The organism is Albidovulum litorale, from assembly GCF_025751495.1.
Lineage (GTDB): Bacteria > Pseudomonadota > Alphaproteobacteria > Rhodobacterales > Rhodobacteraceae > Albidovulum > Albidovulum litorale.
The window spans coordinates 114,120-169,720 of the sequence record NZ_JAOWKZ010000005.1; the positions used below are offsets into that span (position 1 = coordinate 114,120).

A 55,601-nucleotide genomic window follows, 5' to 3' on the forward strand; every position below is an offset into this window, starting at 1 on the left:
GTGACGTTCAGGGTATCCTCCAGCGCTACAAGTCGCTGCAGGACATCATCGCCATTCTCGGCATGGACGAACTGAGCGAAGAGGACAAGCTGACCGTGGCCCGCGCCCGGAAGATCCAGCGTTTCCTCAGCCAGCCCTTCGACGTGGCCAAGGTCTTCACCGGTTCGGACGGCGTTCAGGTGCCGCTCGACAAGACCATCGCCTCCTTCAAGGCCGTCGTTGCGGGCGAGTACGACCACCTGCCCGAAGCCGCCTTCTACATGGTCGGCGACATCGAGGAAGTGAAAGCCAAGGCGCAGCGTCTGGCCGCGGAAGCGGCGTAAGGGGGCGAGATGGCCGATACGATGCAGTTTGACCTTGTGTCCCCTGAGCGGCGGCTTGCCTCCGTTCAGGCCCGCGAGGTCCGCATTCCGGGCGCCGATGGCGACCTGACGGCGATGCCGGACCATTCGCCGCTGATCACCACGCTGCGTCCAGGCATCCTCACCGTCGTCTCTGCCGAGGGCACGAACGACTACGCCGTGACCGGCGGCTTTGCCGAGATTTCGGCGGCGGGTGCCTCGGTTCTGGCCGAACGCGCGATGCCGAAGGGCGAAGTGACGGCGGCCGATATGGACGGGCTGATCGCCGATGCAACTTCGGAAGCGGGGGAAGCTCCGGCCGAGGGCAAGGACGCCGCCAACAAGCTGGTGGCCGACCTTCAGGCGTTGAAAGCGGCACTCGGGCTCTGAGCCGAAAATATTTGGAAATGGATCGGGCGGCCCTTGGGCCGCCCGATCTGTTTTGGAGTGTAAGGTGGGTTTAAACTCACCTTACACCACGGCTCTTACGCTTCGCCGTCTTCTTCCTTGTCCTCGCATTCACCCACCGGGCAGCAGCGGTATTCCTGGCTTTTCTCGAGAAGCTGGATCCGCTTGGCCAGAAGCTGGTTTTCCAGATCCTGACGCACGAGGTCGAGTTCGATCGACTTCCGGCGGCTGTCTTCGCAGGTGTTGCACTTGTCGAGGCAGCCCTTGACCACGATGGCCTGGGTCGGCAGGCAGGTTTCGCGGGTGAAGCTGAGCTCGGCCGCGAATTTAGCCGAGACATTGCCGCCGACACGGTCGATGACACCCGCCTTGACCAGTTCGGCATCGACGGTCGCCAGCGCCTTGTCACGCTCTGCCTGCGACATCGGCGGAACTCGGACGGACAGGGCTGCACTGCGGGTAGCAAGCGCGAGGTTGAGGTTGCCCGCGCTGGAAAAGCCGCCCCCGCTGATTAGATTGGCCTTGTGCGCCGCGGCACTTGTCCTCCCTGCGGTTTCAATCTCGAGACGGTTCGCCTGAGTCGCCCGGATCCCGTCGGGGATGACGGCGACGCTGGATGCGGGCCGGATCGGACGCGCATCGACGCGGGCATCGCCTGCCCGGTCGATGACGCGGCGCAGGACGGCCTTGATGGTGAATTTCAGGGTCTGCTTCTTCACCAGCTGATAGGCGAGATAGGTCACCGCGTGGCACTGGTTGCGGTTCTCGAAAACACGCGTCGAGGCTTCATAGGCGCTTTCGCTTTCGCCCTCGGCGTGGCTCCTGCTTTGCACCTCGCCCACCGCAATGGAGTTTGCCGCGCGTGTCGCCTGCACCGACCGGTCATGTGAGGATGACGCATGCTGCGACAGTTCCCGCGCGAAATCGGCGCTGGAATTGGCATTAAAGTCGCCATCGACACTGGCGCTGCCGCCGCCTGCGAATCCGACCGTCCAGTAATCCGCGCTGCCATTCACCTCGAAGTCCGAATGCGACTGGCTGTTCGCCTCGGCCTGATCGCGGATCGTGAGATCGGACATGTAGCGGTCCATCGAGGACATGTAGAAGGTCTCTTCCGAGGCCTGCTCGTGCCGGTAGTTCACCTCTGACTCGCTGTCATAGCTGAATCGCGAATTCCGGGATGCGGTGTAGAGCCGGACTTTTTCACCTGGCAGGAGAGTGGTCGAATAGACCACATCTCCAAGGGCCAGCGGGCCGGGGCAGCGCTCCAACTCCGCGACATAGGTCAATTCAACCTGTGCGTTTGCGAGCGGAACCCTGAGGCGATAGGCGAATTGAAGCCGTTCGCAGCACGGGTCCTTGGAAAGTTCCGGACAACAGGGGATGTCATTCATCGAGATAAGATTGCCGTCGGCCATCTTGTTTCCTCCTGAAATTATGTCGTTTTCAAATTCCCCCATGGTCGAAATAATAAATGCGACCACGCTAGGGTTCGGGGAAATACAACCATAAGCCGACTCGCCCGGCGCGCGAAATGCTGGAATACCGGTACAGCGGAAATCGGCCGACAGAGATTTATGGCGGAGGCGAATCAATTGCGTACATCTGAATTTATCTTTGCCTGCCACGAGTTGCAGGATTAGATGGGGAAAAGCGGTTTAGGAAACGGTATGCGTCGTTTGCGGAGTCAAAGGGTTGGCGTTGAGCAGGGCTCAGTCGTTTTGTTTTCTGATTTCGAGGACGGCGGGATCATGTGGACCGGAAGCGGACCACGGGAGCTTCGCCACGCGGTTGCGTTTTCCGAAGCCTTTAGGCGCGCGCCCGTCGTTCAAGTCGGAATCTCCATGTGGGACATGGATCAAAAGACCAATATCAGGGCCGACATCTCGTCCGACAAGGTGCGGCCCGAGGGGTTCGAAATCGTCTTTCGCACTTGGAGCGATACACGTATCGCCCGCATCCGCGCCGACTGGCTGGCAATCGGCGAGGTCAGCGATGACGACGACTGGGAGGTCGTCTGACCCGACGCTTCAGTTCTTGCCGCGTTTCGGCGGCGCCATCCCGCCTTTGCGATGCGGGGCCTTTCCCGGCTTGGCGGGCTTGTTCGGCGCGCGGTCCTTTCGGGGGCTACCCGTGGAAGCGCCGGTTGCCGATTTACCGCCCTTGCGGTGGGGTTTCTTTCCAGCAGGTTTCGGCGCTTTGGGCGCAGGCGCCTCGGTCAGCAGGCCATGTTCGGCCGCGACTGGCGCGGGTATGGGACGGTCACGGTCGCGCTTCCTGTCCGGTGTTTTCCAGGCACTGTCGCCGGCGTCCCGGTTGGCCGCGTGTTTCGGTCCTTTCTTCCGGGGCGGTTCGGATTTCGGCCGCTCAGCGGAGCCGCCGAAGGGCGGCGCGTCGAGCGCGCGCAGCACCGCGCCGCCTTCAAGTCGTCCCTCAGGTCCAATTGCCGCCAGCATGGCCGGAGCACGCGCGGCGAGGACCTCTACGAAGGTTTCGGTTTCCTGCACCCGGATCGCACCGACGTCTTCGCGACTGATATTGCCCGCCCGGCACAGCATCGGCAGAAGCCAGCGCGGTTCGGCCTTGTCGGCCCGTCCGAGCGAGATCGAGAACCAGCGGCTAGGTCCGAAAGCCGGGCGCGGCCCTTCTGCTGCGCCCGGGGCTGCGAGTTCCTCGGGGGCAGAATGACGCCCCTGCCACGCGCGGACAAAGGCCGCCGCGATCCGCTCGGCCCCGTGCAGGTCGAGAAGACGCCGGGCAAACGCGCCGTCGCGTTCCCCAATGTCTTCGCTCCACACCGGATCGGCCAGCAGCCGTTCCTCGTCGCGGGCGCGCACGGCATCGGCCGAGGGCGCATCGACCCAAGCCGCAGTGACCTTGGCGAAACGCAGGATGTTCTCGGCCTTCTTGCGTGCGTTTTTCGGTACGATCAGCGCGCTGACGCCCTTGCGGCCCGCACGACCGGTCCGGCCCGAGCGGTGCAGAAGCGTTTCGCCGTTCGAGGGCAGTTCGGCATGGATCACCAGTTCGAGGTTCGGCAGGTCGATCCCGCGCGCGGCAACATCGGTTGCCACGCAGACCCGCGCCCGACCGTCGCGCATCGCCTGCAGCGCGTGGCTGCGCTCGGACTGGCTGAGCTCGCCTGACAGCGCCACGACCGCGAAGGCGCGGTTCGACAGCCGTGTGGTCAGCCGGTTCACGGTCGCGCGGGTATTGGCGAAGATGATCGCGTTCTGTGCCTCGTAATAACGCAGCACGTTGACGATCGCGTGTTCGACATCCTGAGTTGCAACCGGCATGGCGCGATAGTCGATATCGGCATGCTGGCTGCGTTCACCCGCCGTCGTCACCCGGACCGCGTCTTTCTGATAGGTCGCGGCCAAAGCGGCGATGGATTTCGGCACGGTGGCCGAAAACATCAACGTCCGCCGGTCTTCCGGCGCGGATCCAAGGATGAACTCCAGATCCTCGCGGAAGCCGAGGTCGAGCATCTCGTCCGCCTCGTCCAGAACAACGGCCCGGATCAGGCTGAGGTCGAGTGAGCCGCGCTGGATATGATCGCGAAGCCGCCCGGGCGTGCCGACGACGATATGGGCACCCCTGTCCAGCGCCCGGCGTTCGTCGCGCATGTCCATCCCGCCGACGCAGGAGGCAAGCGTGGCCCCGGTCATCCCGTAGAGCCAGCCAAGCTCGTGCCGGACCTGCAGGGCCAGTTCCCGTGTCGGTGCCACGATCAGTCCCAGCGGTGCACCGGCGGGGCCGAACCTGTCGGCGTCGGCCAGAATCGTCGGAGCGATCGCCAGACCGAAGCCCACGGTCTTGCCCGACCCGGTCTGGGATGACACCAGCAGGTCGGCCGCGGTGTATTCGGGCTGTGTCACGGTTTCCTGCACCGGGGTCAGCTGGTCGTAACCGCGATTGGCAAGTGCCTCGGCAAGAGGCCGGATCAGGGGGGAGGTTTCGGACATGGGTCGTCTTTCAGGGGCGCGATCGCCCGTCGGGAAGGGCCCCGGCGTATCGGGGCAAGCCCGCAGGGATGTGCCCCGCGCGCGGTGAATGACGGCACCTAAGCCGAAACGGTGCGGATGTATAGGGCTAATGCGAACGGGCCGCGTCGGACCCGAGCGCGAAGAGCCGAAATATCTAAGCCAAGAATTGGCGTCAGGGCTTCCAATACCATGGATTGCAACAACTGGGCTGACTGGCAACCTATGGAGGTGTTTTTGTGAGATTGCTGACAGAAAGCACCGTATCTGGTAGCATCGTGCCTTAATACGCGGGGCAGAAGCGCCAATTGAATTGGCCGATGTAACCAGTTCCGACCTCCGGGCAGAGTAATCGCGACCGATCTCGGGCGCGAATAAATCAGGAGGGGGACACATCCATGACCACTTGGGAAATCAAGGGCGAAGAACTCGCTAATTGTAACTGCAACTTTGGTTGTCCGTGCCAATTCGGCGTGTTGCCAACCCATGGCACCTGCGAAGCCGCAGTCGTCTACAAGATCGACAAGGGTCATTATGGAAACACCTCGCTGGATGGCCTGACTGCCGCAGCCGTCTACAAATGGCCGGGTGCGATTCATGAAGGAAACGGGCATGTGCAGCTGATCATTGATCCCAAGGCGGATGCTGATCAGCGCGCTGCACTCGAAGCCATCATGACGGGCGAAGATACCGTCGAAATGGCGACGATGTGGTTCGTCTTCGGGGCGATGAGCCCGCACAAGCATGAGACGATCTATGCACCGGTTTCACTCGATCTGAACATCGAGGACAGAACCGGGAAAGGCATCGCAAAGGGGGTCTTTGATATCGCCGCCGAACCGATCCCGAATATTGTGACGGGCGAGCCGCATCGTATCGGCATCGCTCTGCCCCACGGGTTCGAATTCGGGTTTGCCGAAATGGCGAAAGGGCAAACAAAGACGACCGGCGGTGATCTGCAACTCACGAATAACTCAGGCACCCACGCACATATGGCCAGCCTGCACCTGACCGGCGAAGGCCGTGTCGCGGCGTGAACTTGGCAGAGAGAGCTGTGGCTGGCGCGCCCGGGCCGGTTGAACGCGCTCTGGCGCGCGACAAGTGGATTGTGTTCGGCGCGGTAACGCTGGTCGTTCTTCTGGCAGGTCTCTACACAGTTGCGGGCGTCGGCATGTCAATGTCGGCGCTTGACATGACACGCATGGCCCGCCCTGTCGGTGAACCGATGGCGATGGGCGAGGCCATGGAATGGACCTTGGGATACGCGCTTCTGATCTTCCTGATGTGGTGGGTCATGATGATCGCGATGATGACCTCGAGCGCCGCCCCGGTCGTGCTTCTGTTCGCGGCACTGAAGCGGCAGGGCTCGCAAAAGGCCAAAGCCACAAGTCTCAGCATGGTCTTTCTGGCGGGCTATCTGCTTGCGTGGATGGGCTTCAGCGCGGTCGCAATGCTGCTGCAATGGCTGACGGAAAGCCTCGCAATCACCAATGGCCCGATGATGACGATTGGGTCAAAGCCGGTCGCGGGCGTCGTGCTGCTCATGGCGGGCCTTTACCAGTTCTCTAACCTGAAAGTCGCCTGTTTGCGGCATTGTCGGTCGCCCGCCCAGTTCCTGACCATGTACAATCGTAAAGGCTACTCTGGGGCACTCATGATGGGCCTGCATCACGGCAGCTATTGCCTGGGATGCTGTTGGGCGCTGATGGCGCTTTTGTTCGTTGGGGGGATCATGAACCTCTACTGGATCGTTGGGCTGGCGATCTACGTATTGCTTGAAAAAATCGTCCCGTACCCCCGCGTGTTCTCGCGGGTGGCCGGCGGTCTCTTGATCGCTGCGGGCTCAGGGGTCGTTCTTTCAGCACTTTGATATCGAAAGGGAGCGGACGCTCCGCCAAGACCGAGGAAAGGAAGCGATATGGCAAGGATAGACTGGTACATCGAAGGGCCCGCTTATGGGAACTGCAACTGCGGATACGCCTGCCCCTGTCAGTTCGAGGAAGACCCGACCCAGGGCAATTGCCGCGGGTTCGAGGTGATGGAAATCACCGATGGCCATTTCGGTAAGGTGGATCTGACCGGGGTGAAAGTAGCCATTCTCTATGCCTGGCCCGGACCAATCTACAAGGGCGAGGGGGAGATGCAGCTAATCATCGATGAAAGCGCCTCTGTCGATCAGCGCAAAGCACTGGAAACCGTGCTGACAGGCGGCGAAACGGATGAAGAGGCGACGCACTGGTGGGTGTTCCGCGCCATGAGCCCTACGCTGCATGACACGATCTACGCGCCCATTGGCATGGACATAGATATTGAGGCGCGCACGGCAAAGGTCAGCATCGGTAACGTCCTGTCTTCCGAAGGCCGACCGATCAAACCGCCGCACGGCGACGGCGCGCACCGGGTTCGGATCGACATGCCGAACGGTATCGAGTTTTCGATCGCCGAGATCGGAAGTGCGTCAACGACCGCAAGCGCAGCCATCAAGCTCGATCTGAAAGACAGTTACGGCCAATGGCATTTCATGAAGCATGGACCGAGCGGCGTCGTGCATTGAACCCGTGCATCGGCAAAGCCTTGACGCGTTAAGGCTTCAGCCGCGCGAATACATGCCTTCGTAGATCGGCCCCAGAGTCTCGGCGTCGAAGAGCGACGAAACCGAGGTACCCGACCAGATGTTCATGATCGCCTGCGCGAACATCGGTGCCGTGGGAACGATGCGGATGTTTTTCGCGGCCTTCACGGCGGCGGTCGGTTCGATGGAATCGGTGATGACGAGGCTTTTCATCACCGACTTCGTGACACGCTCCACGGCCGGACCGGAAAGGACGCCGTGGGTGATGTAGGAATGAACCTCCTTGGCGCCGCCCTGCATCAGCACTTCTGCTGCCTTGCAGAGGGTTCCGGCGGTATCGCAGATGTCGTCGACGATGATGCAGGTCTGGCCCGACACGTCGCCGATCACCGTCATCTCGGCCACTTCGCCCGCCTTCACCCGGCGCTTGTCGACGATGGCGAGGCCGCAGCCGATGCGCTGCGCCAATTCGCGGGCACGGGCCACGCCGCCCACGTCGGGCGAGACCACGGTCACTTCGTTCAGCCGGCCCCTGAAGTGATGCTCGATGTCGAGAGCAAAGATCGGCGAGGCATAGAGGTTGTCCACAGGAATGTCGAAGAAACCCTGAATTTGGGCGGCATGCAGGTCCATGGTCAGGACCCGGCCGACGCCCGCCTCGGTCAAGAGGTTCGCCACCAGTTTGGCCGAGATCGGCGTGCGCGCCTTGGCGCGACGGTCCTGGCGGGCATAGCCGAAATAGGGGATCACGGCAGTGATCCGGTCCGCTGACGACCGGCGGAGCGCGTCGGTCATGATCAAGAGTTCCATCAGATTGTCGTTCGCCGGGTTCGAGGTCGACTGGATGATGTACATGTCCTCGCCGCGGACATTTTCGAAGACCTCGACGAAGATCTCCTGATCGTTGAAGCGTTCGACCCGCGCGTCCACCAGCCCGACCGACATGCCCCGGTGCATCGACATCCGCCGGGCGATGGAATTGGCAAGCGGGCGGTTCGAATTGCCGGAAATGAGCTTCGGCTCGGTCATGGAGGGCATGGCGGGTCCTTGTCGTTCGGGGCCGCAAAACCGGGCCAGATGACGGATTCGTGACGTTGCCACCCGCTTATCATCGGGCTAGCGTCCGGGCAAACCCGAAGGAGTGCCGGAAATGCCACAGATCGACTACTTCCTGTCCACAATCTCTCCGTTTACCTACCTCGCCGGTACGCGGCTGGAAGAAATCGCGGCGAAGCATGGTGCGACGGTGACCTACAAGCCGGTCGATATCGGCGGGCTCTTCGGGCGCACGGGCGGCACGGCGCTGAAGGACCGGCCCGAGGGTCGCCGCGAATACCGGTTGCAGGAAATGACCCGGCAGGCAGCCAAGGCAGGGATGAAGATTAACCTTCAGCCGATGTTCTGGCCCACCAATGCCGCGCCCTCGGCTTACGCGATCATCGCGGCGCAGGCGGCCAAGGCAAAGGGCGCGGCAGGCGATCTGGGCGCATTCGTCCATTCGATCCTGCGCGCCTGCTGGGCCGACGAACGCGACATCGCCTCGGACGAGGTGATCCGTGACCTTCTTTCCAAGGCCGGGTTCGAGGCGGATCTGGCGGACAAGGGCCTTCTCTTGGGAGCCGAGACCTATGCCAACAATCTTGAGGAAGCCGTGAACCGGGGCGTCTTCGGTTCGCCCTTCTATCTCGTCGACAGTGGCCAGCGGTTCTGGGGGCAGGACCGTCTCGACGATCTTGACCTCCATCTTGCGGGCAAACTCTGATGCCACAGGAAGACCGGGCCGGCTTTCCGACCCATTGGCAGACATTCGGCACCGGGCCGCGCCCTGCGCTGGCGGTGCATTGCTCGCTGGCCAGTTCCAACGCATGGGCAGGGGTGGCCGAACGCCTCGCCGACCGGATCACCCTGACCGCCTTCGACCTGCCGGGCCATGGACGGTCGGCGGACTGGACGGGGGCGGGCGATTTTCTGACCCGTGCCACCCAGATCGCGGCAAGTTTCGTCGAGGAACCGCTGGACCTGATCGGCCATTCCTTCGGCGCGGTCGTAGCGTTGCGCCTTGCCATTGCCGCGCCTGATGCGTTCCGGACGCTGACGCTGATCGAGCCGGTCCTTTTCGCCGCGACAAAGGGCGAACCGGTATGGGAGGAGCATCTGCAAAACGACGCCTTGTTCGAACAGATGATGGAAGTCGGCGACCGCGAGGCGGCAGCACGGGCCTTTACCGCGATGTGGGGCACGGGCGTGGACTGGCAGGCAATGGACGACCGGAACCGCCGCGAACTGACCGACCGTATCCATCTGATCGGGGCGGGGCGGCCCGCGCTGTTCGAGGACAGCGGCGGTATCCTCGCGCCCGATGCGCTCGAAAGCCTCGACATGCCGGTACTTCTGATCCGGGGTGAGGCCTCGCCACCGATCATCGAGCGGATCGCCGAGAACATCGCGGCCCGCCTGCCCGATGTCGGCATCGCCACAGTACCCGGAGCCGCGCATATGGTGCCAATCACCCATCCCGCTCAGACAGCAGGCCTGATCGGGGTCAATCTGGATCGGTCACAGTGGCCGTGAATTCTGGATCGGTCACAGTTGCCGTGAATTCTGAACGCGCAGTCGCGCTAGAAAACTAAGCTTCCGACTTCGGAGAACGGGCGGACCACAGATCGGGCCGCCTTTCCATCGTCAGTCTCTCCGCCTCAGCCCGTCGCCATTTCTCGATCTCGCCGTGGTGGCCGGACATGAGGACAGGCGGGATCTCTCGCCCCTCCCACTTAGCGGGACGTGTGTATTGCGGATGCTCCAACAGGCCGTGGGAATGGCTTTCCTCTTCGGTGGAGGCGGCATTGCCGAGCACTCCGGGCAGGAGCCGTACCACGGCATCCAGCATCGCCTGCGCGGCGATCTCTCCGCCCGTCAGGACGAAGTCGCCAAGGCTGACCTCTTCGACCGCGTAGTGGTCCAGCACCCGCTGGTCGACGCCTTCGAACCGGCCCGCGAGCATCGTGATGCCTTCTGATGTCGCCCAGCCGCGGGCCATGGCCTGATTGAAGGGTTTGCCGCGCGGCGACAAGTAGACGACCGGCCATTTCGCCCGGTCGGCGGGCGTACCGATGGCGGCCTGATCGAAGGCCGCGCCCACCACATCGGCGCGCAGCACCATCCCGGCCCCGCCGCCTGCGGGCGTGTCGTCGACATTGCGGTGTTTGCCGATGCCAAAGGGGCGGAGCGGGATCGTCTCAAGATGCCAGAGCCCCTCCGCCAGGGCCTTTCCGGTCAGGCTGAGGCCGAGCGTGCCGGGAAAAGCCTCGGGGAAGAGCGTAATGATGCGGGCGGTCCATGCGCCTTTCAGACGCGGGGCCTCAGCCATCAGGTCGCGGGGTTTCAGCGAGGCCGAGACGGACAGACGCCCGTGCGACTTCGGTTTCTCGTCGTCCGTCACTCCGTTTCCTCCGGCGGGTCGGCGATGATCCGGCCGGCGGTGAGGTCGACCGTCGGTACGACCGTGCGGGTGAAGGGCAGAAGGAGCGCGGTCTTACGACCGGGCGCAAAGATTTCAAGGATATCGCCCGCGCCATGATTGTGGACCGCGCGGACGGTGCCGATTTTGGTTCCACAGGTATCGAAGACCTCAAGCCCGATAAGGTCGGTATGATAGAACTCGTCATCCGGCAGGCTGGGCAGCATCGACCGGTCGGCGAAAAGCTCGACACCGCGAAGGGCATCGGCCTCTTCCTTGGTGGCAATGCCGGAAAGCCGCGCGGCAAAGCCGTTATTGATGCTGCGGGTGATGCGGAGGGTAAAGCTGCGTTTGCCGTCCTCGGTCCAGAGGGGGGCATAGGCGGCAATCGCCTCTGGCTGGGCGCAGTAGCTTTTCAGCCGCACCTCGCCCCGAACACCGAAGGCGCCGCCAATGGCGCCGACGCAGACGCGGTCAGTTGCCATCCGTCACCTCCGGGCAGTCGGCCGCCACCGGGGCGGCGGCCGTTTTCGGGACCAGAATGCGATCGGTCTTCATGCCCAGCCAGAACGACCCCGCGCAAAGCGTGAGAGTGATGATCCGGCGCAGGAAGAAGCCGATCAGCATGTCTTTTCAGCGTCTTATTCGGACGCGGCTTCGTCGGCCGCAGCCTCTTCGGCGGGGGCGGCAGCGGCCTCAGAAGCCTTCGCCGATTTTGCGGCCTTTTCCTCAGCGCGCTTCTTGGCCTTGTCGCCAGGCTCGGCTTTTTTCATGTTGGCGCGGGTGGCCTTTTCTTTCACGCCGGCGGCTTCCAGCATGCGGGCGATGCGGTCGGTCGGCTGGGCGCCTTTGGACAGCCAGTGCTGCACGCGCTCCATGTCCATCTTTACGCGGTCTTCGGAGTCCTTCGGCAGCAGCGGGTTGTAGGTGCCGAGTTTTTCGATGAAGCGGCCGTCGCGCGGCATGCGGCTGTCGGCGGCGACGATCGAATAGAACGGACGCTTCTTGGAACCCCCACGGGCGAGGCGGATTTTCATAGCCATGTCATTTCTCCTATCTTGGCTTTGAAACAGGCAGATGCCTGCTATTCCTTGGTTATTTTTGCAGTTTCTCGTGATGCCTGATGACTTCGGAGATGATGAAGTTCAGGAATTTCTTGGCAAATTCGGGGTCGAGATCGGCCTCCAGCGCCATGCGCTGCAACCGCTCGATCTGCTGGCTTTCACGCAGGGGATCGGAGGGCGGCAGGTCGTGTTCGGCCTTCAGACGCCCCACCGCCTGGGTGTGCTTGAACCGCTCGGCCAGCGTGTAGACGAGGATCGCGTCGAGCCGGTCGATGCTCTCCCGGTGGCCCTTCAGCAGGGACGCGGCAAGGGTCGTGGGATCGCTCATCGGGGCCTCCGGTTCGGGGTCGGCAAAGTGTCGGCAAAACGTATGGCAAGCGTCGGGCAGATGTCGGGACGGACTTTCATGTGCGTCCCTCCCGGTAGTGGCGGTAGACGAGGACGGGGTCGTCGAAAGCGACCTCGGACGCGCGGTCGCGGGTCGCGCCAAGACGGTCGGCCAGACGCACCGAGCGGTCGTTGCCGTCGACGATATAGCTGACCAGCGTGTCCCAGCCGAGAGCGCCAAAGGCATGGGAGCGGGCGGCGTTGGCGGCCTCATGGGCGAGGCCCTTGCCCTCGGCCGCCTCGGAGAAGAGAAAGCCGAGTTCCGGCTCCCGGTCGCCGGGTTCGAAGCCGAGGAGGACGAAGCCGAGCAGCACGCGGTCGGCCTTGTCCTCGACCGTCCAGAGACCGTGACCGCGCAGGAGCCAGGTGGCGGTGGCCTGGGTGAAGTCGCGCCAGGCATCTTCACGCGACATCGGGCCGCCGATATAACGCCCGCGCTCGCTGCATTCGATCGCGGCCCAGTCGTCGAAATCGCCGATGTGCGGGGCGCGGAGGCGGAGCCGCGCGGTCTCGATCACCGGAATCATGGCTGCGAGCGAAGCCGCGAAAGCGGCGGCCGGGCCGGTCGAAGGCTGTTCCCAAGCGTGGATCATGTGCGCGCCTCCGGTTTCGGGTGGCGGTAGACATAGCAGGGTTTGTCGCCGCCGGGATGGGCGGCGTTGTCGTCGCGGCTGGCCCCCATGCGTTCGGCCAGCGCGATGGAGCGGGTGTTTTCGGGGGCGATGTAGCTGACGGCTGTGTCCCAGCCGAGGTCGCGGAAGGCATAGGCGCGGGCGGCGGTCGCGGCCTCGCAGGCAAAGCCCTTGCCCTCGGTCTCTGCCGCCCAGACCAACCAGCCGATTTCGCGTTCCGGCCAACCCGCGGGGAACCATGGCCCGGCCATGCCCAGCACCTTGTCCGCGCCCTTGGCCGTGAAGATGAACATGCCAAAGCCGCGCATCACCCAATGGCCGATGAGATGGCCGAAGGCACGCCATTTCCTGCCCTCGTCCAACTCGCCGTCGCGCACGAACTGCGAGCGGGGGGTGGAGAGGAAGGCGGAGAAGGCGGGCCAGTCCTGCGGCGCGGGGGCGCGGAGGGTCAGGCGGTCTGTGGTCAGGACGGGCGTATCGGCCAGATGCGGGGTCATGCGAGCCCCCTGATATCATGGACGATCACGACGTCGCCGGGATCGGTGCCGGGGATGGTGGGGTCGATCACGCCGCCGAGTTTCAGCCCGAGCGCGATGGAGCGGGCGTTGGCCGGGTCGATGATATTGATGAGCCGGTCCCAGCCGAAGCTCTTGCGCGCCCAGACCATGACGGCACGGGCCGCCTCGGCGGCGTAACCCTTGCCCTCTGCCTCCGGCACGGTGAACCAGCCAAGCTCGGGTTCGGGATAACCCATGAATTCATAGATGCCGACCTCGCCCACATAAGCGCCGGTTTTGCGGTCGTCGAGGCCGAAGGCGCCGTAGCCCTTGAACTGCCAGAGCGCCACATCGGCGGCCCAGTTCTTCCATGCCTCGTTCCGGTCCATCATGCCGCGTTCATGGATCGAACGGGGGGAGGCGAAGAACTCGGCCCAATGCTCGAAATCCGCGAGTTTCGGGGCGCGGAGGGTGAGGCGGTCGGTGTGGAGGGTGGGAGGGGTCATGCGGCCCCCTTTTGCGCGCGCAGCGCCCGACCCACCCCCAAAGGGGTAGGCGCTTCACGCCCTTCCCGTCGGGTCGGGCACTGGAGGGGCGCGTACAGGGTCACTTCTTCTTCCCGAACCCGCCGAGGCCCGAAAGCCCCGAGGGCAGCTTCATGCCGCCAAGACCGCCCGGCAGGCCCATGCCGCTCGGCAGCTTGCCGCCGCCGATGCCTTCCTGCATGCCCTTGGCCATGGCTTCCATCTCGGCCGGGCTCATCTTCGAGGGGTCGGGCATGCCGCCCTTGCCCATCATCTGCTTGATGGCCTGTTTCATCATGCCGCCCTTGCCCATCTTCTTCATCATGTCCGCCATCTGGCGGTGCATCTTCAGAAGCTGGTTGAGTTCCGAAACCTCCAGCCCGGCACCGGCGGCAATACGCTTCTTGCGGCTGGCCTGCAGAAGGGCGGGGTTGGCGCGTTCCTTCTTGGTCATCGAGTTGATCAGCGCGATCTGGCGGCGGAGGATCGAGTCATCAAAACCCGCCGCCTCCATCTGTTTCGCGGCCTTGCCCATGCCCGGCAGCATGCCCATCATGCCCTGCATGCCGCCCATCTTGATCATCTGCTCAAGCTGGGACTTGAGGTCGTTCATGTTGAAGAGACCCTTGGCAAAACGCTTGGCCATGCGTTCGGCCTGTTCGGCCTCCAAGGTCGCCTGCGCCTTTTCGACAAGGGCCACGATGTCGCCCATGCCGAGGATGCGGCCGGCGATGCGCTCGGCCTCGAAGGTCTCAAGCGCGTCCATCTTTTCGCCGAGACCCACGAAGCGGATCGGCTTGCCGGTGACAGCGCGCATGGAAAGGGCGGCACCGCCGCGGCCGTCGCCGTCCATCCGGGTGAGGACCACGCCGGTGATGCCGACCTTGGCGTCGAACTCCTGCGCGACCTCGACGGCGACCTGACCGGTGAGGCCATCGACGACGAGGAGGGTTTCGCGGGGCTTGGTGGCGGCGGCGACCTCGGCCACCTCATCCATCAGCACCTGATCGATCTGGAGGCGCCCGGCAGTGTCGAGCATGTAGACGTCGTAGCCGCCGAGCGTCGCCTGTTGTTTGGCGCGCTTGGCGATCTGTACCGCACTTTCGCCCTTGACGATCGGCAGCGTATCGACGCCGATCTGGGTGCCGAGGATCGCAAGCTGCTCCATCGCGGCGGGGCGGTTGGTATCCAAGGAGGCCATCAGGACGCGCTTCTTCTCGCGTTCCTTCAGGCGTTTGGCGAGTTTCGCGGTGGTGGTGGTCTTGCCGCCGCCCTGAAGGCCGACCATCAGGATCGGCGCGGGCGGGTTGTCGATTTTCAGCGTGCCGGGGTCTTCGGCACCGCGCAGCACGTCGATCAGCGCGTCATGGACGATCTTGACGACCTGCTGGCCCGGCGTGATCGACTTGGTGACGGCGGCACCGGTGGCCTTGCCCTCGACCGCCTTGATGAAATCGCGTGCGACCGGCAGCGAGACGTCGGCCTCCAGAAGTGCCACGCGGACCTCGCGCAAAGCGGTCTTGACGTCGTCCTCAGAGAGGGCGCCCTGTTTCGTCAGCCGGTCGAAGACGCCGCCAAGGCGTTCTGACAGGTTCTCGAACATATGGCCCTCCTTGGCCTTTCCACTTCACTGCCCCCGACATAGCGACAGGAGCGTCCAAACGCAAAACGCACCAGTGGGCGCAACGCGCTGACTGGTGGCGATCCCCTGACATTCCGGGGACCGGAAGCTTTGCCACTTCCGGAATCCGGGCGGGTTTAGGCGAGGGGAGGCGGCGAGTCAAGCCGGGTCGGGGTCTGACGGCGTTCCAGTTCGGGTGTCCCATTTAGCCCGATATGGTCCATGAATCGGCACTCTCGCCACCGGCTGCCAGCCTGTTTCGCGTTTGCCGACGTGACATGCTACACTTCGCCCTTCGAAGAGAACGGGGGAAGACATGTCGAAAACGTACAAAGGCCAATGCTTCTGCGGAGCCGTCGAAATCGAAGCGACGGGAGAACCCGCCGGGATGGGCTATTGCCACTGTGAAAGCTGTCGGGCGTGGTCCGCCGGCCCTGTCAATGCATTCACGCTGTGGGCTCCGGACAAGGTCAAGGTTGTCAAAGGCGCAGAGCATATCAGGCAATACAACAAGACCGAAAACAGCGACCGGAAGTGGTGCGACAAGTGTGGCGGTCACCTCATGGCCGGGCATCCGGGTCTGGGCCTCACCGATGTCTATGCTGCGGTAATTCCAGACCTTGAGTTCGCGCCGGGCATACATGTCAATTACGCGGAAACCGTGCTGCGAATGAAAGACGGCCTGCCAAAAATGAAGGACTTTCCCTCTGAGTTCGGCGGTTCAGGAGAAACGGTTCCGGAATAGGCCGACCAAGTTACCGTGTACCGGCCGCCACCCCTGACTTGTCGTCAGCGGGTGGCGGGTTTGCCCGAATGTTCGAGATTTTGAACTGAGGCACAGCCAAGTGCCTCAGCCCTTCTGGACCTCTTTCAGTTTGTCGATGCCAAGCATCTTCATCATGGCCTTTTCGTAATAGGGTTCGGACGTTCCCTTCCTGACCTTGTGCAGGAAATATTTCTCGAACCCGATCTTTGCCAGATGGACCCATTTTCCCGAAGACGCCCAGTTGACGTTCCGGGGCGGGATCTGCGGCTGGGCGACGAAGGCGACGCCGCTGTCGCCGAAATCGGCGAGGCAGACGGCGTTCCACGTGCCGACATTGTCGGGTTCCTTGCCGCGCAGCACCTGCCCGAGGTTGTGGGCCGTCGCGGTCACCATCGATTCAATCATGAAGCCGGTCTTCGGCACGCCGCAGGGCACCGGCGTCGGCCCCATCGGCGGGATCGCGACGCAGACGCCTACCGCGAAGATATTGGGGTATTTCGGATTGCGCTGGTGCTGGTCGACGATGGTGAAGCCGCGCGGGTTCGCGAGACCCTCTATGCCCGCGACCGCCTTGATGCCGCGGAACGCGGGCAGCATCATCGCAAAGCCGAAGGGCAGGGCCTTTTCCGCCTTGACCGATCCGTCTTCGGCGATCTCCTCGACCACCATCTGGCCGTCCTCGACCTTCTTGACGCGGGACGAGGTCATCCACTTGATGTGGTGGTTGCGCATCTCGCTTTCGAGCAGGCCCTTGGTGTCGCCGACCCCGTCGAGGCCGAGATGGCCGATATAGGGTTCGGAGGTGACGAAGGTCATCGGCACCTTGTCGCGGATCTTGCGGCGGCGGAGTTCGGTTTCCAGGATGAAGGTGAATTCGTAGGCCGGACCGTAGCAGGACGCGCCCTGCACCGCGCCGACGATGATCGGGCCGGGGTTCTTGCAGAAGGCTTCGAACTTTTCGGCGGCCATCTCAGCATGGTCGACATGGCAGATCGACTGGGTGTGCCCACCATGGGGGCCGAGCCCCTCGATCTCGTCGAAGGCGAGTTCGGGGCCAGTGGCGATGATCAGGTAATCGTAGTCGATCGATGTGCCGTCGACGAGGTCGAGCCGGTTTTCTTCCGGGTGCAGCTTTTCCGCCGCGACCGGCTTGAATTCGATCCCTTTTCTGTTCAGCGGCTGGGTCAGGTCGACCGTGATGTCGTCCCGTTCGCGCCAGCCGACGGCAATCCATGGATTGGACGGGACGAAGTGATAAAGGGGGTCCTTGGTCACAACGGTGATCCGGTCCTCTGGCCGGATCTGGTCGGCCAGTTCATAGGCCATGATGGAGCCGCCAAGCCCGGCCCCCAGAACGACGATATGTGCCATTTCCTGCTCCTCCCAGAGCATCGGCTGGCCATTTTGGGCAGCCTGATAGCACATACATATAATGAAAATGGAATATGATAATGATCTGTGTCAATTTCACGCAGCGAAAAGAAAAACCCCGCGCCGGGTGGCGCGGGGTCTGTCGTTCAGGGCGAAGTCCCTAGAATTACTTCGGAATATCGCCGGTGATGCCCTCGACATAGAAGCCCATGCCAAGAAGATCGCCATCCGGTGCGGTCTGGCCTTCGGCCAGCCAGGCCGAGCCGTCCTGCTTGTTGATCGGGCCGGTGAACGGGTGGTAGGTGCCTGCCGCGATGGCGTCGCGCATACCTTCCGCTTCGGCTTTCACCTCGTCTGGCAGACCGGTGAATTCGCCGATTCCGACCGTGCCGTCTTTGATCCCGTCCCATGTGTCTTCGGAGACCCATGTTCCATCCATAACGGCCTGGATCTGCCTGATGTAGTAGGGCGACCAATCGTCGATAATCGACGTTACGCGCGGAGTGGGTTTGTAGTCTTCCATATCGGAAGCCTGACCGAAGCCGATCGCGTTTCCGCCCGATTTGGCGATTTCCGCCAACGGTGCAGTGGAGTCGGTATGCGCGGCAATGACATCCACACCCTGATCGAGCAGAGCCTTGGCGGCGTCGGCTTCTTTGGCCGGATCCAACCAAGTGAACGCCCAGACGACGCTCAGTTCGACGTCAGGATTTACCTTTTTGGCGTTGTGGAAGTAGGAGTTGATCCCCATGATCACTTCAGGGATGGGGAACGAGGCGATGTAGCCGATCTTGTTCGACTTGGTCATGCGGCCGGCGATAAGACCCTCGATCGCGCGCCCCTCATAGAACCGGGCGTTGTAGATACCGACGTTGGGATGTTCGCGCTTGAAACCGGTTGCGTGTTCAAACTTTACGTTCGGGAATTTCGCGGCAACGGCGTTCGTCGGGTCCATGTAGCCGAAAGACGTGGTGAAGATGATGTTGCAGCCGCCAAGTGCCATCTGGGTCAGCACTCGTTCGGAGTCTGCGCCTTCGGGAACCGATTCCTGCCATTGAAACTGAACTTTGTCGCCAAAATGCTCCTGCGCCTTTGTCACGGAGGCGTGGTGCGCCTGCGTCCAGCCGCCGTCGCCAATAGTGCCGACATAGACGAAGCAGGCCTTGACGCTGTCCATCTGGGCGTTGGCCGCGCCGCCAAAGGCAAGCCCGAGGCCGAGCGCGGCAGAGGCAAGTAGATGTCTTCTTTTCATGTTACACTCCCGGTTGGTGGGGCTTTGGCCCCGATGTTTGGCCTCAGTGCGAGGCGTGGAAATTCTGCCCGAGGCTTGCAGGCGCGTTCAGAGACGCCTTGCCCCGGCCAGAGGACATGATGACCAGCACAAGGATGGTTATCAGATAGGGCGCCATCGACAAGTACTCGACAGGGATGGCAGAGCCCGCGGCCTGCAGATTGAGTTGCAGAACCGTGATGCCACCGAAGAGATAGGCGCCGATCATCACGCGCCAGGGCCGCCAGCTGGCAAAGACCACGATCGCGAGCGCGATCCAGCCCGCGCCAGAGGTGATGCCGTCGATCCATTGGGGCACGCGGACGAGGCTGACATAGGCCCCGCCCATCCCGGCCATGGCGCCCCCGAACATGATGCAGCCGATGCGGACGCGGGTGACCTTGTAGCCGAGCGAATGTGCCGCTTCGTGGTTTTCGCCGACCGCGCGGATGATCAGGCCGAGACGCGTCGATTTCAGGACCCACCAGGTCACCGCGACCATGAGGATGGAGAAATAGACCATCCAGTCATGCCCGAAGAGGACGCGGCCGAAGAATGGGATATCGGCCAGGGGACCGAAGGGCACCGCGCCCGTGGGTGGCGGCTTGATGCCGTTATAGCCCTGGCCTGCGAGCGAGGAGAGGCCGAGGCCGAACAAGGTCAGCGCCAGACCGGTGGCCACCTGATTGGTGAGCAGGAACTGGGTCAGGCAGGCGAAGATCAGGCTGAGTGCCGCGCCCGCCATTGCGCCACCGATGAAGCCCACGACCGGGCTTCCGGTATTGACCGCCACGATGAACCCGGCGATGGCGCCGATGATCATCATCCCCTCGACGCCGAGGTTCAGGACGCCCGATTTTTCCACGATAAGCTCGCCGAGCGCGGCCAGCATGATCGGAACCGCCGCCACCATGAGCGAGGCAATCAGAACGGCCGGGTTAATTGATCCGAAATCCATCACTTGCCTCCCGTGAACATGCGGATGCGGTAGTTGGACAGGACGTCCACGCCGAGTAGGAAGAAGAGCAACATCCCCTGGAAGACCTGGATTGCCGCCGATGGCAGGCCCATATTGGTCGCGGCCATCTCGCCGCCGACATAGGTCAGCGCCATCAGAAGCCCGGCAAAGACGATGCCGATCGGGTTCAGACGCCCGAGGAAAGCCACGATGATCGCGGTGAAGCCGTAGCCCGAGTTGAAGTCGATTGAGATCTGGCCCGCAGGCCCCGTCACCTCGAACAGCCCCGCGAGGCCTGCAAGCGCGCCTGAGAGGCCCATGCAGAAGACGACGAGCCGGGTCGGGTTGACGCCGTGGAACCGTGCCGCGCGCGGCGCCTGACCCGCGAGCTTGATCTGGAAGCCGAGGATGTGTCGTTGCAGGAGGATATAGACGAGAACCGCCGTCACCAATGCCGCGACGCCGCCCCAATGCAGGCCCGATCCCGCGATCAGTTCGGGGTTCGAGGCTGCCTTGTAGGACGAGAAGTTGCGGCTGCCGGGAAAGCCCGCGCCATCGGGATTGCGCAGGAAGCCGGTCGCGGCCTTGGCGAGGATTGTCTCGGCGACATAGACCAGCATCAGGGAGACGAGGATTTCATTGGTGTTGAACCGCGTCTTGAGGATCGCCGGGATCATCGCCCAGAGCCAGCCGCCTAGCGCGCCCGCGATCACCATGACCGGATAGATCAGGCGGGTTTCGGTCGGATAGACGGCAAGGCCCACCGAGGCACCGATCACAGCGCCCATGATGTACTGGCCTTCCGCGCCGATATTCCAGATGCCTGCCCGGAAACCGAGCGCGAGGCCGATGGCGATCAGGATCAGCGGCCCCGCCTTCACCAGCAACTGACCGCGCAGGTAGAAGGCGAACTCGCCGAAGATCGGGTCCCAGAAGATGGTGCGGATCACCGCGAACGGGTCCTTGCCGAGCATCGCAAACAGGATGCCGCCGACGATCATCGTCAGGAGGACGGCCACCACCGGCGTGCCGTATTGCCAGAACTGCGAGGGGTTTGGACGTTTCTCAAGCCTCAGCATGATGCGCCACCTCCATTCCGTGGGCGCCGCCCATCATCAGCCCGATCTCGTCAATGGTCAGGCCCTTCACCGGGCGCGGCTTCGAAAGCCGGCCCTCGTTCAAGACCGCGAACATGTCCGCGACCTCCAGAAGTTCATCGAGGTCCTGGCTGATCACAACGACGCCCGCACCTTCCGCCGCGCGGTTGAGGATCGCCTGCCGGATCGCCGCCGCCGCGGCGGCATCGACGCCCCAGGTGGGCTGGTTGATGACGATGACTTCCGGCGTCTGGTCAAGTTCGCGCCCGATCAGGAATTTCTGCAGATTGCCGCCCGACAGCGCGCGGGCCGCGACATGGTTGCCGGGTGTGCGCACGTCATAGGTGGCAATGACCTCATCGGCGAAGCGCCGCGTCGCGGGCCAGTCGATGAAACCCCTGTTCGACAGCTTGCGCCGCAGGTATCCGCTAAGAAACGCGTTTTCCACGAGCGACATATCGGGGGCCGCGGCATGGCCGTAGCGGTCCTCGGGCGCGGCCACCAGCCCGGCATTGCGTCGTTCGGACGGGCCGTAGTCGCCCGCCGCATGACCGTTCAGGCGAACCTTGTCCGGCGCGGTCCTGAGTTCACCTGAAAGCGCCAGCAACAGCTCGTCCTGCCCGTTGCCTGCGACGCCCGCGATGCCCAGAACCTCACCCCGCGCGACGGTGAAACTGACCTTCTTCAGCGATGTGCCGAAGGGGATCGGCGAGTCGACCGACAGATCGGTCACGCCCAGCACCACCTCGCCCTTGTCGGCGGCCTTGCGCTCCGGCGGTGTCAGCGTTGCGCCGACCATCAGTTCGGCCAGTTCGCGCGCCGTGGACTGTTTCGGATCGGCGGTGCCGACGACCTTGCCGCGTCTGAGGATCGTGGCGGCATCGCAGAGCGTGCGGATTTCTTCCAGCTTGTGGGAGATATAGAGGATCGCCGTGCCCTCGGCCGACAATTGCCGGAGCGTCCGGAACAGGATCTCCACCTCCTGCGGCGTCAGCACGGATGTCGGCTCGTCCATGATCAGGAGCTTGGGGTCCTGAAGCAGGCAGCGGACGATCTCCACCCGCTGGCGTTCGCCCGCCGAGAGGTCGCCCACCATGCGCGACGGGTCCAAAGGCAGCCCGTATTCCTCGCTGACCGCCCGGATGCGTGCGGCAAGCTCGCGCATCGGGGGCGGGTTTTCCATGCCAAGGGCGACATTCTCGGCGACGTTCAGCGCCTCGAAAAGCGAGAAGTGCTGAAAGACCATCGCGACGCCCAGTTCGCGTGCCATGCTGGGCGCGGTCGGCGCGAAGGCTTTGCCGCGCAGCGTCATCCGTCCCTCGTCGGGCTTCACGAGGCCGTAGATCATTTTCACCAGCGTCGATTTGCCCGCGCCGTTTTCACCCAGAAGCGCGTGAACCTCGCCGACGCCGATCTTGAACGAGACATCCTCGTTCGCTTTCACCCCGGGATAAGACTTGCTTATCCCATTGATATCGAGAAGAATTTCCCCCGTCATCCCGCGCGTTCCTTTTGTGAGTTTTGTGCGGTCTTCGCTTTCAGTACTTCGGTGGCCACGCCCACGGCGATTGCCTGCGGGTGCTTGCCAAGACTTGGATCGCCGATCGGGCAGCGGATGCGGTCGATCTGACCGTCCGCATGGCCAAGGGCCTTCAGCCGCGACCGGAACCGCGCCCATTTCGTGGCCGATCCGATCAGGCCGGCCATGCCGAAGCCGTGGCCAAGCAGCCGGTGGCAGATTTCAAGATCGAGCGCATGGCTGAAGGTCAGGACCAGATGCTCGGCATGGCCCGGAGCATCCGGCACCAGATCGGCCGGGTTGGCGGCGATTTTCCGCACGACGCCTTCCGGCACATCCGGGAAGCGCGCGGCATCGGTGTCGATCCAGGTCAGCCTGAGGCCGGGCAGGGGGGCAAGCACCGAAACCAGCGCCCTGCCGACATGGCCTGCGCCCCAGATCCAGATGTCGCGCATGGGCGCGGTCACCGGTTCCACCATCCAGCCATGCAGGATGCGCGGGACCGGCCGGAAGCCTTCGCCCCGCGCCCGGTTGAGGATGCGGCGCACCGACAACGGCATCTCGCCGGTGGTGCCGGGCAGGGGGCGGGCGATGACGGTTCCATCCCCAAGCGTGGCCAGCCTTTCCGCGCCCCACACCTCCGACAGCAGCACGACCGCGCCGCCGCAGCACTGGTTCAGCGCCGGGCCGAGCGGCATCCGGTCGAGCCGGTCGTCCCCCCCGTCCGCCAGCATGTCCCGCGCTTTCGCCGCCGCCTCGTATTCCAGAGCGCCGCCGCCGATCGTGCCGGACTGGCCCCCGGCCCAGACCAGCATCGCCGCGCCCTCCTCGCGCGGGGCAGAGCCTTTGACCTCGGCCACGACGACCCGCGCCACGGCTCCGTGTTCGGCCACCGCGCGGGTCAGGGTTTCGCGGTCGAAACTCATTTCCCCGTCCCCCTTGCGCGCTTGACCGCCGCCAGCACAGCCTCGGAAGTCGCGGGGGCCTGAAGGTCGGGATAGTTCGGCCCGCAGGCGGCACAGGCGTCCGAGAGTGCCGAGAAGACCGAAATCCCGTGCATGAAGGGCGGTTCGCCCACGGCCTTCGACCGGTAGATCGTGTCCTCGCGGTTCGCCCCGTGCCAGAGCGCGACATTGAAGATGCGCGGCCGGTCGGAGCAGGCGGGGATCTTGTAGGTGGAGGGCGCATGGGTGCGCAGCCGCCCCTTGTCGTCCCACACGAGTTCCTCGGTCGTCAGCCAGCCCGCCCCCTGCACATAGGCCCCTTCAACCTGCCCGATATCGAGCGCTGGGTTCAGGCTTGCGCCTGCATCATGCAGGATATCGGCGCGCAGGATGCGGTTTTCGCCGGTCAGCGTGTCGATCACCACTTCGCTTACTGCCGCGCCATAGGAGAAGTAGTAGAACGGTCGCCCGCGTCCGGCGACACGGTCCCATGTGATCTTTGGTGTCGCGTAGAAGCCGGTGGATGAAAGACTGACGCGGCCCATGTAGCAGCGCGACGCGGCTTCGGCGAATGTCATCTCGTCGCCGCCGACAAAGACCTTGCCCTCCTTGAAATGCACCTTGGCGGGCACCGTCTGATGCTCGCGCGCCAGATAGTCGGCCATCCGGTCGCGGATCGTGTCGCAGGCGGCCTTGACCGCCATGCCGTTCAGATCCGACCCGGACGAGGCCGCCGTGGCCGAGGTATTGGGCACCTTGGCGGTATCGGTCGCGGTGATGGCGATGGCCCCGACATCGACGCCGAAGGACGCGGCGGCGACCTGGCTGACCTTGCGGAAGAGGCCCTGACCCATCTCGGTCCCGCCATGGTTCAGATGGATCGAACCATCCGAATAGACATGCACCAGCGCGCCCGCCTGATTGAGGTGGGTGAGCGTGAAGGAAATGCCGAACTTCACCGGGGTCAGCGAGATACCTTTCTTAAGGATCGCATTTTCGGCGTTCCACTTTGCAATCGCCGCCTTGCGGGTGGCGAAAGCGCTCGATGCTTCCAGTTTCGTCACCAGCCCGTTCAGGATGAAGTCCTCGACCTCCATATGATAGGGGGTCGTCTGCTTCTTCTTGGCCGAAGTACTCCCGCCGGAGGCGTCCTTCATATCGGCATAGAAATTTGCCTTGCGGACGGCGAGCGGCTCAAGCCCGAGCTGATGGGCAATGTGATCCATCGCGCGTTCGATCCCCAGCATTCCCTGCGGGCCGCCAAAGCCGCGATAGGCGGTGGCGGACTGGGTATTGGTCTTCAGTCGGTGGCTTTCGATGCGCACATGCTCAAGGTTGTAGGCATTGTCCGAATGCAGCATCGCCCGGTCGGCGACCGGCAGGGAAAGGTCCATGGCCCAGCCGCAGCGGGCGAGTTGCAGGAACTCGATCCCGAGGATGCGACCCGTGTCGTCCACGCCCGCCCGGTACTCGATGCGGAAATCGTGGCGCTTGCCGGTGATGACCATGTCGTCGTCGCGGTCATAGCGCATCTTGGCCGGGCGACCCAGTAGGCGCGCTACCAGTGCGCAGGACACGGCCAGCGCATTGCCCTGGCTTTCCTTGCCGCCAAACCCGCCGCCCATGCGGCGGATCTCGACCCGCACGGCGTTCATCGGCACGCCTATGGCTTCGGCCACCTTGTGCTGGATCTCGGTCGGGTGCTGGGTCGAGGACTGGACGATCACGCCGCCCTCGGCGGGCAGCGCAAGGGCCGCCTGACCTTCGAGGTAGAAATGCTCCTGCCCACCCATCTCGAACCGGCCTTCGACAACGCGAGGGGCGCTTGCGATGGCCTTCGCAGCATCGCCCTTGGTCCAGATGACCGGGCCGCCCTCGAACCGGCTGCCGGCTGCCATCGCGTCATCGACGGTCAGCAGCGCGGGACGTTCCTTGTAGATGATCCTGCCCTTGCGCGCCGCCTTGCGCGCGGCAAGGTGGCTGTCGGCGATGACAAGGAAGATCGGCTGGCCGACATAGTGAACTGTGCCGGTGGCCAGCAAGGGCTCGTCATGGATCGAGGGCGATACATCGTTGGCGAAGGGCAGGTCGTCGGCCGTCCAGACCGCGATCACGCCCGGCGCGGCGCGCACTGCCGAGAGGTCCATCGACGTGATCTCGCCATGCGCCACGGTCGAGAGGCCGAAGGCCAGATGCGCGGTGTTCGCGGGCAGGGGCACGTCGTCGATGTAACGCGCGGTGCCGGTGACATGGAGATGGCCGGAATCGTGGGTGACGGGTTTCGCGACGCTCATGCCTCTACCTCCAGCACCGAAACGGGGTTGCCTGACCGTTCATGGAAATACCGCAGAAGCATGTTCTGCGCCGTCTCCAGCCGGTAATCAGCCGAGGCGCGCATGTCGGTCATGGGTGTGAAGTCCTTGGCAAAGGCGGGCAGGGCGGCTTCGATGGTCGCAAGCGTCCAGTCGCGACCCTGAAGCGCCGCTTCGACGGCGGAGGCTCGTTTCGGGATGCCGGCCATGCCACCGAAGGCGATCCGCGCGCTTTCAATTTTCGAACCTTTAAGGTCGATATTGAAGCATCCGCAGACCGCAGATATGTCCTGATCGAACCTTTTCGAGAGTTTGTAGCAGGCAAGGGCGGGTGCTGTGTCGGGGATCGTCACCGCCTCGACAAACTCACCTTTCGCGCGGTCCTGCTTGCCATAATCGATGAAGAAATCCTCCAGCGCGATCTCGCGCCGGGTGTCGCCCTTGCGCAGATGTAGCCGCGCGCCCATGGCAATCAGCGCCGGGGGCGCGTCGCCGATGGGCGAGCCATTGGCAATGTTGCCGCCGATGGTGGCCGCGCCCCGTACCTGTTCCGAGGCGAAGCGGCGCAGAAGTTCGGCGAAGGCCGGATGCGGGTCCTCCATCGCGCGGCGCAAGGCCGCGATGGTCACGCCCGCGCCCACACGCCAGCCACCTTCGACATTCTCGATCTCTTGCAGATCGGTGCAGGCATGCAGGAAGGCGACCTCGGGCAGGTCGCGCAATTGCTTGGTGACCCAAAGCCCGACATCGGTCGCGCCCGCGACAAGGACGGCGTCGGGATGGCTTTCATACCATTCCGCAAGCTCATCCGACGTCGCGGGCGCGAAGGGGGCGGCATCCCCGGACAAAGCCCCCAGATTCTCAGTCATCCAGTCCGGCACGGGCGCGTTCGCCACCGCCTCGGCCGCACGGATGATCGGCGCGTAGCCGGTGCAGCGACAGAGATTGCCCGCGAGGTAATCGTCGTGATCTGTCGCGCCGTTCTTCTGGGCCGCTGCCATCGACATGACGAAACCCGGCGTACAGAAACCGCACTGGCTGCCATGCTTTTCGACCATCGCGGTCTGAACCGGATGCACCTCGCCCTTTGGGCCCGTCAGGCCCTCGACCGTGCGGACGGCTTTCCCATGCAGTTGCGGCAGAAAGAGGATGCAGGCATTCAGCGCGCGTGTGCCGCCCGTGTCGGTCACCATGACCGTACAGGCGCCGCAATCGCCTTCGTTGCAGCCTTCCTTGGTTCCCGTAAGGCCCCGTGTGTCACGCAGCCAATCCAGTAGCGTCCGCGTGGGGCTTTCGCCTGACACGGTCACGGGCGTTCCGTTCAGCAGAAACGCTATGTCGTTCATCGAATGAACCCGCCGCCTTCTCCTCTTTCCGGCCAGTTGCGCATCCGCCCGATGCGGCGTAAAGCGGATGTCGCGCGCCTCCCTGCCTCCATGAAGCGCCGAACCTTGCCACAAGGCAAGCTAAACCTTTTTCAAAAACCGCTGAGCAGTTTCTTGGATTTCAAGATAATCGCCGGAATTTCACCGGTCGGGTAACCCTTACTGGCAATGCGAACCGCGCCCGGTCATACTTGCCCCAAGGGTGGTTTCGAATACCGGGTAGGGCATGGAAACGGCGCTTTATGTGCTTGTGCTGGTGTCTCTGGCTCTGATCGTGGCGCAGGTCACGGCGAGCCGGCGCCACCGCGCGTTTGTTCTCGATCTCGCTCGGAGGTTGCGGGACAGCGCGCCCACCCTCGATGTCGAGGCGACATTGCCGCCGATTGTCGCGGATTTTGCCCGGCGCAACGGGGCGAATCTCGACGGGATGCCCCGGGTGGCGTCCTTCCATCAGACCGGCGAGCTTCGAATCCGCAAGGGCGGTGCATTCCGATCGTTTCTGGCCTGGCAGGTCGTGGCGCTCGGCCGGGCCGGGTTTCTTTGGGAGGCGCGCCAGACCGGTGCGTCGCCGGTCTGGGTCAGGGTTCTTGATGCCTATATCGGCGCGGAAGGATGGCTGGAGGTCTGGCTGTTCGGGACGATCCCGCTGAAGAAGGCCGAGGGCGATGCTGTTTCGCTGGGCGAGGCCTATCGCTATCTGGCCGAGCTGCCCTGGGCGCCGGACGCGATTCTCGGCAATCCCGATCTGGCCTGGCGGGTGACCGGGCCCGATGCAGCCGAGGTGCGGATGACCGTGCAGGAGGGCGTCGCCCGGGTGCGGTTCGGTTTCGACGCGGCGGGTGACATCGTGACCATGGAGGCAGAGGGGCGGCCGGCTTTGGATGAGGATGGCAGGACGGTCAACCGCGACTGGCGCGGCCGTTATGACGACTACGCCTGGATCGGCGGGCGGCGCGTGCCACAATCCGGCGAGGTGGGTTATGTCTACACATCGGGCTACGAGGCTTACTTTCGCGGCCGGATCAGCGATTACGAGATATCCTCGTGACGGCCGTCCCCGAGCGGCGCGCAAAAATCTTTGAAGACTTTTGCCAAGAAAATTTTGATTTTCTAGAACCTTGCGGGGAATCGGGCCGGACGCAAACAGGCACGTGGCAGGACACTCGGATTGGGTCTTTTCGCGCCCGTCGCTGATAAGCTAGGGTCCGGCCATGGCGACCGCTCCCCGATTCATCCATCTCCGCACCCATACCGAGTACTCGCTTCTAGAAGGGGCGGTGCCGGTCAAGAAACTCGTCGGCTTCTGTGACAAGATGAAGATGCCCGCGATCGCGGTCACGGATACGAACAACATGTTCGCGGCGCTTGAATTTTCGGTTCTGGCGAAGGGGGCGGGCGTGCAGCCCATCGTCGGTTGCCAATTGTCGGTCGATGCCGATCCCGTCCAGCAGGGCGAACGTCCCCGCCGGCCCGCGCCTGTTGTCCTTCTGGCGCAGAACGAAGCCGGGTACATGAACCTGATGAAGCTCAATTCCTGCCTTTACCTGCGCGGCGACGGATCGCTGCCGCATGTGACGGTGGAAGAGTTGGAGGCGCATTCGGATGGCATCATCTGCCTGACCGGCGGGCCCGACGGGCCGGTTGGCCGCTTCTTGCAAGCCGGGCAGGGGCCCAAGGCTGAGGCGCTGATGCGCCGCCTTGCCGCCGCCTATCCCGACCGGCTCTATGTCGAGTTGCAGCGCCATCCCGGCGAGGGTGGTCAGTATACCGAGGCCGAATGTCTGACCGAACGCGGCCATGTCGAGATGGCCTATGCGATGGGCCTGCCGCTGGTGGCCACGAACGATGTCTATTTCCCGAAACCGGACATGTACGAGGCGCATGACGCGCTGATCTGCATCGCCGAGGGTGCCTATGTCGACCAGCAGGAACCGCGCCGCCGCCTGACACCGCAGCATTACCTTAAATCGCCGGAAGAGATGGCGGCGCTTTTCGCCGACCTGCCCGAGGCGCTGGACAACACCGTCGAGATCGCCCGCCGCTGCGCCTTTGCGGCCTACAAGCGCAAGCCGATCCTGCCGCGTTTCGCCGATGACGAGGTCCACGAACTGCGCCGTCAGGCGAATGAGGGGCTTCAGGCGCGGCTTGCCGTCATCCCCCATGCGGTGAGCGTGGAGGAGTACCAGGAACGGCTCGATTTCGAACTCGGCATCATCGAACAGATGGGGTTTCCGGGCTACTTCCTGATCGTTGCGGACTTCATCAAATGGGCCAAGGATCACGACATCCCGGTAGGACCTGGGCGGGGTTCGGGCGCGGGGTCGCTCGTTGCTTACGCGCTGACGATTACCGATCTTGATCCGCTGCGCTATTCGCTGCTGTTCGAACGGTTCCTGAACCCTGAGCGGGTGTCGATGCCGGACTTCGACATCGACTTCTGCATGGACCGGCGCGAAGAGGTGATCCGCTATGTGCAGGACCATTACGGACGCGACAAGGTGGGCCAGATCATCACCTTCGGTGCTTTGCTGTCAAAAGCCGCTGTGCGCGATGTGGGCCGGGTCTTGCAGATGCCCTATGGGCAGGTGGATCGCCTGTCGAAGCTGATCCCGGTCGAGGGGGTCAAACCCGTATCTATCGAAAAGGCGCTGGCCGATGAGCCGCGCCTGCGCGAGGCGGCACGGGCAGAGGAGGTGGTGCAGCGGCTTCTAGACTATGGCCAGAAGGTTGAGGGGCTTCTGCGCAACGCCTCCACCCACGCTGCCGGTGTGGTGATCGGCGACCGGCCGCTGGACGAGTTGGTGCCGATCTACCGCGATCCGCGCTCGGACATGCCCGCGACCCAGTTCAACATGAAATGGGTCGAACAGGCGGGGCTGGTGAAGTTCGACTTCCTCGGGTTGAAGACCCTGACCGTCATCCAGAACGCTGTCGACCTGATCCGGGCTGGCGGGCGGCATCTGCACGAGGCCGCCGACGGGCGGCGTCTTTACGATCCACCCGAAGGCGCCGAGGACCAGATCAACGCGATCCCGCTCGATGATGAGCCGACGTACAAGCTCTATGCCGCGGCGAAGACGGTCGCGGTGTTCCAGGTTGAAAGCTCGGGCATGATGGATGCGCTGCGCCGCATGAAGCCCACCTGTATCGAGGATATCGTGGCACTCGTGGCGCTTTACCGCCCCGGTCCGATGGAGAACATCCCGACCTATTGTGAGGTGAAGAACGGGCTGAAAGACCTTGAATCTATTCATCCTTCCATCGACCATATCCTGAAGGAAACCCAAGGCATCATCGTCTATCAGGAACAGGTGATGGAGATCGCGCAGGTCATGGCGGGCTACACGCTCGGCGGCGCCGACCTGTTGCGCCGGGCCATGGGCAAGAAGATCGCCGAGGAGATGGCGAAGGAGCGGCCGAAGTTCATCGACGGGTCGGTCGCGAATGGGGTGGACAAGAAGAAAGCCGGAGAGGTATTTGATCTTCTTGAGAAATTCGCCAATTACGGTTTCAACAAATCCCACGCCGCCGCCTATGCCGTCGTCAGCTATCAGACCGCCTGGCTGAAGGCCAACCACCCCGTCGAGTTCATGGCGGGCGTCATGAACTGCGATATCCATCTGACCGACAAGTTGTCGATCTATGCCGAGGAGGTGCGGCGGGGCCTCGACATCACCATCGTGCCGCCTTGCGTGAACCGGTCTGAGGCGACGTTCTCGGTGGCGGATGGGCAGATCGTCTATGCTTTGGGGGCGCTCAAGAATGTCGGTGTCGAGGCGATGAAGATGATCGTCGAGGCGCGAGGCGCGAAACCCTTCGCCACGCTCTTCGATTTCGCCCGCCGCGCGGATCTGAAGCGCATCGGCAAGCGGCCGCTGGAGATGCTGGCGCGGGCAGGGGCTTTCGATCAGCTCGACCCCAACCGTGCCCGGGTCTTCGGCGCACTCGACGCGCTTTCGGCCTATTCGGCGGCGATCCACGAAGGCCGCGCCTCGGCTCAGGTCTCGCTCTTCGGTGAGGCGGGGGATGACCTGCCGGAACCGCGCCTGCCGAATTGCGATGACTGGCTACCCGCCGAACGGCTGGCGCAGGAGCATCAGGCGGTGGGCTTCTACCTCTCGGGTCACCCCTTGGACGACTACGCCCCGGCGCTGAAGCGCAAGGGGATGCTGACGCTGGCCGAATTGCAGCAAAAGGCCGAGCGCGACGGCGCGGCGGTGGCGCGGGTGGGCGTCCTCGTCTCGGGCCTGCAAGACCGCAAATCGGCACGCGGCACGCGGTTTTTCCGCATGAACATCTCGGACCCGACCGGGCAGGTCGCGGGCATTGCGCTTTTCACCGAAGATTTCGATGCCTGCCGCCGGGTCTTCGACGGGACCAATCAGGTGGTGATGTCGCTTGAGGCGCGGTTCAACGAGGGCCAGTTCGATCCTGTCGGACGGGGCGTGACCCCGATGGAAGGCGCGGTGGCGGATGCGGGCGGAGCGGGCCTGCGTATCCATATCGAGGACGAAGGCGCGGTCACGTCGGTCGCATCGCTTCTGACCCGGATGATGGAAGAGGCCAAGATCCGCACCCGCGGCCCGATCAGTTTCTGCATCGCCAATCGCGACACAGGCGAGGAGGTGGAGGTCGAGGCCGGGCAGGATTATCCCGTCAACCCACAGGTCAAGGGCGCGATCAAGGCGATGCCGGGCGTGGTTCTGGTCGAAGAGGTCTGATCCGTCAGTTTTGCGCGCCGGGCGTGGTCGCTCCGGCCAGTTCCGAAGCCGACAGACCGGTAATGCCGGTCTGCGCCATCGCGATGCTGAGTTCGTCGCTGATTACATCCCAAAGGCAATGCAGGCCTTCCTCGCCTGCGGCGGCGATGGCGAATTGCAGGATGCGGCCGAGAAAGACGAAATCCGCGCCCGAGGTGCAAGCTTTCAGCACATCTTCCCCCGACCGGATGCCGCTGTCGTAATAAAGCGGGAATGCCTCGCCGAGCGCGGCCCGGATTTCGGTCAATGCGTGGATTGGCGCGGGTGCGCTTTCCAGTTGTCGCGCGCCGTGGCTGGAGACCTGGATCGCATCGGCCCCCGCCGATTTCAGCTGCATCGCGTCCTCAGGATCGAGCACGCCTTTCACGACCAGCCGGCCCGGCCAGAGGTCGCGCAACCGTTTCAGTGTGGACCAGTCAGCCTTTGCCCGGCTTTCAGTGCGGTCGAAGGTGAAACCCTCCATCGCGAAATTCGCCATCTGAGGGCGTCCGGCGAAAAGCGTGGTGAGCGACCAGCGCGGGTGCAGCGCGAAATCGACGAACTGGCGCGGCCCGATCCGGAACGGCATGGTAAAGCCGTGGCGCAACTCACGCGGGCGGCGGCCGACCTCGGGCACGTCGACGGTCAGGACCAGTGTTTCATATCCCGCCGCCTGTGCGCGTTCGACCAGCCGGAAGGTCCCCGACCCGTCACCGCTGAAATAAAGCTGGAACCATGCATTCCCTTCGGCCACCTCGATCAGCCGTTCCATCGGGGTCGAGGCGACGGTTGAGACGCCAAGCGGCACCGCGTGGCGCGCGGCAAGCCGGGCCAGCATCAGGTCGGCGCCGGGGCCTGAAAGATTGCACATGCCCATCGGTGCGATGCCGAAGGGGCGGCCGGTCTTCTTGCCGAAAAGCGTCGATGTCAGCGACCGTTCGCTGACATCGCAGAGGATGCGCGGCCGCAGACAGATCGCGTCGAGCGCCGCCCGTTGCCGCGCCGCGCCGGTCTCGTTGCCCGCCGCGCCGTCGATATAGTCGAAGACCATCCACGGCAGGCGACGCTGCGCGAGGCGGCGGGCATCGCCGCTGGAATGGATGTTCCGGGCGGCAGACATGGTTCAGGCTTTCACCGCCTCCATGAAACGGTGGCGGATGACGACCGGGTCCAGCGTGATCACCGGCATCTTGGCATTGCCGCTTTCGCATTTGCTGACGATCACGGTCATGCGGTCGCCTGCCAGCGCCTCTTCCAATACCTTCTTGGTGTCCTCCGCCCGGCATTCGATGACGTTGTCGCAGCCGCAGGCTTTGGCCACAGCCGTCAGCGACGTCTTCTTGCCCGCATAGGTCGGCTGGTCGCCGGTCGAACCGTAGGAACCGTTGTCAATGATCAGCAGGATGTAGTTGTCAGCCGGATTGTTGGCGATGGTCGGCAGCGTGCCGAGATTGGTCAGGACCGAGCCGTCGCCGTCGATGGCGATCACCTTCTTCGGCTGTGCCAGCGCAAGGCCAAGTCCGATGGACGAGGCCAGCCCCATCGTGCCGAGCATGTAGAAATTCGTCGGCTGATCGTCGATCGCGTGCAGTTCCTGGCTCGGGATGCCGATATTGCAGACGACGAGGTGATCGCGGATGACCGGGGCGATTTCGCGCAGGATTTCAGAGCGGATCATTGGTCGCCGTAGCCTCCCCAGAAATTGGCATCGGTCAGGATCGCGACCGGCTTGTTGGACATGAATGTGTATTTCAGGATGTTGTCGAGTTCCTCGACATCCTTCTGCCAGTGGAAGTGGTAGGTCGGGATGTTGAGCTGCGCCAGAAGCGCCTTGGTATGGACCGCCATTTCCACCTGACAGGCGACAGGTTCGCGCAATTCGCCGCGGTAGGAAATCAGCATCGGCAGCGGCATCCGGTAGAACTGGGTCAGTGTTGCCAGCGTGTTGATCGTCACGCCGATGGCGGTGTTCTGCATGATGATCGCAGGCTTTTTGCCGCCCATGAAGGCGCCCGCGCAAAGGCCCATGCCCTCGTCTTCCTTGTTTGAGGGCACATGCATGATCTCGGGCCGCCGGTCGACCTCGTCGATCACGCCGGCGAGCTGTTTGCACGGGACCGTTGTCACGAACGATATGCCGTTCGCGACAAGGTCGTTTACGATGCGGGAGTGGATGGACACGGGTTTCGGTCTCCTGATTGGTGGGGGCGCAACGCGGCCTGCTACGAGTTGGCCGCGCGGCAGGCTTCAGCGCAAGACATGAACGGAGCAGGACGCGTGGCGGACGACCCGCGCCGCCGTTGATCCCAGAAAATAGTCCTTCAGACCGGGCTTATGCGATCCGATCACGATACAATCAGCGCCGATTTCATCCGCATAGTCAGCGATCGTGCGACCGGTATGGCCGGCAAGAATAACCGGGGTCACATCTTTTTGGTCGGCGACCCGCTGTTCCAGCCGGGCGCGGGCGGCCTTAAAGGCCGAGTTGACCGTCTCGTCGTCGAGATAGGTCCGCACAGAACCCTGGGGCGCTTCGTACACATGGAGCGCAACCATCTCTCCACCCTCGTCAAGAAGTTGGCGGGCGACGCCGATCGCGGAAATGCCGATGCCGTGATCAAGCGCCATGGGGATCAGGATCTTTTTATACAACGGCCTCTCCTTGTGTCTTGGGACAACGGTGCTGTCAGGCACCGGGTGTCAGTATGATTTTCGGCGCGGGGGACTTGCCTGACCGGATCTCGCTGAAACTCACCGCTCCGTCGCTGAGTGGCCTTTGGTCGAGCCAGTCGAGCGGACCCAGTCGGCCGTCGAAGATCGCGGCGGCGGTCTGGCGGAAATCTTCAGCGGTGTAGGTATAGGTGCCGATGAAGGTGATCTCCTGCAACGTCATGCGCCGGATATCCAGCCCGCCGGTATTCTCGCCCAGTCCGATATGGAGGATCACGCCACCGGGGCGGGTATGTCTGGACGCGGTTGCGCGTGTCGCGGCGAAGCCCACACCGTCAAGGACGATGTCGAACAGATCGCCCGCGCCAAGCTGATCCGGAGCGATGGCATTCTGGCCGCAGCGCTCGCGCAGATAGGTCCGGCGGGTCGGGTTGGGTTCGACCACCGTGACATCCGTGATACCCTGCGCGGAAAGGCTGAGCGCGCCGCCGAGGCCAATCGCACCGCCCCCCAGTACCAAAGCCCGTGCCGATGCCGCCGCATCGCCCAAAGCCGCGCGACCAAGCCGGACGGCATGCCAGCCACAGCCGATTGGCTCGGCCAAAGCCGCCTTGGCAAAGGACACATCATCCGGAACCGTGACCAGATTGCGGGCAGGCATTGCCACCCACTCGGCAAAGGCGCCTTCGCGCGGCGGCATCGAGATGATCTGACGGCTGGCGCAGAGGTTGTCGCGCCCCGCCTGACAGGCCGGGCAGGTGCCGCAGGTCACGAGCGGATTGATCGTCACACGTTCGCCATCGCGCGGCCCGCCGGTGATCACGCCGGACGCTTCGTGGCCAAGGATCAGGGGCGCGGGCCGCCGTTCGTCATGGCCGAGATAGGCATGCATGTCCGAGCCGCAGATGCCGACCGCCTCGATCCGGATCAGCTCTTCGTCCGGGCCGGGCGTGGGGTCGGGCATGTCGCGGTAGGCGAGTGTTTCGGGGGCTTCGTAGACGAGCGCTTTCATTTCGCGGTGAACCCTCCGTCGACCATGAGGACCTGCCCGGTCACATAGGCCGAGGCTTCCGAACTGAGGAACAAAAGCGGGCCGTCGATATCCTCCGGCTCGCCATTCCGGCCGATGCAGGTCTGTGCGGCGTTGCGCGCGGCACGTTCGGGATCGGCAAAGACCGGGGCGGTCAGTTCGGTGCGGAAAAAGCCGGGGCCGATGGCGTTTGCGGTGATGCCATGGCGCGACCAGGCTTCGGCCATGGCGCGGGTCAGCTGGGCGATCCCGCCCTTCGATGCGCCATAGGCCAGCCCGCCGGTAAAGGCCCGCGTCGTCTGCAGCGAGGCGAATGTGACGATGCGCCCCCAGCCCTTCTGCTTCATCGCGGGCACCAGCGCCTGACTGAGGAAGAAGGGTGCCGCGAGGTTGAGGTTCAGCGTCACGTCCCAGCCTTCGGGCGTCACCTCGTCTGCGGTCTGCCTTGTGTTGATCCCCGCCGCATGGATGACGATATCGGGCGGGCCGAATGGTCCCGCCACGTCACGCGCGATCCCGGCCAGCGCCGAGCGGTCGGAGAGGTCCGCCTGTACGGCGGCGGTGTCGCCCGCTGCCTCGGCCTGCCAGTCCGCCAGCACGTCGGCGCGTCGGGCGACGCCCACCACCTTTGCACCCGCCGCCCCGAGGACGACGGCCGCGCGGCGACCGAGGCCCGAACTGGCCCCGGTGACACAGGCGACCTTGCCCCTAAGATCGAACAGCGAGGAGGAATGAGGCTCAGCCATTGGCGGTCAGGTCGAACTCTTCGTCGGGGAAATACTTCGCCAGACGGACATCGGCGGCGCGGGCGTGACCCTCCATCCCTTCGAGCCGCGCGATGCGGGCGGTGGCCTCGGCTACGGGTTTCGAGCCTTCGCGGGTTGCCCGCTGCCATGTGACGATCTTCATGTATTTGTGGACGCTGAGCCCGCCGGTATAGGAGGCGGCGCCCGAGGTCGGCAGCACATGGTTGGTGCCCGCCGCCTTGTCGCCGTAGGACACTGTCGTTTCTTCACCGAGGAAGAGCGACCCGTAGCAGCTCAGTCGATCCAGCCACCAGTCGAGATCTTCGGCCTGCACCGTCAGATGCTCGGGTGCATAATCGTCCGAGGTGGCGGCCATTTCCTCGCGATCGGCACAGAGGATCACCTCGGCATAGTCGCGCCAGGCGGCGGTCGCGTTTTCGCGGTTCACATCGGGCAGGTCGTCGATATAGGTCGGGACCAGTTCCATGACCCTCTCGGCCAGCGCGCGGTCGTCGGTAACGAGCCAGACGGGCGAGTTGTAGCCGTGCTCGGCCTGACTCACGAGGTCGGTCGCCACGATATGCGCATCGGCCGTCTTGTCGGCGAGGATCAGACTGTCGGTCGGGCCCGCGATCATGTCGATGCCGACCCGGCCAAAGAGCATGCGCTTGGCCTCGGCCACGAACTGGTTGCCGGGACCGACAAGGATCTTGGCCTTGGGCAGACCGAAAAGGCCGAAAGTCATCGCCGCGACGCCCTGAACCCCGCCCATGGCCATGATCTTGTCCGCACCGCAAAGATGGGCGGCATAGACGATGGCGGGGGCGATGCCGACACCCGGACGGGGGGGCGAACAGGCGGTGATGTGATTGCAGCCCGCGACCTTGGCCGTGGTGACCGTCATGATGGCGCTCGCGATATGGCTGTAGCGCCCGCCGGGTACATAGCACCCCGCCGCGTCGACCGGGATCGCCTTCTGCCCGGCGATCAGGCCCGGCACGACCTCGTATTCGATATTGGCGACCGTGGATTTCTGCTGCTCGGCGAAGCGGCGCACGTTGTCGTGGCTGAACTGGATGTCACGCTTGAGTTTCTCCGGCACCAGCGCGCAGGCTGCCTCGATCTCTTCCGGTGTCAAGATGATCGAACCGTCGTACTTGTCGAACTTGGCAGCATATTCCAGCGCCTTTGCATCGCCGCCCGCCTCGATATCGTCGAGGATCGCACGCACGATCTTCTTGGTTTCCGAGGCGTCCGACTTGGAGGTCAGGCTGGCTTTCTTGAGATATTCACGGGGCATGCGAAGGGTCCTACTTGTAGATATCGGGCAGAAGCGTCGTTGAAATCACCGGCAGGTAGGCGATGAAGAGCGTGACGATCAGCATGAAGATGACGAAGGGCACGGCGCGCCATGCGATCTTGAGGATCGACTCGCCGGTGAGGCCCGAGACGACGAAGAGGTTGAGCCCGAGCGGCGGCGTGATGAAGCCGACACCGAGCGCCGTGATCATCATGATGCAGAACTGAATCTCGTTCATGCCGATGTTGTCGGCCAAGGGCTTCAGGATCGGCGCAAGGATCACGATGTTCGGAGTTGTCTCCATCACGCAGCCCGCTGCGATCAGGATTCCCACCATCATCAGGATCAGCACCCAGGGCTCATCGCTGACCGAGGTCGCGGCAGTGACGAAGCCCTGCGGCACGCCCAAGATTGCGAGCGCCTGCGCGAGCGGCAGTGAGAAGGCGATGATCGGCAGGATGACACCGTTCACCTTGGCAGAGCTCACCAGCATCGCCGGGAAGTCTGAAAGCTTCAGCGTGCCGAGGATGAAGCCCATTATGATGGTAACGACGACTGCCGTCGCGCCGGCTTCGGTGGGCGTCAGGCGGCCCGAGAAGATCCCGTAGAAGATGATCCCGGGAACTATGAAAGCGTACCAACCCGACTTGAGCGAGGTTCCAAGTCGGCTGGCCCATTCCGAGAAGGCCATGTTGCCGCCACCCTCCCAGCCGTAGAGCCTGTTCATGATGATGTTGGTTGCGAGGATCGAGACCAGAATCGCGAGGCCGGGGATCAGGGCGGCGAGGAACAGGGTCGATGCCGAGATGCCCAGAACGAGTCCGATGATGATGTAGGCAATCGACGGCGGGATGAGGATGCCCGTACAGGCGCCGGCAGCGACGAGCGCGCAGGCATAGGGCCTCGGGTAGCCGGATTCGACGAGCCGGTCGATGGTCATTCGTCCGACAGCAGCGGCACCCGCCGCGTCCGAGCCGGAAATCGCAGCGAACATGCCGCAGACGAGCACTGTGGCCGAGCCAAAACCGCCCTTTGCGAACTGCGTCAGCGCCTCGGCCACATCGAGGAATTTGCGGCTGAGCCCCGTCCGGACCAGCACATCGCCGGTCAGGATGAAAAGCGGCACCGCTGTCAGCGCAAAATGGTCGATCCCGTGAAAAAGACTCTCGCCGACGAGCGACAGAGGCAGCGCGCCCGAAATGAGCAGCATGAGGATGGCCGACGCGCCGATCGCCGCCCAGACAGGCACGGCAAGCGCCACGAGCAGGATGAAGAGGAGGACTGGACCGTAGAAGTCCCATCCAAGCTCGATGGTCTGTTCCTGAATCTGGTTCCAAAGCATCGGCTGGCCCTCAATCGAACAGTTTGTCGCCCTCGTACACGGAACGCCCGTGACGAAGGTCGGATAGGTCGCGAAGGAACGACTGGACGAGGCGGAAGCAGACCAGTGCAAATCCGATCGGCACCGCCGACAGGAACCAGACCTGGCTGATGCGAAGCCCGTGCGTCACCGATCCGAATTTCGCGGAAACGATGACCGTCTCGAACGACCAGTAAAGCGCGACCAGCGCGACAGCGAACATCACGATGTCGCCGAAGATGTAGAGAAGCGCCTTCACCCTGCGCCCGACATACTGAAGGATCACGTCGATCCGGATATGGCCGCGTTCGCGCACCGCCGAGGCCGCGCCGATCCAGGCGAGGTAGATGAAGGAATAGCGCACGATTTCCTCGCCCCAGATCGAGGAATAGGACAGGATCTCGCGCCGGAGCACCTCGATGAACATCGTGATCACAAGCATCACGTAGAACACGAGGAGCGCCCATCGCTCCGCATTGCGGTTCAGGGCATCAAGAATGCGCGGCATGTACTCCTCCCCTCGCCAGCAGCCTCAGGGGCACCGGCGTTTCGTCACGGTCGCTATCTCTTGGATATTGGCCTGGAAAGAGCCGGCGCGTGTCGCGCCGGCCCGGTATTCTTTCCCGGATCAGGCGTCGTGGACGTAGAAGCGCCCCTGGGTGTTCGCCGCCTCTTCGAGCTTTGCGAAGGCATCCATCGACCCCGCCAGATCAGTCTTGAACTTGTCCCATTCGGGCCGCTGGTAGCCGCCGGCCTCCTGCCACTCGGCAAGCTGATCTTGCGAGAGCGTATGGAATTCGACCCCGGCCTTGCGCAGTTCCGACATCGCGTAGTTGCGCGCTGCCGGCACCTTGGCGAGGTTCTGCTGGCGGGTGATAGAGCCCGCAAACATGATGCCTTCCTGCACGTCGCCCGGCAGCCCGTTGAACCATTCGAGGTTCATCGAGTAGATCTGGCTGTCCGGCACCGCCTGGGTGAAGGTGACGTGGCTCAGGATGTCCTTGAAGCCGAAGACGTAGAGTGCGCCTACAGATGGGTCGAGCGCATCGGCGACACCCTGCTTGATCGCCGACGGTGTTTCACCCCAGGCGACCGGAGTCGGGTTGGCGCCGACCATCCGGTAGTATTGCTGCAGCATTTCGGACCCCGGCACCCGGAACTTGACGCCCGACAGGTCGGACGGCGACAGGACCGGACCGGCCCCGCCCTTGCGCATTGCGACAACGCGCGGATCGATGTTGACGTAGAACAGGGCCTTGAAGCCTGACGCTTCGACCTTTGGATTGACCTCAGACTGCCATGCCTCAGAGGAAATGAGGTTCTCGAACCTTTGGTTGGATCCGCAGAAATAGGGCAGGTTGATCAGGTCGACCACGCTGGCGAACGGTGCGAAGTTCGACAGCGAGTGCTGCGCGCACTGGATCGTGCCGGTTTGAACGCCCTGCGCCAGCGCGCCACCGGCGCCCAACTGGCCACCCGGCGCGAGTTTGACATAGACCTTGCCGTCGGTGGCGTTCTGGATGTTCTCTTTGAGATCGAGCTGCATGATCGGATAGCTGCGGTCTGCCGTCAGCACATAAGCGGTCGCCAGCGTCATGATGTGCTCGGCCGCCGCCTCGCGCTCTTTCTCCTCGTTGGCTGTCTGGGCCACTGCTTCGGATGACCAGAGCGTTCCCCCGGCCCCGGCGACCACGGCGGCGGTAAAGCTTCCGCTTGCCGTGAGTTTCAGGAAATTGCGGCGTTCGGCCGATTCCACTTCCTTGCGGTCTTTATCCAAATCTCGTCCTCCCGTTGGACTGTCAGCCGCCGGCTTTGTCTTTCTGCGCGGCTTCCCGTTTCAGAATGGCCGCGACGAACAGCACCGACGCGGCGAACAGAACCAGCATTTCCCCGACATCGCTCAGGAAGGTATTTCCGGTCGCTGCCCCCAGCGCGACGTTGGCGGTAAAAACCGCGAACATGACGAGCGAGGCGACGAGAAACATGAGCTGAGACTCCTGTCGGAATGATTCTGCGTATAATGTAAGCGCTTACATCACGTAAATGCAAGCCTTTACATTGGCTGTGCGGGCAGATTACTTTTTGAACATGAAACAACGGCACCCATCGTCGCATCTGTCGGGCAAGTCATGACCATTCCGCGTTCCGCCCCCACATTGAACGATGTTGCGCAGGCGGCAGGCGTTTCCACGGCGACGGTGTCACGGTGCCTGAACACGCCCGAACGCGTCATCGACAGCACGCGTGAGCGGGTGATGAAAGCCGTGCAAGAGCTTGGATACACGCCGAATTTCGGCGCCCGTGTCATGGCGGCACGACGCACCAACACGATTGGCGCCATCATTCCGACCATGGAGAACGCGGTCTTTGCGCGGGGGTTGCAGGCCTTTCAGGAGGGTTTGAGGGAAAGCGGTTTCACGCTTCTGGTGGCAAGCTCGTCCTACCGGTCAGACATCGAAGAGGAACAGATCCGCGCCCTTGTCGCACGGGGTGCCGACGGTCTGCTGTTGATCGGACATGACCGCGACCCGGCCATACTGGCCTACCTGCAGGCGCAGAACATCCCGGTTCTGGTCGCATGGAGTTTCGACCCGGGTGCGTTGCTGCCTTCGGTCGGTTTCGACAACCGCCGGTCCATGCAGGCCCTTGCCGATACCGTCATCGGGATGGGGCATCGCCGCATCGGCGTCATCTCGGCGATCACGCGCGGCAACGACCGCGCGCGGTTGCGGCTGGCCGGAATTCGCGATGCGGTTGCACTGGCCGGGCTCGGTGAGGATGCGGTTACCGTGATCGAAACCACCTATGCAATCGAGACCGGCGCGGAGGCCTTTGAGGCGCTGATGACATCGCAACAGCCGCCGACTGTGGTCATGTGCGGCAACGACGTTCTGGCTGTCGGCGCAATGAAGAAAGCGCGCGAGCTTGGTCTTGACGTACCGCGCGATGTGTCGATCACGGGGTTCGACGATATTGAACTGGCCAGTCTCGTCGATCCGGCGCTGACCACCGTGCATGTGCCGCACCGGGAGATGGGGCGGCGGGCGGCACGGGCGCTGATCGAGATGGTCGATCACGGTCGGTCCGTACCGAGCGAGGAACTGGCCGCCAATGTCTGCATGAGAGGGTCGGTCGCCCTGCCCGGTCGCGACACCGGCGCAACAGCCTGACCAGCGCTGGGCGCGCCGTTGAGCGAGCCGGAAAAGCAGGACTGGATCTATCCCGGCGAAGCCGTCGTCAGCTTCTGATCACATAGACCGAACATTTGGCGTGGCGCACCACCCGGGCGGCGTTGGGACCCAGAAAATAGTCGCGGAAATCCGGACGATGCGCGCCAATCACGATGAGGCTGGCGCCCACCTCGTCGGCGGTGGCAAGAATTTCCTGATAGGCCGTGCCGTGCCGGACGATATGGGTGATGTTCTTGTCCTCTGGCGCACCGAGGCATCCCGATATCGCGGCATGAAGCGATGTCGCCGCCTCTTTCAGCGCGCGCTTTTCTGCGTCTTCGCTGAAATAGGTGCCCACGATGCTCATCCCGAAATCAGGAATGACGGTCACCACAGCCAGCGAGGCACCGTCCATACCGGCCAGTTTCTGCGCCCGGGTCAGAATGTCTGCATGATGCTCGGGATGAGAAAGGTCGATCGCAACCAGAACTGTATTGGTCATGCCGCAACTCCTTCGGCTTCCAGCGCGAGCTTTCGCCGGCGCTGCATGAACGCGACACCGGCGAGGAGGATGAATGCCGGGATGTAGAAGATCTCCTTGCGCATCCGGTTGGCCGAGACTTCCAGTTCGGCAACCTCCCAGTCGAAGTCGATGCCAAGCTGTTCAGCCGTTCCGCCGAAATTCAGGTTGTCGACAAAGATCTTGCCGTCTTCCTCGCGGAACTCGATCCCGGCCGCATCCATGAGGCGGGTCGGGCCATCGGCACCGGCCGCCCCGAGAGGCAGCAGGTATCGGGCATCGACAGGATCGCCATAGAGATCCTCTCCTATCACTCGGACGCGTATCGATGCGTCGTCACCTGCCTGTTCCGCCCGCTCGAAAAGTTCGATGCCGGGACGCGCCTCGAATTTCGGGGTGATCTGATCCATGAAGAAGCCCGGCCGGAAGAGCATGAGGGCAACGAGCAGCAAAATCGCGCTTTCCCACAGCTTCGATGGCACGATGAAATAGTTCATCGTTGCCGCAGCAAAGAGCAGCATCGCGATTGTCGCCACGATGAAGATCACCACGGCATGGGCTGGACCGACATTGATCAGCAGAAGGTCGGTGTTGAAGACGAAGAGGAACGGCAGAAGCGCCGTGCGGATCGAGTAGAAGAAAGCCTGGAAGCCGGTCTTCAACGGATCCGCCCCGGAAATCGCGGCGGCCGCGAAGCTCGCAAGGCCAACGGGCGGTGTCACATCGGCCATGATGCCGAAATAGAAGACGAACATATGCACCGCGATCAGCGGTACGATCAGCCCCGATTGCGCGCCAAGCTCGACCACAACACCGGCCATCAGCGACGAGACGACGATATAGTTGGCCGTCGTCGGCAGGCCCATGCCGAGGATGATCGAGATGAGCGCGACGAAGAACAGCATCGCCATCAGGTTGCCACCGGACAGGAATTCGACGAATTCCGCCATGACCTGACCGATCCCGGTCAGTGTGACGGCGCCCACGATGATGCCCGCGACACCCATGGCGGCCGCGAGACCGACCATGTTGCGCGCGCCGTCGATGAGCCCTTCGGCGATTTCGGTGAAGCCCCTTTTCGTTTCGTCCATCATGTCGGCGTTCTTGCGGAAGAAGGCCTTGATCGGGTGCTGCGTCGCGAGGATCACCAGCATGAAGATCGCCGACCAGAAGGCAGAAGCGCCGGGCGATTTCCGCTCGATCATCAGGAGATACATCAGAAGCAGGATCGGCATGATGTAGTGAATGCCGGTCTTGAAGATCTCCTTGGTCGGCGGCAGATGCTCCATCGATTCAAGGCTCATCTCCAGATCCGGCTGGCGTGCGGCATAGGCAAGGGCCGCCACATAGGACACCGCGATCAGGGCAAGAATGACCCAGAGCGACGGATCGCCAAGCGCGGTGTTCAGGACGCGGACGATGAATCCGCAGAGCCAGAGCGTCCCCCCGGCGATGATGATCGAGATCGCGATCATGAACACCGCGCCCAGCATGAACTTAACGGGGTGCATCTTGCTGGTGCCGGGCAGCTTCATCTTCAGCGCCTCAAGATGGACGATGTAGATGAGCGCGATGTAGGAAATCGCCGCCGGGACGATGGCGGTCTTGACGACCTCGACATAGGAGACGCCGACATATTCTGTCATCAGGAACGCGACCGCACCCATGACGGGCGGCGTCAGCACGCCGTTGACGGAAGACGAAACCTCAACCGCGCCCGCCTTGGTGGCTGGGAAACCGACTTTCTTCATCAGCGGGATGGTGAAGGTGCCGGTCGTTACCACGTTGGCGATGGAGGAGCCGGAGATCAGGCCCGTCGCCGCCGAGGCGATGACGGCGGCCTTTGCCGGTCCGCCGCGCAGATGGCCAAGTGCTGCAAAGGCGAGTTGCAGGAAGTAGTTGCCGGCACCCGCCTTGTTCAAAAGCGCGCCGAACAGAACGAAGAGGAAGACGAAGCCCGACGACACGCCGAGCGCCACGCCATAGACGCCCTCGGTCGTCAGCATCAGGTGGCTCATCGCCTTTTCGAACGACGCGCCTTTCCAGCGCACGACCTCGGGCAGCCCGTCCCATGATCCGAAGAAGACATAGGCGAGGAAGAAGAGCGCGACACCCATCAGCGGGAAGCCGAGCGACCGGCGCGCGGCCTCCATCAGCAGGACGATGCCGATGCCGGCCATGACAAGGTCGGTGGTATTGGGGATGCCGGTGCGCGCGGCGACGCCGGAATAGTCCCACCACTGGTAGGAGGCCGCGGCCGCCGCAACGATTGCCGTGATCCAGGTAAGGACCGGAATATGGTTGCGTGGACTGGACTTGAAGGCGGGGAAAAGAAGATAGGCAAGCAGGACCGCAAAGCCGAGGTGAATGGCGCGGGTCTGGGTGTCGTTCCAGAGACCGACGCCCAGAAGGAAGGGCAGGGGCGAGGCGATCCAGAGCTGGAACAGCGACCAGATCAGCGGCGTCCACCAGAGCAGGCGGCGGGCATAAAGCTGGTCGGGATTGCGTCCGCCGGAATCCGCCTGTGCGACGAGGTCTTCCAGTTCACTGGTTGCGGTTGCCTTGTCGGTCATTTCCACTCTCCCCGTCCCATACTGGTATCATGTGCCACAACCCCGCCATGCGGGGTTGTGGTCGTCGTCACTTGTTTGGCGGGCTTACATCCAGCCGCGTTCCTTGTAGTACTTTTCGGCGCCCGGATGCAGCGGAGCGGTCAGGCCGTCCTTGATCATTTCGGACTCGACCAGCATTCCGAAGGCCGGATGCAACTGCTTGAAGTCCTCAAAGTTTTCGAAGATCGCTTTGACCACGGCATAGACCACGTCGTCGGGCACGTTCGCCGACGTCACAATGGTTGCCTTCGGACCCCAGGACGGTATGTCGTCGGCATTGCCGGGATACATGCCGCCTGGAATGGTCGCCGCCGCATAGGCCGGGTTTTCGGCCAGAAGCTTGTCTATACCCGGTCCCGTGAGCGGAATGATCTTCACGTCACAGGTCGATGTCGCTTCCTGGCTGGAGCCATTTGGCAGACCCGCTGCCCAGATCGTCGCGTCGATATTGCCGTCGCAAAGTGCGGCGGACTGCTCCGACGACTTCAGCTCAGCCGTGAGCCCGAAGTCGGACGTGTTGATCCCTTCGTAATGCAGAAGCGTTTCGGCCAGAACCCGCGTCCCCGAGCCGGGGTTGGCGATGTTGATCTTCTTGCCCTTGAAGTCCGCGGTCGTGTTGATCCCGGAATCAGCCCGCGCCATGACGTGCAGTGGTTCGGGATGAACCGAGAAGAGCGAGCGAAGGTCCGGGTAGGGGCCATCTTCCTCGAAAGCACCTGAACCGGCGATCGAAGCTGTCTGAACGTCGGACTGGACCACGCCGAAATCAAGTTCGCCCTGACGGATCGTGCGGGCGTTGTAGACGGAGCCGCCCGTGGATTCGACCGAGCAGCGGATGCCGTGTTCCTTGCGGTCCTTGTTGACCAGACGGCAGATGGCGCCCCCTGTCGGATAGTAGACGCCGGTAACACCGCCGGTCCCGATCGTGATGAAGCGCTGTTCCTGGGCTGACGCCCCCGCAGCAAACGAAACTGCGGCAGCAGCGGCCATACCGAACAATAGCTTGTTCAATGTCATGAGGTCCTCCGAGTTGAGTAAGGTCGTGGTTGGTCACACGTTATATGTTTGAGGGTCGCGTACCTGATCGCCTCTTGTCATCTGAAAACTAATGTTTTTTTTGCGCGACCCAGTAGGCGTTATGCGCGACCCGCAAATCCTCGTATTTCCTGATTCGTGTTTCGGTCGTCTGGTCGCCGCCCTGAAAGATCATCGCCAGCAGTATTTCCAGAACCGCCATGGCCCCTGAATTGCACGCGAAATGGTGTGTGCTGTTGGTTGAAACCAGAAGTGAGATGTCTGGTTTGAAATGCGGGGCGACCACTTCGGAATCGGTGACGAACACCACGGTCGCGCCGCGCGACTTGGCGAACATCGCTGCCTCGATCGTTTCCCGCGAGTAGGGCGTAAAGGTCACCGCGAGCACGACATCGCCCGGTCCCGCATCGCTCAGTTCATCAATCGCGCTGCCGACGTGGCTTGGGGCTAATTGTATGGATTTCAACGCCATTCTGGCGATGTAATGAAAGTGGAACGCAAGCCCGTAGCTGGCGCGCATTGCAGTCACGTAGACTGTCCGCGCCTGCAGCATAAGGTCAGCGACCCGTTCCAGTTTTTCCGTCGACTGGCGCTGCAACGACCTTTGAACCACGGCCAGAGAGTTCAGGGTCGCGGTGGCATGGGCTACGCCCGCAGGGCCGCTGTCCCGAAGCTCGTCGACCCATTCCCGGCCGTCCACATCCTCAGTCGATGATACCAGCGCATGACGGAACGGTTCGCGCATATCGTCATAGCCTGCGAACCCCATCTGATGCGCCATCCGGACAAGTGTGAATGTGCTGACGCCCGATTTCCGTGCCGTCTCGCGGATCGAGTCCAAGCCGAACTCGGCCGGATTATCGAGAATGTATTTCGCGACCGTTTTCAGGCGCGGCGAGAGCGTCGGCGCGATCTCCTTAAGCCTTGAAATCGTTCTGGTTCTTAGCGTTGGGTCCATCCGATTCGTGCCCGTTTTCCTGACCGGTAGATAATATCATATGTTATTTTTTGTCGACATTGACCAGCAATGTGATTTCTCAAATGCTTGGGTGGCCGATTGATTGCGGCCAGCCCATGTGACGGGAAGCACCATGTCCAAGCCTCTACCAGCCCACGCCTCGGTCGTCGTGATCGGCGGCGGCATCATGGGGTGTTCGACGCTCTACCATCTGGCCAAGATGGGGGTGGGTGATGCAATCCTGCTGGAACGCAACAAGCTTACATCGGGCACCACCTGGCATTCCGCAGCACAGGTCCGTGCGTTGCGCCACTCGCGCAACCTGACGCGGATGATCCAGTATTCGGTCGACCTCTACAGCCAGTTGGAAAAGGAGACGGGCCAGAGCGTCGGCTGGATCCAGAAGGGATCGCTGTCGATCGCCACGACGCCTGATCGCCTGACCCATATCAGGCGGCAGGAGGCACTGGCACGTGCCTTCGGGATCGAGGTGCGTCCGGTCAGTGCGGGTGAGGCGAAGGAACGCTGGCCGCTTATGAATGCCGATGACGTGCTCGGTGCGGTCTGGTCGCCGCAGGATGGGCGTGTCAGCCCGTCCGATGTCTGCGCGGCTTTGGTCAAGGCCGCCCGCGGTCTCGGCGCGGCGATCTTTGAGGATACCGGGGTGACCGGCATCCTGACCGAACGCGGCCATGTGCGCGGGGTGGAGACCAGCCGGGGCGTGATCATGTGCGACGCCATCGCGATCTGCGCCGGGCTCTGGTCACGCGAGGTGGCGGCGATGGCCGGGGCCGAGGCGCCGCTTCTGGCCTGCGAGCATTTCTACCTGCTGACCAAACCCATCGACGGGATCACCGGCAACATGCCGACCCTGTCGGACCATGACAGCCACCTTTACATTCGCGATGACAGCGGCGGCCTGCTCGTTGGCTGCTTTGAACCGATGGGCAAGCCCATCGCCCCCGGCATCCTCGACGAAAGTTTCCAGTTCGGCCTGTTGCCCGAGGATTGGGACCATTTCGAGCCGATGATGCTCAATGCGCTGCACCGGTTGCCGGCGCTTGAGACGGCCGAGGTGAAGATGCTCCTGAACGGGCCGGAAAGCTTCACGCCAGACGGCACCTTCATGCTGGGCGAGGCTGCCGAGACGCGGGGGCTTTTCTTCGGTTGCGGCATGAATTCGGTCGGGCTTGCCTCGGGCGGCGGCGCGGGCATGAACCTCGCGCATTCCATCGTGCATGGTCACACCGCCTATGACCTGACCGAAGCTGATGCCAAACGCTTCGCGCCGGTTTTCAACTCGTTCGAGCATCTGATGGCGCGGGCGCCCGAGATCCTTGGAACACATTACGACATCGCCTATCCGGGCAAGCAGCTAAAGACCGCCCGCGATCTGCGCAAACTGCCGCTCGATGCCGAGTACCGCCGCGCCGGGGCGCATTTCGGGCAATTCTTCGGCTGGGAGCGGCCCCTGTATTTCAACAAGACAGCAGAGCCGCGCCTGACTTTCGGACGACCGGACTGGTTCGGGAACGTCGCCGCCGAGGTGCGCGCCGCGCATGAAGGGGCCGCGATCTTTGACGCCTCGCCTTTCGGCAAGATCGAGGTCACCGGGCCGGATGCCGAGGCCTTCCTGATGAAGACCTGCGCGGGGCACATGAACCGCGCGCCGGGATCGGTGATCTATTCCGCCGTTCTGAACGGCCGCGGCACGTTCGAGGCTGATATCACCGCGCAGCGGATCGCGGCAGACCACTATCGCCTGTTCACCGGTGCCGCTTCCATCAAGCGTGACCTCGCCTGGTTCCGGCGCCATGCCGAGGGGTTCGACGTAGACCTTGCCGACAGCACCGAAGACTACGCCGTCCTCTCGCTCATGGGTCCCGATGCGGCGCGGATCGTTTCGCAATGTGGCGCGCCTGAACTGAACGATCTGGGGTATTTCAAGGTCGGCCCCGGCCATATCGCGGGCAAACATGTGCGCGCGGCCCGGATGTCCTATGTCGGCGAGGCGGGGTGGGAGATCACCTGCAAGGCGGAAAACGCCGCGATCATCTACGCGGCTTTGGTGGCGGCGGGTGCCGTACCGGCGGGTCTTTACGCGCAAACATCCATGCGGGTCGAGAAAGGCTTTCGTGCGATGGGCCATGAGCTTGACAGCGATGTCTCGCCGATCGAGGCCGGGCTTGACTTCGCGACACGAAAGTCGGGCGGATTCATCGGCTTCGATGCGCTGGCGGACCGCCGCAAACAGGGGGTGAAATCCAAGATCGTGTCGCTGGTGCTGGACGATGGGGACGCTGTGGCGCTTGGTCACGAGCCGGTTCTTCTGGGCGGTGTTATAATCGGTCAGACCAGTTCCTGCGCGTTCGGATACCGGGTTGGGAAACCTGTCGCGCTTGCGCATATCCGAGACCCGCTTGCCGATGGAACAGAGGTCCTGATCGACATCGCGGGGCAGAACTTTGCTGCTCGTGTGGTCAATGGTCCGGTTTTCGATCCGGACGGCTTGAGAATGAAGGGGTAGGGTTATGGCACCGGCTTTCATCATGGTGGCCCCGACGGGTGCGCGGCGGACACCGGCGGACCATCCGGCACTGCCGGTCACGCTTCCCGATATCGTTGAGACTGCCCGCGCCTGCCATGCCGCCGGGGCGGCGGCCCTGCACCTGCATATCCGCGACGATCAGGGCGTCCATTCGCTCGATCCGGGCCGATACCGCGAAACTTTGGCAGAGCTCGCCCGGACAGTGCCGACGATGCGTGTTCAGGTAACGACGGAATCGGCGGGGATCTTCTCCGTCGGGGATCAGCTCGCGACCCTTACCGCATTGCACCCCGAATGGGTCAGCCTTTCGATCCGCGAGGTCGCGCGGGAGCCGGAACTCGCCGACAGGGTCTATGGCACCTGCGCGGCTGCCGGGACGGAGATCCAGCATATCCTCTACGATACCGACGATATCCGCCTGCTAACCGAGTGGACGTCGAAGGGCATCGTGCGACCGGACCAGACGAGCGTCATCCTCGTCCTTGGGCGCTACAGCGCCGGGCAGGTGTCCAACCCGGCCGATCTTCCCCCGTTTCACGCGCAACTGTCGACCGGGCACCGCTGGATGCTGTGCGCCTTCGGTGCGCGGGAGCATGAATGCCTACGCGCGGCGCATGCGCTTGGCGGTGATCTTCGGGTCGGTTTCGAAAACAGCCTGACGGATGCAACAGGAACGCCCCATGCGTCGAATGCCGCATCCGTTGCCGCACTGATCGCATCTCTTGGCCAACAGACCGAAAGGAACACGGTATGAGCCACGTTTTCCCCCGCCATTGCCACGGCACCTTTCCTACCGCGACCGGCGGTGACGGATGCTTTTTGATCGACGCAAGCGGAAAGCGCTATTTTGACGGATCGGGGGGCGCTGCGGTGTCCTGCCTCGGTCATTCGAACGAGCGGGTGAAGCAGGCGATCAAGGACCAGGTCGACCAGCTCGCCTTTGCCCATACGGGCTTCTTCACCTCCGAGCCCGCCGAAGAGCTTGCCGATCTTCTGATCGCGAATGCGCCGGGCGATCTTGACCGGGTTTATTTCGTTTCGGGCGGGTCCGAGGCGACCGAAGCTGCGATCAAGCTGGCGCGCCAGTACTTCGTCGAGCGGGGCGAGCCGCAGCGCCGCCACCTGATCGCGCGGCGGCAAAGCTATCACGGCAACACGCTTGGCGCGCTGGCCGCAGGCGGTAACGAATGGCGGCGCCAGCAATTCGCGCCGCTACTGATCGAGGTAAGCCACATCGCGCCCTGTTACGAATATGTCGAGCGGGCAGAGGATGAGACGCCGGAAGACTACGGGTATCGGGCCGCGCAGGAATTGGAGAAAGAAATCCTGCGGCTGGGACCGGATACGGTCATGGCGTTCATGGCCGAGCCGGTCGTGGGCGCAACCATGGGTGCCGTGCCGCCCGCGCCCGGTTATTTCACGCGCATCCGCGAGATCTGCGACAAATACGGGGTTCTCCTGATCCTCGACGAGGTCATGTGCGGGATGGGGCGGACCGGCCATCTGTTCGCCTGCGAGGCCGAGGGCATTGCCCCCGATATCCTCTGCATCGCCAAGGGGCTGGGCGCCGGGTATCAGCCGATCGGGGCCATGCTGTGTTCTTCCGGTGTTTACGACACGATCGCGGGCGGTACGGGGTTCTTCCAGCACGGTCATACCTATATCGGCCATCCGGTCGCCGCGGCCGCGGGTCTGGCGGTGGTGCGGGAGCTTCTCGACCGGGGATTGGTGGCGCAGGCGCGTGAACGGGGAATGTACCTTGGCGAACAGCTCCGCGCGCGGTTCGCCCAGCATCCGCATGTCGGCGATATCCGCGGACGCGGCATGTTCTGGGGGCTGGAATTCGTCGCCGACCGCGACACCAAGACACCCTTCGATCCAAAGCTGGGGGTCGCCGGGAAACTGAAAAAGGCCGCCTTTGCAGAGGGACTGATCTGTTACCCGATGCCGGGGACGCGCGATGGCAAGCATGGCGATCACGTCCTCCTCGCGCCGCCGTTCATCGCCTCGGAAGCGGAGCTTTCGGATGCGCTGGATGCGCTCGGGCGGGCGATTTCGACGGTGATCGGGGCTGCCACCGCGTGACGCGGATAGTGAGCTGGGTCGGTTCTAGGTTGTAAGTGCAGGCGGTCTGTGGCGCATGCCGGTGGCGGCATTGAAAGCGATGGCGGCAAGCAGGATGGCTCCGCCGACGAAGGTTCCGGTGCTCGCGCTTTCGGCGAGGATCAGCCAGACCCAGACCGGGGCCAGCATCACTTCGACCATGGCCAGAAGACCAAGCTCGGCCGCCCCGACCACCCGGCTGCCGACGGTGTAGATCGACAGGCCGAAAGCCAAAAGGGCGGCCCCCATCAGCATCGCGATGGCGATGGAGCGGGGGGGCAGGGCGAAGCTTTCACCGCGCGCGGCGATCACGGCACCCGCGACGATCACCGACAGGACCCCGCCGATCAGGACCGAGGGCAGCATATTGGCGACCCGTCCCCAGCGGAGCGCAATGGTGAAGGCCGAAAACCCAGCAGCCGAAGCGATGGCCGCAAGGTTGCCCCAGCCTGCGCCGATGGCGAGCCCCTCGCGCACCATCACGAACATGCCGATCCCGGCGAGTGCGATGGCGCCCCAGGTGGCACGGCGGACCGGTTCCTTCAGCACGAGCCAGGCCATGATGGCGGTGAAGAGGGGTGCTGCGGCGAAGAGGAAGACGGCATTGGCAACCGTGGTGGCCTGAATGGCATAGATCGCGCCCGCGAAGGCGAAGACGAGCCCCGTACCGCCGATGACGCCGGGCAGGCCTGCCGTTCGGATCCGCGCAATAGGATGGCCGCCCGACCGGATCGTGACCGTCAAAAACAGGACCGGGGCCATGCCGAGCGACCGGTAAAAGAGCACCTGCCACGTTCCTGCATCGCCCAGCATGCGGATCGCGAGCCCCATGAGCGACCAGAGCACGGCCGCGAAAAGCACGAGCCCGACGCCCGTCCGGTAGCTGATTTCCCGTTCCATCCGCGTCTCCCTTTGGGCGCAGACTGGGCGGTGGGCGGGCGCTGCGTCTGTTCCGTTGCCGACCTCGTTCGGCGTCGGTTTCGGGCGCTCAGCCCCGCAGCCATCCATCGGCGAAGCTGAGGCCGCGGCAGTCGGTGAACTGACCAAGGCGCGTCAGTTCAGCCTCAAGCCGTGCCAGCCGTCCCGCGCCCATCCTGACGCCCGGCTCGGGCCAGAACGCGCGGATGGCCAACACACCTTCCCCCCGCTGGCACTTCGCGTCGATCCGGCCGATCAGCCGGTCGCGCTCCATCACCGGGAAGACGTAATAGCCGTATTGCCGCTTGGGTTCCGGCACGAAAACCTCGATCCGGTAGAAAAAGCCGAAGAGCCGCTCGGCCCTTTTGCGGTCGCGCAAAGCCGGGTCGAAGGGCGAGAGGATGCGGATGCGGTTCGGGGGTTCCGGCACCGCCGACGCCTCTTCGGCAAGGCCGGGCCGGGCGAAGGAGCGGCGGAGCGCGCCGCCCGCGCCTTCGATCTGCACCTCCTCGATCGCGCCGCGTTTCAGGGTGGCCACGCACCAGTCCTTTGCTTCGGTTGGCGTGATCAGGTCCCAGAAGGCCGCGATTTCCCCGGACGTGGCGAAACCCAGGCGATCAAGCGCGGCGTTGCAGGCCCAGTCCACGGTCGCGGCCTCTCCCGGATCGGGCAGGGCGTGATGGTCGGGCAGGACGCGTTCGGTCAGGTCGTAGATCTTGGCAAAGTTCCGGCGGTGGCAGATCGACAACTCCCCCGACCGCCAGAGATATTCGAGTGCGGTTTTCGACGGGTGCCATTCCCACCAGCCGCCCTTGCCGCGTTTTTCGTCTTCGCCCACATCGCCCGACCCGCAACGGCCGTTTTCGCGCACATGGGTCAGCACGTCCTCGACCTTCCCGTGAAACTCCGACCCGTGCCAATTGGCCCAGCGGGCGCGGATGCGGTTGGCATCGCGGTTGAAGCGCAGTTTCCAATAGGGAAAGAAGTCGGCCGGAATGACCGAGGCATCATGCGTCCAGTGTTCGAAAAGCGATCTTTCCTTTTCGAGAAGCACCGCGAGGTTCCGTGGCCGGTAGCTTTGCCGCCGCGACCAGAGGATCATGTGATGCGCGCGTTCGACCGTGTTGATGCTGTCGATCTGCACGAAGCCGAGCCGGTGGATGAGCGAGAGAAGGTCCGCCCCCTTTGCCGGTCCCGATGGTGGTTCGATCAGCGCATGGCGGTCAAGAAAAAGTCTGCTTGCGGCTTGATTGTCGAGAACCGGCAGGTTCATTCGCCCCATGTCCGTTCAAGCACCCTCAGCCAGTTTTCATGCGCGATCTTCGTGATCAGGGCCTCGTCATAGTCATGCGCCTTTAGTGTTTCGATCAGACGGGGCAGGCCCGCCGCATCGCCAATTGCCTTTGGCACGGACACCCCGTCGAAATCCGAACCGAGACCGACGCGGGTTTCGCCAAGATGTTCCAGAAGGTGGTCTAGATGCCGCAGGAGCGGGTCCCAGCCTTCGAACGAGGCATTCCTGCCGTCCGGATTCAGAAAGACGGTGCCGAAATTGAGGCCGACCATGCCGTCGCTTTCCCGGATCATCGCGAGCTGGCGGTCCGTCAGGTTGCGGGTGGACGGGGTGACGGCGTAGGCATTGGAATGGGTGGCGACGAGCGGCGAGTCGGAGATCGCGGCGATGTCGTTGAAGCCTTTTTCGTTAAGGTGACTGAGGTCGATCATGATCTTCAGCGCGTTGCATTCCCTGATGAGCCGCTTGCCCGTCTCGGTCAGTCCATCACCGGTATCGGGCGAGCCGGGGAAACGGAACGGAACGCCATGACCGAAGATCGTCGGGCGCGACCAGACCGGCCCGACCGACCGCAGGCCTACCCCATGCCACACATGCAGCGCGTCGAGGTCCTCGCCAATGGCTTCCGCCCCTTCGAAATGCAGGATGGCGGCGATGCGACCCGTCGCCATCGCGGCGCGGATATCCGCAACGCTGCGGCAGATGGTCAATTTGTCCGTGCGTTCCATCCACATCAGATGCCCGATCTTGGCGGCCGCGACCGGCTGCGCCACCGTCGCGCCGATGGGTTTCGGCAGGTCGAGGTCGTAGGGCGGGTTGTTCATCAGCGCTTCGTAATCCGTCGTGTCATTCTCATCATGAGACGGGATGTAGACGGCGAAAAACCCGCCCGCGAAGCCGCCGGCCTTCATCCGTGGCAGGTCGAGATGGCCCTTGCCGTTGCCCTTGAGCCAGATGGTTTCACGGTCTTCGGGATTTTCCAGAAGACGCAGGAGGAAGTCGTTGTGGCCGTCGAAAACCGGGATCATGACAGTGTCTCTCCTCGCGCGTGGTCAGGCAAAGGTTCGCCTTTCCGTCGATCAAGGGCAAGCCCGCCTTGCCGATGAAATCTCGGTATTGTCAGCATCGGAGCTTTGCGGGCGTTCACCCGGGCGAAGTGGAGCGCCCAACAAGGCCGGCGAGCGGGGCTCTACGCCGACTTACGACCGATCGCTTCTGGCCTTTCCCATTGCCCCTCCGCTCGTGCGGTCATATGACTTGACCAATTGACGAGGACCGCCATGCCCTTCCGCAAGATCGAGCCCGAGAAACTTTCCGACACCGTCGCTCGCCAGATCGAAAGCCTGATCCTTCACGGCATCCTGCGCCCGGGCGAGAGGCTACCCTCGGAACGCGAGTTGTCGGAACGGCTCGGCGTCTCGCGCCCCTCGCTCCGCGACGCGGTATCGGCGTTGCAAGAGGTCGGCCTCCTGGCGACACGCGCCGGA

55 protein-coding genes (2 of these 55 cut by a window edge) are annotated in these 55,601 nt (G+C 63.4%); 17 read left to right on the top strand and 38 right to left on the bottom strand.

Annotation, left to right across the window (positions count from 1 at the left end; genetic code table 11):
• Together atpD and OEZ71_RS18435 are read left to right on the top strand one after the other, a co-directional pair.
• Positions 1–323 carry the 3' portion of a F0F1 ATP synthase subunit beta gene (atpD, locus tag OEZ71_RS18430; RefSeq protein ID WP_263741546.1) on the top strand. 1,120 nt of this gene lie to the left of the window's left edge, so 323 of the gene's 1,443 nt are visible here — the last part of the coding sequence; its start codon lies off the left edge, out of view; the stop codon is at positions 321–323.
• A 9-nt stretch (positions 324–332) separates the two neighbouring features.
• Complete coding sequence (locus OEZ71_RS18435) at positions 333–731, top strand: F0F1 ATP synthase subunit epsilon (RefSeq protein WP_263741547.1); 399 nt, start codon at positions 333–335, stop codon at positions 729–731.
• 95 nt (positions 732–826) lie between these two features.
• Here OEZ71_RS18435 and OEZ71_RS18440 read toward each other — a convergent pair whose 3' ends face one another.
• Positions 827–2,167 (bottom strand): hypothetical protein, encoded by a 1,341-nt coding sequence (locus OEZ71_RS18440; protein ID WP_263741548.1) that lies wholly within the window; start codon positions 2,165–2,167, stop codon positions 827–829.
• Between the two features lie 333 nt (positions 2,168–2,500).
• Between OEZ71_RS18440 and OEZ71_RS18445 the strand changes: the two genes are divergently transcribed.
• Positions 2,501–2,770, top strand: coding sequence for an H-type lectin domain-containing protein (locus OEZ71_RS18445; protein WP_318527857.1), 270 nt, complete (start codon positions 2,501–2,503; stop codon positions 2,768–2,770).
• A gap of 9 nt (positions 2,771–2,779) precedes the next feature.
• On the opposite strand, the gene OEZ71_RS18450 is transcribed toward OEZ71_RS18445, so the two are convergent.
• Complete coding sequence (locus OEZ71_RS18450; protein WP_263741550.1) at positions 2,780–4,717, bottom strand: DEAD/DEAH box helicase; 1,938 nt, start codon at positions 4,715–4,717, stop codon at positions 2,780–2,782.
• A 416-nt stretch (positions 4,718–5,133) separates the two neighbouring features.
• On the opposite strand from OEZ71_RS18450, the gene OEZ71_RS18455 reads away from it, so the two are divergent.
• The 3 genes from OEZ71_RS18455 to OEZ71_RS18465 are packed head-to-tail and all read left to right on the top strand — an operon-like array spanning position 5,134 to position 7,289.
• On the top strand, positions 5,134–5,772 hold the full coding sequence (locus tag OEZ71_RS18455; protein ID WP_263741551.1) for a DUF1326 domain-containing protein: 639 nt from the start codon (positions 5,134–5,136) through the stop codon (positions 5,770–5,772).
• 17 nt (positions 5,773–5,789) lie between these two features.
• Positions 5,790–6,605, top strand: a complete 816-nt coding sequence (locus OEZ71_RS18460; RefSeq protein ID WP_263741552.1) for a DUF2182 domain-containing protein — start codon at positions 5,790–5,792, stop codon at positions 6,603–6,605.
• A gap of 48 nt (positions 6,606–6,653) precedes the next feature.
• Entirely contained in the window at positions 6,654–7,289 is a 636-nt protein-coding gene (locus tag OEZ71_RS18465; protein WP_263741553.1) for a DUF1326 domain-containing protein, read from the top strand.
• A gap of 36 nt (positions 7,290–7,325) precedes the next feature.
• Here the strand turns inward: OEZ71_RS18465 and OEZ71_RS18470 are convergent, their stop codons facing one another.
• The gene (locus OEZ71_RS18470) at positions 7,326–8,345 is read right to left on the bottom strand and encodes a ribose-phosphate pyrophosphokinase (protein WP_318527858.1); all 1,020 of its coding nucleotides are present in this window, start codon (positions 8,343–8,345) and stop codon (positions 7,326–7,328) included.
• A 112-nt stretch (positions 8,346–8,457) separates the two neighbouring features.
• On the opposite strand from OEZ71_RS18470, the gene OEZ71_RS18475 reads away from it, so the two are divergent.
• Complete coding sequence (locus tag OEZ71_RS18475) at positions 8,458–9,069, top strand: 2-hydroxychromene-2-carboxylate isomerase (protein WP_263741555.1); 612 nt, start codon at positions 8,458–8,460, stop codon at positions 9,067–9,069.
• Positions 9,069–9,878 carry an alpha/beta fold hydrolase gene (locus OEZ71_RS18480; protein ID WP_263741556.1) on the top strand — a complete coding sequence of 270 codons (810 nt, stop codon included), beginning with the start codon at positions 9,069–9,071 and terminating at the stop codon, positions 9,876–9,878. Before OEZ71_RS18475 ends, OEZ71_RS18480 begins: the two co-directional genes overlap by 1 nt.
• Before the next feature lie 55 nt (positions 9,879–9,933).
• Here OEZ71_RS18480 and trmD read toward each other — a convergent pair whose 3' ends face one another.
• The 9 genes from trmD to ffh all read right to left on the bottom strand — a co-directional run bounded on the left by trmD (position 9,934) and on the right by ffh (position 15,471).
• Complete coding sequence (gene trmD / locus OEZ71_RS18485; RefSeq protein ID WP_412175661.1) at positions 9,934–10,674, bottom strand: tRNA (guanosine(37)-N1)-methyltransferase TrmD; 741 nt, start codon at positions 10,672–10,674, stop codon at positions 9,934–9,936.
• Between the two features lie 68 nt (positions 10,675–10,742).
• Positions 10,743–11,249: a ribosome maturation factor RimM gene (rimM, locus tag OEZ71_RS18490; RefSeq protein ID WP_263741558.1), complete on the bottom strand. Its 507-nt coding sequence runs from the start codon at positions 11,247–11,249 to the stop codon at positions 10,743–10,745.
• Entirely contained in the window at positions 11,239–11,391 is a 153-nt protein-coding gene (locus OEZ71_RS18495; RefSeq protein ID WP_263741559.1) for a hypothetical protein, read from the bottom strand. The genes rimM and OEZ71_RS18495 overlap by 11 nt, the downstream gene beginning before the upstream one ends.
• Positions 11,392–11,405: 14 nt before the next feature.
• The gene (rpsP, locus tag OEZ71_RS18500; RefSeq protein WP_263741560.1) at positions 11,406–11,807 is read right to left on the bottom strand and encodes a 30S ribosomal protein S16; all 402 of its coding nucleotides are present in this window, start codon (positions 11,805–11,807) and stop codon (positions 11,406–11,408) included.
• A gap of 52 nt (positions 11,808–11,859) precedes the next feature.
• Positions 11,860–12,156, bottom strand: coding sequence for a chorismate mutase (locus tag OEZ71_RS18505; RefSeq protein ID WP_263741561.1), 297 nt, complete (start codon positions 12,154–12,156; stop codon positions 11,860–11,862).
• A gap of 76 nt (positions 12,157–12,232) precedes the next feature.
• Complete coding sequence (locus OEZ71_RS18510) at positions 12,233–12,808, bottom strand: GNAT family N-acetyltransferase (RefSeq protein ID WP_263741562.1); 576 nt, start codon at positions 12,806–12,808, stop codon at positions 12,233–12,235.
• Positions 12,805–13,344, bottom strand: coding sequence for a GNAT family N-acetyltransferase (locus tag OEZ71_RS18515; RefSeq protein WP_263741563.1), 540 nt, complete (start codon positions 13,342–13,344; stop codon positions 12,805–12,807). The genes OEZ71_RS18510 and OEZ71_RS18515 overlap by 4 nt, the downstream gene beginning before the upstream one ends.
• Positions 13,341–13,850 (bottom strand): GNAT family N-acetyltransferase, encoded by a 510-nt coding sequence (locus tag OEZ71_RS18520; protein WP_263741564.1) that lies wholly within the window; start codon positions 13,848–13,850, stop codon positions 13,341–13,343. Before OEZ71_RS18520 ends, OEZ71_RS18515 begins: the two co-directional genes overlap by 4 nt.
• 100 nt (positions 13,851–13,950) lie before the next feature.
• Positions 13,951–15,471: a signal recognition particle protein gene (gene ffh, locus OEZ71_RS18525; protein ID WP_263741565.1), complete on the bottom strand. Its 1,521-nt coding sequence runs from the start codon at positions 15,469–15,471 to the stop codon at positions 13,951–13,953.
• Positions 15,472–15,805: 334 nt separating this feature from the next.
• Here ffh and OEZ71_RS18530 point away from each other — a divergent pair, with 334 nt between their 5' ends.
• Positions 15,806–16,234, top strand: a complete 429-nt coding sequence (locus OEZ71_RS18530) for a GFA family protein (protein WP_263741566.1) — start codon at positions 15,806–15,808, stop codon at positions 16,232–16,234.
• 105 nt (positions 16,235–16,339) lie between these two features.
• On the opposite strand, the gene OEZ71_RS18535 is transcribed toward OEZ71_RS18530, so the two are convergent.
• The 8 genes from OEZ71_RS18535 to xdhA form a co-directional block, all read right to left on the bottom strand.
• Entirely contained in the window at positions 16,340–17,626 is a 1,287-nt protein-coding gene (locus tag OEZ71_RS18535; RefSeq protein ID WP_263741567.1) for an NAD(P)/FAD-dependent oxidoreductase, read from the bottom strand.
• 166 nt (positions 17,627–17,792) lie between these two features.
• Complete coding sequence (locus OEZ71_RS18540; protein WP_263741568.1) at positions 17,793–18,878, bottom strand: BMP family ABC transporter substrate-binding protein; 1,086 nt, start codon at positions 18,876–18,878, stop codon at positions 17,793–17,795.
• Between the two features lie 43 nt (positions 18,879–18,921).
• Positions 18,922–19,854 (bottom strand): ABC transporter permease, encoded by a 933-nt coding sequence (locus tag OEZ71_RS18545; protein ID WP_263741569.1) that lies wholly within the window; start codon positions 19,852–19,854, stop codon positions 18,922–18,924.
• Positions 19,854–20,933, bottom strand: coding sequence for an ABC transporter permease (locus tag OEZ71_RS18550; protein WP_263741570.1), 1,080 nt, complete (start codon positions 20,931–20,933; stop codon positions 19,854–19,856). Before OEZ71_RS18550 ends, OEZ71_RS18545 begins: the two co-directional genes overlap by 1 nt.
• On the bottom strand, positions 20,920–22,449 hold the full coding sequence (locus OEZ71_RS18555) for an ABC transporter ATP-binding protein (RefSeq protein ID WP_263741571.1): 1,530 nt from the start codon (positions 22,447–22,449) through the stop codon (positions 20,920–20,922). The genes OEZ71_RS18550 and OEZ71_RS18555 overlap by 14 nt, the downstream gene beginning before the upstream one ends.
• Positions 22,446–23,396: a xanthine dehydrogenase accessory protein XdhC gene (xdhC, locus tag OEZ71_RS18560; protein WP_263741572.1), complete on the bottom strand. Its 951-nt coding sequence runs from the start codon at positions 23,394–23,396 to the stop codon at positions 22,446–22,448. The genes OEZ71_RS18555 and xdhC overlap by 4 nt, the downstream gene beginning before the upstream one ends.
• A complete protein-coding gene (gene xdhB, locus OEZ71_RS18565) occupies positions 23,393–25,708 on the bottom strand; it encodes a xanthine dehydrogenase molybdopterin binding subunit (RefSeq protein ID WP_263741573.1) in 2,316 nt (771 codons plus the stop codon). The genes xdhC and xdhB overlap by 4 nt, the downstream gene beginning before the upstream one ends.
• A complete protein-coding gene (xdhA, locus tag OEZ71_RS18570) occupies positions 25,705–27,072 on the bottom strand; it encodes a xanthine dehydrogenase small subunit (protein ID WP_263741574.1) in 1,368 nt (455 codons plus the stop codon). Before xdhA ends, xdhB begins: the two co-directional genes overlap by 4 nt.
• A 3-nt stretch (positions 27,073–27,075) precedes the next feature.
• Between xdhA and OEZ71_RS18575 the strand changes: the two genes are divergently transcribed.
• From OEZ71_RS18575 to dnaE, 3 genes are all read left to right on the top strand, one after another.
• A complete protein-coding gene (locus tag OEZ71_RS18575) occupies positions 27,076–27,267 on the top strand; it encodes a hypothetical protein (protein WP_263741575.1) in 192 nt (63 codons plus the stop codon).
• A gap of 70 nt (positions 27,268–27,337) precedes the next feature.
• On the top strand, positions 27,338–28,159 hold the full coding sequence (locus OEZ71_RS18580) for a DUF6544 family protein (RefSeq protein WP_263741576.1): 822 nt from the start codon (positions 27,338–27,340) through the stop codon (positions 28,157–28,159).
• Positions 28,160–28,322: 163 nt separating this feature from the next.
• The gene (gene dnaE / locus OEZ71_RS18585) at positions 28,323–31,832 is read left to right on the top strand and encodes a DNA polymerase III subunit alpha (RefSeq protein WP_263741577.1); all 3,510 of its coding nucleotides are present in this window, start codon (positions 28,323–28,325) and stop codon (positions 31,830–31,832) included.
• Positions 31,833–31,836: 4 nt separating this feature from the next.
• On the opposite strand, the gene OEZ71_RS18590 is transcribed toward dnaE, so the two are convergent.
• From OEZ71_RS18590 to OEZ71_RS18640, 11 genes are all read right to left on the bottom strand, one after another.
• Entirely contained in the window at positions 31,837–32,970 is a 1,134-nt protein-coding gene (locus OEZ71_RS18590; RefSeq protein WP_263741578.1) for an alpha-hydroxy acid oxidase, read from the bottom strand.
• 3 nt (positions 32,971–32,973) lie between these two features.
• Positions 32,974–33,528: a sulfopyruvate decarboxylase subunit beta gene (comE, locus tag OEZ71_RS18595; protein WP_263741579.1), complete on the bottom strand. Its 555-nt coding sequence runs from the start codon at positions 33,526–33,528 to the stop codon at positions 32,974–32,976.
• Entirely contained in the window at positions 33,525–34,031 is a 507-nt protein-coding gene (gene comD / locus OEZ71_RS18600; RefSeq protein WP_263741580.1) for a sulfopyruvate decarboxylase subunit alpha, read from the bottom strand. Before comD ends, comE begins: the two co-directional genes overlap by 4 nt.
• Before the next feature lie 66 nt (positions 34,032–34,097).
• A complete protein-coding gene (locus OEZ71_RS18605; protein ID WP_263741581.1) occupies positions 34,098–34,502 on the bottom strand; it encodes a universal stress protein in 405 nt (134 codons plus the stop codon).
• A 34-nt stretch (positions 34,503–34,536) separates the two neighbouring features.
• The gene (locus tag OEZ71_RS18610) at positions 34,537–35,532 is read right to left on the bottom strand and encodes a zinc-dependent alcohol dehydrogenase (RefSeq protein ID WP_263741582.1); all 996 of its coding nucleotides are present in this window, start codon (positions 35,530–35,532) and stop codon (positions 34,537–34,539) included.
• Positions 35,529–36,296: an SDR family NAD(P)-dependent oxidoreductase gene (locus OEZ71_RS18615; RefSeq protein ID WP_263741583.1), complete on the bottom strand. Its 768-nt coding sequence runs from the start codon at positions 36,294–36,296 to the stop codon at positions 35,529–35,531. Before OEZ71_RS18615 ends, OEZ71_RS18610 begins: the two co-directional genes overlap by 4 nt.
• A complete protein-coding gene (gene hisD, locus OEZ71_RS18620; protein ID WP_263741584.1) occupies positions 36,289–37,596 on the bottom strand; it encodes a histidinol dehydrogenase in 1,308 nt (435 codons plus the stop codon). Before hisD ends, OEZ71_RS18615 begins: the two co-directional genes overlap by 8 nt.
• Before the next feature lie 10 nt (positions 37,597–37,606).
• A complete protein-coding gene (locus OEZ71_RS18625) occupies positions 37,607–38,938 on the bottom strand; it encodes a TRAP transporter large permease (RefSeq protein WP_263741585.1) in 1,332 nt (443 codons plus the stop codon).
• A gap of 10 nt (positions 38,939–38,948) precedes the next feature.
• Entirely contained in the window at positions 38,949–39,464 is a 516-nt protein-coding gene (locus OEZ71_RS18630; RefSeq protein WP_263741586.1) for a TRAP transporter small permease, read from the bottom strand.
• Positions 39,465–39,584: 120 nt separating this feature from the next.
• Positions 39,585–40,733, bottom strand: coding sequence for a TRAP transporter substrate-binding protein (locus OEZ71_RS18635; RefSeq protein ID WP_263741587.1), 1,149 nt, complete (start codon positions 40,731–40,733; stop codon positions 39,585–39,587).
• Between the two features lie 22 nt (positions 40,734–40,755).
• Positions 40,756–40,941, bottom strand: a complete 186-nt coding sequence (locus OEZ71_RS18640; protein WP_263741588.1) for a hypothetical protein — start codon at positions 40,939–40,941, stop codon at positions 40,756–40,758.
• A gap of 144 nt (positions 40,942–41,085) precedes the next feature.
• On the opposite strand from OEZ71_RS18640, the gene OEZ71_RS18645 reads away from it, so the two are divergent.
• A complete protein-coding gene (locus tag OEZ71_RS18645) occupies positions 41,086–42,126 on the top strand; it encodes a LacI family DNA-binding transcriptional regulator (protein WP_263741589.1) in 1,041 nt (346 codons plus the stop codon).
• Between the two features lie 67 nt (positions 42,127–42,193).
• Here the strand turns inward: OEZ71_RS18645 and OEZ71_RS18650 are convergent, their stop codons facing one another.
• The 4 genes from OEZ71_RS18650 to OEZ71_RS18665 all read right to left on the bottom strand — a co-directional run bounded on the left by OEZ71_RS18650 (position 42,194) and on the right by OEZ71_RS18665 (position 47,251).
• Positions 42,194–42,628, bottom strand: coding sequence for a universal stress protein (locus tag OEZ71_RS18650; protein WP_263741590.1), 435 nt, complete (start codon positions 42,626–42,628; stop codon positions 42,194–42,196).
• Entirely contained in the window at positions 42,625–45,219 is a 2,595-nt protein-coding gene (locus tag OEZ71_RS18655) for a TRAP transporter permease (RefSeq protein WP_263741591.1), read from the bottom strand. The genes OEZ71_RS18650 and OEZ71_RS18655 overlap by 4 nt, the downstream gene beginning before the upstream one ends.
• 84 nt (positions 45,220–45,303) lie before the next feature.
• Complete coding sequence (locus OEZ71_RS18660; RefSeq protein WP_263741592.1) at positions 45,304–46,275, bottom strand: TAXI family TRAP transporter solute-binding subunit; 972 nt, start codon at positions 46,273–46,275, stop codon at positions 45,304–45,306.
• A gap of 88 nt (positions 46,276–46,363) precedes the next feature.
• Positions 46,364–47,251 (bottom strand): MurR/RpiR family transcriptional regulator, encoded by an 888-nt coding sequence (locus OEZ71_RS18665; RefSeq protein WP_263741593.1) that lies wholly within the window; start codon positions 47,249–47,251, stop codon positions 46,364–46,366.
• 133 nt (positions 47,252–47,384) lie between these two features.
• On the opposite strand from OEZ71_RS18665, the gene OEZ71_RS18670 reads away from it, so the two are divergent.
• Genes OEZ71_RS18670 through OEZ71_RS18680 form a run of 3 tightly spaced genes read left to right on the top strand, consistent with a single transcriptional unit; the run spans position 47,385 to position 51,884 of the window.
• Positions 47,385–49,778, top strand: a complete 2,394-nt coding sequence (locus tag OEZ71_RS18670; protein WP_263741594.1) for a GcvT family protein — start codon at positions 47,385–47,387, stop codon at positions 49,776–49,778.
• 4 nt (positions 49,779–49,782) lie between these two features.
• Entirely contained in the window at positions 49,783–50,553 is a 771-nt protein-coding gene (locus OEZ71_RS18675; RefSeq protein ID WP_263741595.1) for a beta-keto acid cleavage family enzyme, read from the top strand.
• The gene (locus OEZ71_RS18680) at positions 50,550–51,884 is read left to right on the top strand and encodes an aspartate aminotransferase family protein (protein WP_263741596.1); all 1,335 of its coding nucleotides are present in this window, start codon (positions 50,550–50,552) and stop codon (positions 51,882–51,884) included. The genes OEZ71_RS18675 and OEZ71_RS18680 overlap by 4 nt, the downstream gene beginning before the upstream one ends.
• Before the next feature lie 24 nt (positions 51,885–51,908).
• Here the strand turns inward: OEZ71_RS18680 and OEZ71_RS18685 are convergent, their stop codons facing one another.
• The 3 genes from OEZ71_RS18685 to OEZ71_RS18695 form a co-directional block, all read right to left on the bottom strand.
• Positions 51,909–52,802 carry a DMT family transporter gene (locus OEZ71_RS18685; RefSeq protein WP_263741597.1) on the bottom strand — a complete coding sequence of 298 codons (894 nt, stop codon included), beginning with the start codon at positions 52,800–52,802 and terminating at the stop codon, positions 51,909–51,911.
• Positions 52,803–52,890: 88 nt separating this feature from the next.
• Positions 52,891–54,093: a winged helix-turn-helix domain-containing protein gene (locus OEZ71_RS18690; protein ID WP_263741598.1), complete on the bottom strand. Its 1,203-nt coding sequence runs from the start codon at positions 54,091–54,093 to the stop codon at positions 52,891–52,893.
• Positions 54,090–55,142 carry a dipeptidase gene (locus tag OEZ71_RS18695; protein ID WP_263741600.1) on the bottom strand — a complete coding sequence of 351 codons (1,053 nt, stop codon included), beginning with the start codon at positions 55,140–55,142 and terminating at the stop codon, positions 54,090–54,092. The genes OEZ71_RS18690 and OEZ71_RS18695 overlap by 4 nt, the downstream gene beginning before the upstream one ends.
• 252 nt (positions 55,143–55,394) lie before the next feature.
• Here OEZ71_RS18695 and OEZ71_RS18700 point away from each other — a divergent pair, with 252 nt between their 5' ends.
• On the top strand, positions 55,395–55,601 hold the 5' portion of the coding sequence (locus tag OEZ71_RS18700; RefSeq protein ID WP_263741601.1) for a FadR/GntR family transcriptional regulator. 564 nt of this gene lie beyond the right edge of the window; the window shows 207 of its 771 coding nt (coding positions 1–207); the start codon lies at positions 55,395–55,397; the stop codon falls past the right edge of the window.

Bases quoted from the DNA above. Each gene is read 5' to 3' on its own strand.
- comE (WP_263741579.1), bottom strand. From the start codon at position 33,528: ATGATCCGCTCTGAAATCCTGCGCGAAATCGCCCCGGTCATCCGCGAT.
- OEZ71_RS18685 (WP_263741597.1), bottom strand. From the start codon at position 52,802: ATGGAACGGGAAATCAGCTACCGGACGGGCGTCGGGCTCGTGCTTTTC.
- OEZ71_RS18675 (WP_263741595.1), top strand. From the start codon at position 49,783: ATGGCACCGGCTTTCATCATGGTGGCCCCGACGGGTGCGCGGCGGACA.
- OEZ71_RS18575 (WP_263741575.1), top strand. From the start codon at position 27,076: ATGAACCCGCCGCCTTCTCCTCTTTCCGGCCAGTTGCGCATCCGCCCG.
- hisD (WP_263741584.1), bottom strand. From the start codon at position 37,596: ATGCCCCGTGAATATCTCAAGAAAGCCAGCCTGACCTCCAAGTCGGAC.
- OEZ71_RS18650 (WP_263741590.1), bottom strand. From the start codon at position 42,628: ATGACCAATACAGTTCTGGTTGCGATCGACCTTTCTCATCCCGAGCAT.
- OEZ71_RS18455 (WP_263741551.1), top strand. From the start codon at position 5,134: ATGACCACTTGGGAAATCAAGGGCGAAGAACTCGCTAATTGTAACTGC.
- OEZ71_RS18550 (WP_263741570.1), bottom strand. From the start codon at position 20,933: ATGCTGAGGCTTGAGAAACGTCCAAACCCCTCGCAGTTCTGGCAATAC.
- OEZ71_RS18440 (WP_263741548.1), bottom strand. From the start codon at position 2,167: ATGGCCGACGGCAATCTTATCTCGATGAATGACATCCCCTGTTGTCCG.
- OEZ71_RS18475 (WP_263741555.1), top strand. From the start codon at position 8,458: ATGCCACAGATCGACTACTTCCTGTCCACAATCTCTCCGTTTACCTAC.
- rimM (WP_263741558.1), bottom strand. From the start codon at position 11,249: ATGGCAACTGACCGCGTCTGCGTCGGCGCCATTGGCGGCGCCTTCGGT.
- OEZ71_RS18450 (WP_263741550.1), bottom strand. From the start codon at position 4,717: ATGTCCGAAACCTCCCCCCTGATCCGGCCTCTTGCCGAGGCACTTGCC.
- rpsP (WP_263741560.1), bottom strand. From the start codon at position 11,807: ATGGCTATGAAAATCCGCCTCGCCCGTGGGGGTTCCAAGAAGCGTCCG.
- OEZ71_RS18505 (WP_263741561.1), bottom strand. From the start codon at position 12,156: ATGAGCGATCCCACGACCCTTGCCGCGTCCCTGCTGAAGGGCCACCGG.
- OEZ71_RS18655 (WP_263741591.1), bottom strand. From the start codon at position 45,219: ATGACCGACAAGGCAACCGCAACCAGTGAACTGGAAGACCTCGTCGCA.
- OEZ71_RS18590 (WP_263741578.1), bottom strand. From the start codon at position 32,970: ATGTCTGCCGCCCGGAACATCCATTCCAGCGGCGATGCCCGCCGCCTC.
- OEZ71_RS18480 (WP_263741556.1), top strand. From the start codon at position 9,069: ATGCCACAGGAAGACCGGGCCGGCTTTCCGACCCATTGGCAGACATTC.
- OEZ71_RS18645 (WP_263741589.1), top strand. From the start codon at position 41,086: ATGACCATTCCGCGTTCCGCCCCCACATTGAACGATGTTGCGCAGGCG.
- OEZ71_RS18695 (WP_263741600.1), bottom strand. From the start codon at position 55,142: ATGATCCCGGTTTTCGACGGCCACAACGACTTCCTCCTGCGTCTTCTG.
- dnaE (WP_263741577.1), top strand. From the start codon at position 28,323: ATGGCGACCGCTCCCCGATTCATCCATCTCCGCACCCATACCGAGTAC.
- trmD (WP_412175661.1), bottom strand. From the start codon at position 10,674: ATGGCTGAGGCCCCGCGTCTGAAAGGCGCATGGACCGCCCGCATCATT.
- OEZ71_RS18465 (WP_263741553.1), top strand. From the start codon at position 6,654: ATGGCAAGGATAGACTGGTACATCGAAGGGCCCGCTTATGGGAACTGC.
- OEZ71_RS18630 (WP_263741586.1), bottom strand. From the start codon at position 39,464: ATGCCGCGCATTCTTGATGCCCTGAACCGCAATGCGGAGCGATGGGCG.
- OEZ71_RS18555 (WP_263741571.1), bottom strand. From the start codon at position 22,449: ATGACGGGGGAAATTCTTCTCGATATCAATGGGATAAGCAAGTCTTAT.
- OEZ71_RS18610 (WP_263741582.1), bottom strand. From the start codon at position 35,532: ATGAAAGCGCTCGTCTACGAAGCCCCCGAAACACTCGCCTACCGCGAC.
- OEZ71_RS18665 (WP_263741593.1), bottom strand. From the start codon at position 47,251: ATGGACCCAACGCTAAGAACCAGAACGATTTCAAGGCTTAAGGAGATC.
- OEZ71_RS18530 (WP_263741566.1), top strand. From the start codon at position 15,806: ATGTCGAAAACGTACAAAGGCCAATGCTTCTGCGGAGCCGTCGAAATC.
- OEZ71_RS18540 (WP_263741568.1), bottom strand. From the start codon at position 18,878: ATGAAAAGAAGACATCTACTTGCCTCTGCCGCGCTCGGCCTCGGGCTT.
- OEZ71_RS18670 (WP_263741594.1), top strand. From the start codon at position 47,385: ATGTCCAAGCCTCTACCAGCCCACGCCTCGGTCGTCGTGATCGGCGGC.
- OEZ71_RS18435 (WP_263741547.1), top strand. From the start codon at position 333: ATGGCCGATACGATGCAGTTTGACCTTGTGTCCCCTGAGCGGCGGCTT.
- xdhB (WP_263741573.1), bottom strand. From the start codon at position 25,708: ATGAGCGTCGCGAAACCCGTCACCCACGATTCCGGCCATCTCCATGTC.
- OEZ71_RS18640 (WP_263741588.1), bottom strand. From the start codon at position 40,941: ATGTTTCTCGTCGCCTCGCTCGTCATGTTCGCGGTTTTTACCGCCAAC.
- OEZ71_RS18680 (WP_263741596.1), top strand. From the start codon at position 50,550: ATGAGCCACGTTTTCCCCCGCCATTGCCACGGCACCTTTCCTACCGCG.
- OEZ71_RS18545 (WP_263741569.1), bottom strand. From the start codon at position 19,854: ATGGATTTCGGATCAATTAACCCGGCCGTTCTGATTGCCTCGCTCATG.
- OEZ71_RS18580 (WP_263741576.1), top strand. From the start codon at position 27,338: ATGGAAACGGCGCTTTATGTGCTTGTGCTGGTGTCTCTGGCTCTGATC.
- xdhA (WP_263741574.1), bottom strand. From the start codon at position 27,072: ATGAACGACATAGCGTTTCTGCTGAACGGAACGCCCGTGACCGTGTCA.
- OEZ71_RS18520 (WP_263741564.1), bottom strand. From the start codon at position 13,850: ATGACCCCTCCCACCCTCCACACCGACCGCCTCACCCTCCGCGCCCCG.
- OEZ71_RS18470 (WP_318527858.1), bottom strand. From the start codon at position 8,345: ATGCCCTCCATGACCGAGCCGAAGCTCATTTCCGGCAATTCGAACCGC.
- OEZ71_RS18625 (WP_263741585.1), bottom strand. From the start codon at position 38,938: ATGCTTTGGAACCAGATTCAGGAACAGACCATCGAGCTTGGATGGGAC.
- ffh (WP_263741565.1), bottom strand. From the start codon at position 15,471: ATGTTCGAGAACCTGTCAGAACGCCTTGGCGGCGTCTTCGACCGGCTG.
- OEZ71_RS18615 (WP_263741583.1), bottom strand. From the start codon at position 36,296: ATGGCTGAGCCTCATTCCTCCTCGCTGTTCGATCTTAGGGGCAAGGTC.
- OEZ71_RS18535 (WP_263741567.1), bottom strand. From the start codon at position 17,626: ATGGCACATATCGTCGTTCTGGGGGCCGGGCTTGGCGGCTCCATCATG.
- OEZ71_RS18690 (WP_263741598.1), bottom strand. From the start codon at position 54,093: ATGAACCTGCCGGTTCTCGACAATCAAGCCGCAAGCAGACTTTTTCTT.
- OEZ71_RS18510 (WP_263741562.1), bottom strand. From the start codon at position 12,808: ATGATCCACGCTTGGGAACAGCCTTCGACCGGCCCGGCCGCCGCTTTC.
- OEZ71_RS18495 (WP_263741559.1), bottom strand. From the start codon at position 11,391: ATGCTGATCGGCTTCTTCCTGCGCCGGATCATCACTCTCACGCTTTGC.
- OEZ71_RS18445 (WP_318527857.1), top strand. From the start codon at position 2,501: ATGTGGACCGGAAGCGGACCACGGGAGCTTCGCCACGCGGTTGCGTTT.
- xdhC (WP_263741572.1), bottom strand. From the start codon at position 23,396: ATGAGTTTCGACCGCGAAACCCTGACCCGCGCGGTGGCCGAACACGGA.
- OEZ71_RS18660 (WP_263741592.1), bottom strand. From the start codon at position 46,275: ATGACATTGAACAAGCTATTGTTCGGTATGGCCGCTGCTGCCGCAGTT.
- OEZ71_RS18515 (WP_263741563.1), bottom strand. From the start codon at position 13,344: ATGACCCCGCATCTGGCCGATACGCCCGTCCTGACCACAGACCGCCTG.